At 50.5% G+C, this 56,007-nt stretch carries 61 protein-coding genes and 1 tRNA gene (2 of these 62 cut by a window edge); 45 read left to right on the top strand and 17 right to left on the bottom strand.

From position 1 onward, the window contains the following. The 10 genes from AB8Q18_11410 to thyX form a co-directional block, all read left to right on the top strand. Window positions 1–42, top strand: the 3' end of a protein-coding gene (locus tag AB8Q18_11410; protein XDZ50790.1) for a DNA-directed RNA polymerase subunit alpha C-terminal domain-containing protein. 333 nt of this gene lie to the left of the window's left edge; the window shows 42 of its 375 coding nt (coding positions 334–375); its start codon lies off the left edge, out of view; it ends in the stop codon at window positions 40–42. 203 nt (window positions 43–245) lie between these two features. Further along, a complete protein-coding gene (locus AB8Q18_11405) occupies window positions 246–770 on the top strand; it encodes a fimbrial protein (protein ID XDZ50789.1) in 525 nt (174 codons plus the stop codon). 59 nt (window positions 771–829) lie between these two features. Next, window positions 830–1,351: a fimbrial protein gene (locus AB8Q18_11400; protein XDZ50788.1), complete on the top strand. Its 522-nt coding sequence runs from the start codon at window positions 830–832 to the stop codon at window positions 1,349–1,351. Window positions 1,352–1,400: 49 nt separating this feature from the next. Continuing rightward, on the top strand, window positions 1,401–3,875 hold the full coding sequence (locus AB8Q18_11395; protein ID XDZ50787.1) for a fimbria/pilus outer membrane usher protein: 2,475 nt from the start codon (window positions 1,401–1,403) through the stop codon (window positions 3,873–3,875). A gap of 17 nt (window positions 3,876–3,892) precedes the next feature. After that, window positions 3,893–4,648 carry a molecular chaperone gene (locus tag AB8Q18_11390; GenBank protein ID XDZ50786.1) on the top strand — a complete coding sequence of 252 codons (756 nt, stop codon included), beginning with the start codon at window positions 3,893–3,895 and terminating at the stop codon, window positions 4,646–4,648. Between the two features lie 21 nt (window positions 4,649–4,669). Then, a complete protein-coding gene (locus AB8Q18_11385) occupies window positions 4,670–5,287 on the top strand; it encodes a fimbrial protein (protein ID XDZ50785.1) in 618 nt (205 codons plus the stop codon). Between the two features lie 43 nt (window positions 5,288–5,330). Continuing rightward, window positions 5,331–6,053 carry a molecular chaperone gene (locus tag AB8Q18_11380; protein XDZ50784.1) on the top strand — a complete coding sequence of 241 codons (723 nt, stop codon included), beginning with the start codon at window positions 5,331–5,333 and terminating at the stop codon, window positions 6,051–6,053. An 8-nt stretch (window positions 6,054–6,061) separates the two neighbouring features. Further along, window positions 6,062–7,075: a fimbrial protein gene (locus tag AB8Q18_11375; GenBank protein ID XDZ50783.1), complete on the top strand. Its 1,014-nt coding sequence runs from the start codon at window positions 6,062–6,064 to the stop codon at window positions 7,073–7,075. Between the two features lie 1,029 nt (window positions 7,076–8,104). Continuing rightward, the gene (locus tag AB8Q18_11370) at window positions 8,105–8,905 is read left to right on the top strand and encodes a hypothetical protein (GenBank protein ID XDZ50782.1); all 801 of its coding nucleotides are present in this window, start codon (window positions 8,105–8,107) and stop codon (window positions 8,903–8,905) included. A gap of 2 nt (window positions 8,906–8,907) precedes the next feature. Beyond that, entirely contained in the window at window positions 8,908–9,690 is a 783-nt protein-coding gene (thyX, locus tag AB8Q18_11365; protein ID XDZ50781.1) for an FAD-dependent thymidylate synthase, read from the top strand. A 379-nt stretch (window positions 9,691–10,069) separates the two neighbouring features. On the opposite strand, the gene AB8Q18_11360 is transcribed toward thyX, so the two are convergent. Beyond that, a tRNA-Ser gene (locus AB8Q18_11360) sits at window positions 10,070–10,160 on the bottom strand. A 160-nt stretch (window positions 10,161–10,320) separates the two neighbouring features. Here AB8Q18_11360 and nei point away from each other — a divergent pair. Continuing rightward, window positions 10,321–11,112 carry an endonuclease VIII gene (nei, locus tag AB8Q18_11355; GenBank protein XDZ50780.1) on the top strand — a complete coding sequence of 264 codons (792 nt, stop codon included), beginning with the start codon at window positions 10,321–10,323 and terminating at the stop codon, window positions 11,110–11,112. A gap of 62 nt (window positions 11,113–11,174) precedes the next feature. Here nei and AB8Q18_11350 read toward each other — a convergent pair whose 3' ends face one another. Then, window positions 11,175–11,585: a hypothetical protein gene (locus AB8Q18_11350; GenBank protein ID XDZ50779.1), complete on the bottom strand. Its 411-nt coding sequence runs from the start codon at window positions 11,583–11,585 to the stop codon at window positions 11,175–11,177. Window position 11,586: 1 nt separating this feature from the next. After that, window positions 11,587–12,120, bottom strand: coding sequence for a VUT family protein (locus tag AB8Q18_11345; GenBank protein XDZ50778.1), 534 nt, complete (start codon window positions 12,118–12,120; stop codon window positions 11,587–11,589). A gap of 173 nt (window positions 12,121–12,293) precedes the next feature. On the opposite strand from AB8Q18_11345, the gene AB8Q18_11340 reads away from it, so the two are divergent. Next, a complete protein-coding gene (locus tag AB8Q18_11340) occupies window positions 12,294–13,301 on the top strand; it encodes an asparaginase domain-containing protein (GenBank protein XDZ50777.1) in 1,008 nt (335 codons plus the stop codon). A gap of 4 nt (window positions 13,302–13,305) precedes the next feature. Here AB8Q18_11340 and pobA read toward each other — a convergent pair whose 3' ends face one another. The 9 genes from pobA to AB8Q18_11295 all read right to left on the bottom strand — a co-directional run bounded on the left by pobA (window position 13,306) and on the right by AB8Q18_11295 (window position 24,053). After that, entirely contained in the window at window positions 13,306–14,475 is a 1,170-nt protein-coding gene (pobA, locus tag AB8Q18_11335) for a 4-hydroxybenzoate 3-monooxygenase (protein XDZ50776.1), read from the bottom strand. A 170-nt stretch (window positions 14,476–14,645) separates the two neighbouring features. Next, window positions 14,646–16,043, bottom strand: coding sequence for a DHA2 family efflux MFS transporter permease subunit (locus tag AB8Q18_11330; GenBank protein ID XDZ50775.1), 1,398 nt, complete (start codon window positions 16,041–16,043; stop codon window positions 14,646–14,648). 118 nt (window positions 16,044–16,161) lie between these two features. Then, window positions 16,162–17,787, bottom strand: coding sequence for an amidase (locus AB8Q18_11325; protein XDZ50774.1), 1,626 nt, complete (start codon window positions 17,785–17,787; stop codon window positions 16,162–16,164). Between the two features lie 185 nt (window positions 17,788–17,972). Then, complete coding sequence (clpB, locus tag AB8Q18_11320) at window positions 17,973–20,546, bottom strand: ATP-dependent chaperone ClpB (protein ID XDZ50773.1); 2,574 nt, start codon at window positions 20,544–20,546, stop codon at window positions 17,973–17,975. Between the two features lie 149 nt (window positions 20,547–20,695). Next, a complete protein-coding gene (locus tag AB8Q18_11315) occupies window positions 20,696–21,463 on the bottom strand; it encodes a peptidylprolyl isomerase (GenBank protein XDZ50772.1) in 768 nt (255 codons plus the stop codon). Beyond that, window positions 21,460–22,206 carry a peptidyl-prolyl cis-trans isomerase gene (locus AB8Q18_11310; protein XDZ50771.1) on the bottom strand — a complete coding sequence of 249 codons (747 nt, stop codon included), beginning with the start codon at window positions 22,204–22,206 and terminating at the stop codon, window positions 21,460–21,462. Before AB8Q18_11310 ends, AB8Q18_11315 begins: the two co-directional genes overlap by 4 nt. 121 nt (window positions 22,207–22,327) lie before the next feature. Continuing rightward, window positions 22,328–23,194 (bottom strand): peptidyl-prolyl cis-trans isomerase, encoded by an 867-nt coding sequence (locus AB8Q18_11305; GenBank protein XDZ50770.1) that lies wholly within the window; start codon window positions 23,192–23,194, stop codon window positions 22,328–22,330. A 14-nt stretch (window positions 23,195–23,208) separates the two neighbouring features. Continuing rightward, entirely contained in the window at window positions 23,209–23,484 is a 276-nt protein-coding gene (locus AB8Q18_11300; protein XDZ50769.1) for a BolA family protein, read from the bottom strand. A gap of 29 nt (window positions 23,485–23,513) precedes the next feature. Beyond that, a complete protein-coding gene (locus AB8Q18_11295; protein ID XDZ50768.1) occupies window positions 23,514–24,053 on the bottom strand; it encodes a septation protein A in 540 nt (179 codons plus the stop codon). Window positions 24,054–24,184: 131 nt separating this feature from the next. Here AB8Q18_11295 and truA point away from each other — a divergent pair, with 131 nt between their 5' ends. From truA to accD, 5 genes are read left to right on the top strand one after another with little or no spacing between them, the layout of a single operon-like run. After that, a complete protein-coding gene (gene truA, locus AB8Q18_11290) occupies window positions 24,185–25,009 on the top strand; it encodes a tRNA pseudouridine(38-40) synthase TruA (protein ID XDZ50767.1) in 825 nt (274 codons plus the stop codon). After that, window positions 24,999–25,616 carry a phosphoribosylanthranilate isomerase gene (locus AB8Q18_11285; GenBank protein ID XDZ50766.1) on the top strand — a complete coding sequence of 206 codons (618 nt, stop codon included), beginning with the start codon at window positions 24,999–25,001 and terminating at the stop codon, window positions 25,614–25,616. The genes truA and AB8Q18_11285 overlap by 11 nt, the downstream gene beginning before the upstream one ends. Continuing rightward, window positions 25,603–26,802, top strand: a complete 1,200-nt coding sequence (gene trpB / locus AB8Q18_11280; GenBank protein XDZ50765.1) for a tryptophan synthase subunit beta — start codon at window positions 25,603–25,605, stop codon at window positions 26,800–26,802. The genes AB8Q18_11285 and trpB overlap by 14 nt, the downstream gene beginning before the upstream one ends. 10 nt (window positions 26,803–26,812) lie before the next feature. Continuing rightward, on the top strand, window positions 26,813–27,601 hold the full coding sequence (trpA, locus tag AB8Q18_11275) for a tryptophan synthase subunit alpha (protein XDZ50764.1): 789 nt from the start codon (window positions 26,813–26,815) through the stop codon (window positions 27,599–27,601). Between the two features lie 22 nt (window positions 27,602–27,623). Then, window positions 27,624–28,499 carry an acetyl-CoA carboxylase, carboxyltransferase subunit beta gene (accD, locus tag AB8Q18_11270; protein ID XDZ50763.1) on the top strand — a complete coding sequence of 292 codons (876 nt, stop codon included), beginning with the start codon at window positions 27,624–27,626 and terminating at the stop codon, window positions 28,497–28,499. Window positions 28,500–28,644: 145 nt separating this feature from the next. Here accD and AB8Q18_11265 read toward each other — a convergent pair whose 3' ends face one another. Beyond that, window positions 28,645–29,238, bottom strand: coding sequence for a 5-formyltetrahydrofolate cyclo-ligase (locus tag AB8Q18_11265; protein XDZ50762.1), 594 nt, complete (start codon window positions 29,236–29,238; stop codon window positions 28,645–28,647). A gap of 100 nt (window positions 29,239–29,338) precedes the next feature. Between AB8Q18_11265 and AB8Q18_11260 the strand changes: the two genes are divergently transcribed. The 16 genes from AB8Q18_11260 (at window position 29,339) to rnhB (ending at window position 43,978) form a co-directional block, all read left to right on the top strand. Continuing rightward, entirely contained in the window at window positions 29,339–29,524 is a 186-nt protein-coding gene (locus AB8Q18_11260) for a hypothetical protein (GenBank protein XDZ50761.1), read from the top strand. A 209-nt stretch (window positions 29,525–29,733) separates the two neighbouring features. Beyond that, a complete protein-coding gene (gene rpsB / locus AB8Q18_11255) occupies window positions 29,734–30,465 on the top strand; it encodes a 30S ribosomal protein S2 (protein XDZ50760.1) in 732 nt (243 codons plus the stop codon). Between the two features lie 86 nt (window positions 30,466–30,551). After that, window positions 30,552–31,424 carry a translation elongation factor Ts gene (gene tsf, locus AB8Q18_11250; protein XDZ50759.1) on the top strand — a complete coding sequence of 291 codons (873 nt, stop codon included), beginning with the start codon at window positions 30,552–30,554 and terminating at the stop codon, window positions 31,422–31,424. Window positions 31,425–31,622: 198 nt separating this feature from the next. Then, a complete protein-coding gene (gene pyrH, locus AB8Q18_11245) occupies window positions 31,623–32,345 on the top strand; it encodes a UMP kinase (protein XDZ50758.1) in 723 nt (240 codons plus the stop codon). 104 nt (window positions 32,346–32,449) lie between these two features. Continuing rightward, entirely contained in the window at window positions 32,450–33,007 is a 558-nt protein-coding gene (gene frr, locus AB8Q18_11240; GenBank protein XDZ50757.1) for a ribosome recycling factor, read from the top strand. A gap of 11 nt (window positions 33,008–33,018) precedes the next feature. Further along, complete coding sequence (locus AB8Q18_11235; GenBank protein XDZ50756.1) at window positions 33,019–33,768, top strand: isoprenyl transferase; 750 nt, start codon at window positions 33,019–33,021, stop codon at window positions 33,766–33,768. A gap of 1 nt (window position 33,769) precedes the next feature. Further along, the gene (locus tag AB8Q18_11230) at window positions 33,770–34,579 is read left to right on the top strand and encodes a phosphatidate cytidylyltransferase (GenBank protein ID XDZ50755.1); all 810 of its coding nucleotides are present in this window, start codon (window positions 33,770–33,772) and stop codon (window positions 34,577–34,579) included. Continuing rightward, the gene (ispC, locus tag AB8Q18_11225; GenBank protein XDZ50754.1) at window positions 34,579–35,754 is read left to right on the top strand and encodes a 1-deoxy-D-xylulose-5-phosphate reductoisomerase; all 1,176 of its coding nucleotides are present in this window, start codon (window positions 34,579–34,581) and stop codon (window positions 35,752–35,754) included. Before AB8Q18_11230 ends, ispC begins: the two co-directional genes overlap by 1 nt. A 26-nt stretch (window positions 35,755–35,780) precedes the next feature. Beyond that, window positions 35,781–37,115, top strand: coding sequence for an RIP metalloprotease RseP (gene rseP, locus AB8Q18_11220; protein XDZ52926.1), 1,335 nt, complete (start codon window positions 35,781–35,783; stop codon window positions 37,113–37,115). 8 nt (window positions 37,116–37,123) lie between these two features. Further along, the gene (bamA, locus tag AB8Q18_11215) at window positions 37,124–39,439 is read left to right on the top strand and encodes an outer membrane protein assembly factor BamA (protein XDZ50753.1); all 2,316 of its coding nucleotides are present in this window, start codon (window positions 37,124–37,126) and stop codon (window positions 39,437–39,439) included. 13 nt (window positions 39,440–39,452) lie between these two features. After that, a complete protein-coding gene (locus AB8Q18_11210) occupies window positions 39,453–39,950 on the top strand; it encodes an OmpH family outer membrane protein (protein XDZ50752.1) in 498 nt (165 codons plus the stop codon). 15 nt (window positions 39,951–39,965) lie between these two features. Further along, the gene (lpxD, locus tag AB8Q18_11205; GenBank protein XDZ50751.1) at window positions 39,966–41,012 is read left to right on the top strand and encodes a UDP-3-O-(3-hydroxymyristoyl)glucosamine N-acyltransferase; all 1,047 of its coding nucleotides are present in this window, start codon (window positions 39,966–39,968) and stop codon (window positions 41,010–41,012) included. 8 nt (window positions 41,013–41,020) lie between these two features. Next, window positions 41,021–41,476, top strand: coding sequence for a 3-hydroxyacyl-ACP dehydratase FabZ (gene fabZ, locus AB8Q18_11200; protein ID XDZ52925.1), 456 nt, complete (start codon window positions 41,021–41,023; stop codon window positions 41,474–41,476). 2 nt (window positions 41,477–41,478) lie between these two features. After that, window positions 41,479–42,255, top strand: a complete 777-nt coding sequence (gene lpxA, locus AB8Q18_11195; protein XDZ50750.1) for an acyl-ACP--UDP-N-acetylglucosamine O-acyltransferase — start codon at window positions 41,479–41,481, stop codon at window positions 42,253–42,255. Beyond that, window positions 42,255–43,421, top strand: coding sequence for a lipid-A-disaccharide synthase (gene lpxB / locus AB8Q18_11190; protein ID XDZ50749.1), 1,167 nt, complete (start codon window positions 42,255–42,257; stop codon window positions 43,419–43,421). The genes lpxA and lpxB overlap by 1 nt, the downstream gene beginning before the upstream one ends. After that, window positions 43,418–43,978, top strand: coding sequence for a ribonuclease HII (gene rnhB, locus AB8Q18_11185; protein XDZ50748.1), 561 nt, complete (start codon window positions 43,418–43,420; stop codon window positions 43,976–43,978). Before lpxB ends, rnhB begins: the two co-directional genes overlap by 4 nt. A 67-nt stretch (window positions 43,979–44,045) precedes the next feature. Here rnhB and murI read toward each other — a convergent pair whose 3' ends face one another. Beyond that, on the bottom strand, window positions 44,046–44,858 hold the full coding sequence (gene murI, locus AB8Q18_11180) for a glutamate racemase (protein XDZ50747.1): 813 nt from the start codon (window positions 44,856–44,858) through the stop codon (window positions 44,046–44,048). Window positions 44,859–45,150: 292 nt separating this feature from the next. Between murI and tsaE the strand changes: the two genes are divergently transcribed. Next, window positions 45,151–45,612, top strand: a complete 462-nt coding sequence (gene tsaE, locus AB8Q18_11175) for a tRNA (adenosine(37)-N6)-threonylcarbamoyltransferase complex ATPase subunit type 1 TsaE (protein ID XDZ50746.1) — start codon at window positions 45,151–45,153, stop codon at window positions 45,610–45,612. After that, on the top strand, window positions 45,600–46,877 hold the full coding sequence (locus AB8Q18_11170) for an N-acetylmuramoyl-L-alanine amidase (GenBank protein XDZ50745.1): 1,278 nt from the start codon (window positions 45,600–45,602) through the stop codon (window positions 46,875–46,877). The genes tsaE and AB8Q18_11170 overlap by 13 nt, the downstream gene beginning before the upstream one ends. A gap of 53 nt (window positions 46,878–46,930) precedes the next feature. Here AB8Q18_11170 and AB8Q18_11165 read toward each other — a convergent pair whose 3' ends face one another. Then, the gene (locus AB8Q18_11165; GenBank protein XDZ50744.1) at window positions 46,931–47,638 is read right to left on the bottom strand and encodes an SAM-dependent methyltransferase; all 708 of its coding nucleotides are present in this window, start codon (window positions 47,636–47,638) and stop codon (window positions 46,931–46,933) included. Continuing rightward, window positions 47,635–48,222, bottom strand: coding sequence for a nucleoside triphosphate pyrophosphatase (locus AB8Q18_11160; protein XDZ50743.1), 588 nt, complete (start codon window positions 48,220–48,222; stop codon window positions 47,635–47,637). The genes AB8Q18_11165 and AB8Q18_11160 overlap by 4 nt, the downstream gene beginning before the upstream one ends. Window positions 48,223–48,279: 57 nt before the next feature. Between AB8Q18_11160 and AB8Q18_11155 the strand changes: the two genes are divergently transcribed. From AB8Q18_11155 to AB8Q18_11110, 10 genes are all read left to right on the top strand, one after another. Next, window positions 48,280–48,783, top strand: a complete 504-nt coding sequence (locus tag AB8Q18_11155) for a DUF177 domain-containing protein (protein XDZ50742.1) — start codon at window positions 48,280–48,282, stop codon at window positions 48,781–48,783. 27 nt (window positions 48,784–48,810) lie between these two features. Further along, window positions 48,811–48,990 carry a 50S ribosomal protein L32 gene (gene rpmF / locus AB8Q18_11150; GenBank protein ID XDZ50741.1) on the top strand — a complete coding sequence of 60 codons (180 nt, stop codon included), beginning with the start codon at window positions 48,811–48,813 and terminating at the stop codon, window positions 48,988–48,990. Window positions 48,991–49,216: 226 nt separating this feature from the next. Beyond that, window positions 49,217–50,281, top strand: a complete 1,065-nt coding sequence (gene plsX, locus AB8Q18_11145) for a phosphate acyltransferase PlsX (protein XDZ50740.1) — start codon at window positions 49,217–49,219, stop codon at window positions 50,279–50,281. Between the two features lie 39 nt (window positions 50,282–50,320). Next, window positions 50,321–51,283, top strand: a complete 963-nt coding sequence (locus AB8Q18_11140) for a beta-ketoacyl-ACP synthase III (GenBank protein XDZ50739.1) — start codon at window positions 50,321–50,323, stop codon at window positions 51,281–51,283. A gap of 99 nt (window positions 51,284–51,382) precedes the next feature. After that, complete coding sequence (gene fabD / locus AB8Q18_11135; GenBank protein ID XDZ50738.1) at window positions 51,383–52,309, top strand: ACP S-malonyltransferase; 927 nt, start codon at window positions 51,383–51,385, stop codon at window positions 52,307–52,309. A gap of 12 nt (window positions 52,310–52,321) precedes the next feature. Then, the gene (gene fabG / locus AB8Q18_11130; protein ID XDZ52924.1) at window positions 52,322–53,059 is read left to right on the top strand and encodes a 3-oxoacyl-ACP reductase FabG; all 738 of its coding nucleotides are present in this window, start codon (window positions 52,322–52,324) and stop codon (window positions 53,057–53,059) included. Window positions 53,060–53,140: 81 nt separating this feature from the next. After that, window positions 53,141–53,677 carry a GNAT family N-acetyltransferase gene (locus AB8Q18_11125; protein ID XDZ50737.1) on the top strand — a complete coding sequence of 179 codons (537 nt, stop codon included), beginning with the start codon at window positions 53,141–53,143 and terminating at the stop codon, window positions 53,675–53,677. Next, a complete protein-coding gene (locus AB8Q18_11120) occupies window positions 53,678–54,166 on the top strand; it encodes a GNAT family N-acetyltransferase (protein XDZ50736.1) in 489 nt (162 codons plus the stop codon). A 96-nt stretch (window positions 54,167–54,262) separates the two neighbouring features. Beyond that, on the top strand, window positions 54,263–54,643 hold the full coding sequence (locus AB8Q18_11115) for a SirB2 family protein (GenBank protein ID XDZ50735.1): 381 nt from the start codon (window positions 54,263–54,265) through the stop codon (window positions 54,641–54,643). Between the two features lie 13 nt (window positions 54,644–54,656). Continuing rightward, window positions 54,657–55,691: a glycosyltransferase family 9 protein gene (locus tag AB8Q18_11110; GenBank protein XDZ50734.1), complete on the top strand. Its 1,035-nt coding sequence runs from the start codon at window positions 54,657–54,659 to the stop codon at window positions 55,689–55,691. Here the strand turns inward: AB8Q18_11110 and AB8Q18_11105 are convergent. Next, window positions 55,660–56,007 carry the final stretch of a glycosyltransferase family 2 protein gene (locus AB8Q18_11105; GenBank protein ID XDZ50733.1) on the bottom strand. The gene runs 432 nt beyond the window's last position, so the window shows 348 of its 780 coding nt (coding positions 433–780); its start codon lies off the right edge, out of view — the gene reads right to left on this strand; it ends in the stop codon at window positions 55,660–55,662. The genes AB8Q18_11110 and AB8Q18_11105 overlap by 32 nt on opposite strands.

Below are 56,007 nucleotides of genomic sequence, written 5' to 3'. Positions count from 1 at the left end.
CAGGTGCTGGCGGCTAAAGGGATCTTTATTCAGGGCGTCTAGCCATTGAAAGCACGTGTGTTTAAGCATTAGTCTTATTTTTAATTAATTATTAAAATTTTTTTAAGTTTATATTAAAAATAGGATTAGAGAAATCTCAAAGTGGCTGCATTACAAAGTTATTGAGTGTCATTATTTTGAATGTTGTTGCTGGATGTTGTGTGTGAAAGCAGTATTTTTTTATTTGTTAAATTTAAGGAATGATTATGAAATTCAATAAGTTAGTTGCGCTTTTGTTGGCTTCAGGTTTTGCTACCGTAACGTTTGCTGCCGGTCAAGGTTCAGGCACCATTAATTTTAAAGGTGAAATCATTGATGCACCTTGTACTTTGGACTACCAAAATGCAAACCAAACCATCGAAATGGGCCAAGTAAGCAATAAAGAATTAAACAAAGGCAAAATTGCTAATACTCAAAACCCAATTAACATTGAGTTAAAAGAGTGCAGCACTGAAACCCTTAAAACCGTTGCCATCACTTTTGACGGCGCACCAGACACCAATACTGACTTGTTGGCCATCAATGGTTCTGCTAAAGGCGCCGGTATTCGTTTGACTAACTCTGCTAACCAATTGGTTAAATTGGGCCAAGCTGAAGCGTTCAAAACCCTACAAGAAGGTAACGGTAACGTATTGCGTTTCTTTGCTCAATTGCAAGGTTCTGATGCAGCAAGCGACGTAACCCCAGGTAACTTTACCGCCGTTTCTACTTTCTCTTTAGAGTACAAGTAACCATAGTGTTTATCAGGCGCGGTATGGCGTTGTCGTACCGCGCTTTTTGGGAGGGCTTCATGCGCACCAAAATAAGGGTTTTATTTGGCCTAGTCATAGCCGCGTCGATGTCTTTTACTTTCGCCCAAAATATGGGTAAAGGCAAAGTGGATTTTGGCGGTGAAATCGTGATTGTGCCGTGTGGTTTGGATACAAACAGTCGTAATCAGCTGATTGATTTAGGCACCATTAACCCCGCTCAGGGAGTACAGCCTAGACGATTGGTGCAAATTAAATTAGTAGATTGCGAGTTAAGCAATAAAAATAAACCAGCATTTTCGCGCGCACAAATTGCCTTTTATGGCGAACCTGATGCGCAATATGCTGATCAGCTAGGTTTAAAAGGAGATGCTCGAGGCATCAGACTGTTTATATTAAATAGTCAATTACAAAAAATCAGCTTAGGCAAAACATTGAGTGATTATGAAATCGTAGAAGGCGACAATACGCTGCGATTTTTTACCGAACTACAGGTTGATCAAAACCGTGTTCGCGCCGGTAGCTTTGCCACCACGCTACAGTTCGTTGTTTCATATTTCTAAAGCTTAGTTTTATTTTACTCACTTACAATTAACGATAGGTTTTTTGGACATGGCTTATTTTTCTCCTCGAATGAAAGTGCTTTCAGCCTGTGTGGCGATGGGCCTCGGTGTGCCATATGCTCATGCCGTAGAGTTCAATACCGACATTCTGGATGTGGATGAGCGTAGCGACATCGACTTAACGCGCTTCTCTGAGGCGGGCTATGTGATGCCTGGCACTTATGTGCTGGATGTCTACATCAATAAACGGGTATTACCACAGCAAAATATTGAATATCGTGCGGTTGCTGGCGAAAAAAATAAGAGCCAAGCATGCTTACCTTTAAGCATCATTCCAAGGATGTTGCTTAAAGATGAGGTGCGCGCCAAAGTTAAAGTATCGGAAGATGGTCAATGTGCTGATTTGAGCGACATTGAAGGCATCACCATCACGGGCAACCTCAATGATGCGGCCATTCACATCAACGTGCCTCAGGCGTGGTTGAAGTATGACGACCCTGATTGGACGCCGCCAGAGCTTTGGGATGAAGGCATTCCCGGCGTGATGGTGGACTACAACTTTACTTCCCGCGTCAGCAAGATGGAGGGGAGTGATCATAATCGAGACTTCAGCGTCTATGGTACCGTGGGCGCTAATGCGGGCCCTTGGCGCTTACGGGCGGATTATCAGGCGCATGACTATCGCTACGATGGTAGCTCTGAGCGTGATTTTAACTGGAGCCAAGTCTATGCCTATCGTGCCCTACCTAAAATGGCGGCACGCCTGACGGTAGGTGAGCAGTATTTAGAATCAGACCTGTTTGATGGCTATCGCTATCTAGGGGCCAACATCCGGACCGATGAGCGAATGCTGCCGCCTTCTTTGCAAGGCTATGCTCCTCAGGTACAAGGGGTGGCCACCAGTAATTCGACCGTCACCGTCAGCCAAGATGGCCGTGTGATCTACAAAACGACAGTGCCCACTGGTCCGTTCTTGATTCAAGACTTAAACAGTTCGGTGCGCGGTAAGCTAGAGGTCACGATTGAGGGTGACGATGGTCGCATCGAAACCTTTGAAATTGGTACCGCCAGCGTGCCCTATCTGACTCGGCCTGGGCAGCTGCGCTATAACGTGTCGGTCGGTCGTCCTTCGAATATGGATCACCATATTGAAGGGCCGATGATCGCCACCGGTGATTTTTCTTGGGGGGTGAGCAACAGCTGGTCTTTGTTTGGCGGCGCTGTGGCCAGCCAGGACTACCAAGCTGTGGCCATGGGCATCGGGCGTGACCTAAAGGTTTTGGGGGCTTTATCTGCCGACGTGACGCGTTCGACAGCCAAGCTGCCAGGCGGTGAGTCGATCAGCGGCCATTCGTTTCGTTTGAACTATGCGAAGCGTTTTGACGAGCTGCATGGTCAGATTACGTTTGCCGGCTATCGCTTCTCGCAGCGTCAGTTTATGACGGTGTCGCAATTCTTGGATGCCTATAACAGTGAGCGTGATGCTTTTCGACGCGATAAAGAGCTGTATACCTTAACCGCCAGTAAAACCTTTTGGCCGATGGACCGTAAAAAAGCCATTACAGCTTACCTCAGCTTAACCAAGCAAACCTATTGGAACGATGACGACCGTGACCGCATCAGTCTGTCGGCCAGTAAGCTGTTTGACATCGGTGGGGTTAAAAACGTGTCGGTCAGCATGAATGCTTACCAAACCAAGCAATATGACGATACGTTTAAAGGCTTCATGCTCAATCTGTCGGTGCCATTAGATACGCCTCAGCGTATGAATGTGGGTTATAGCCTTCAGAGCAACGATGGTAAGTTAAACCACAGCGCCACGCTCAGCGGCGGTCGTGATCATAGCTCATGGCAGTTGGCTGCGGGCGTGAACTCAGACAACAATCCTAATGTACGTGCTTATTATAACCGTGACACCAGTTTGGCCACGATTGGTTTGAATGCCGATTGGCAAGATAAGGGTTACCAAAGCGTGGGTCTAGAAATTCGTGGCGGCATTACCGCTACTTTAAAAGGTGTTGCGCTGCACCCCAGTGGCGTCAACGGCGGTACCCGCGTTTTAGTCGATACAGGTAAGGTCAGCGGCGTGCCCATCAGTAACAGCAGCGTTCGAACCAATATGTTCGGCAAAGCGGTGATCCCAAACATCGTCAGCTACACCGACAGCGTCACCCAAGTGGACATTAACCGTCTGGCTGATGATGTGGATGCACCCGGCGCAGTAGTCGAAGGCACGTTGACCGAGGGCGCCATTGGCTATCGCAAAATGGCCGTCGTCAAAGGGCAAAAATTACTGGCCACGGTTCAGCTGAATGATGGGCAAACCGTTCCTCCATTTGGTGCCGTGGTGACGAATGAAGGCGGTCGAAACATTGCCATTGTGGGCGAGGCTGGGTTGGCTTATTTGTCTGGGGTGGAAGAGGGCGAGCAGCTTAATGTGGTGTGGGCTGGCGAGCAACAGTGTCAAATTACGGTGCCAGTGGCGTCTGTGACCTTTACTAACACTACCTTAACCTGTCAGTAACTGACCGAGGAATAAAAATGCAAAAAATTTGGCAATATTTAGGCGCTTCTGCGCTTCTGCTCTTAACCTTACCACAGTGGGCGCAAGCCGCCGTGACGATTGACCGTACCCGCGTGATTTACGAAGGCGACATGAAGTCGGTGAGCCTTAATTTAAGTAATGACAATAAAGAATTGCCGTTTCTGGCTCAGTCATGGCTTGAGAATGCTCAGGGCCAAAAAATCACGGCGCCTTTAGTGGCTTTACCGCCGCTACAGCGCTTAGAGCCAGGCAGTAAAAGCGTGGTGCGCGTGACCGCTACGCCTGAAGTGAATGCATTACCACAGGATCGTGAGAGCCTATTTTACTTTAACGTTCGGGAAATCCCGCCTAAAAGCGATCAGCCCAACGTGTTGCAATTGGCTTTACACACAAAGGTGAAGCTGTTTTACCGTCCTCAAAGCATTGTGCTGGATAAAAGCGTGGTTTGGCAGCAGCGAGTGACGTTTAAAAAGTCAGGCAATCAGCTGACGGTTGAAAACCCTACCGCTTTTCATATTGTCATGACCGGTTTGGCCAGCGATTATCGCGCTCGGGGCGGGAAAGAATTGGCAGGGTTCTCTGGCACGATGATGGCGCCGTTCTCTACTGAACAGATTCAGTTACGCAGTGCAGCACCAAGCTCATTTGTCCTCAGCTACATCAATGACTATGGCGGCCATCCTGAGCTTAAGTTCGTGTGCGATGGTAGCGAGCAGTGTGTGGCTAAGGTCGATGACGACCAAACCAATTAGACCGATTAATAAGGAATGACTATGCGTAAATTATGCTGTGTGTTCGCTGGTTTATTGTGGGCTGGTTTGACCAGTGCCGCTTCTCTACCCAATGATGTGATTGTGGGCACCATGGGTGAAATTCGCATCCAAGGCGTGCTGTTGGGCAGTACCTGTAGCATGCGCATGCAGACGCCCACTCAAAGCGTGGAGCTGGCCCCCGTCAGTGCGAAAGACATGATGAAAGTGGGTAAACGCAGCGCTAAGGTGCCGTTTCAATTACATTTCAGCGGCTGCCTGATTGGTGCTTACGACCAGATACCGGAAAAACAGCGCATCCAGGCGTTGGCCACTCAGGCTCAGGGCGTGAATACCGATTGGTATTTAAACGGGCAGTCGGCTGTGGTGCTGACGCTAGTCGGTGAGCCAGACGCGCATAATCAAAAGCTGTTGAAGGTTTACGGTGATGCAGCAGGCGTGGGCGTGCATTTTAGTGATGAGGCAGGCCGATCGTTGAATGTGAATGAGCCGAATAAAGCTTATGTACTGAACCCAGGCCAGAATACGCTGTCGTTCTATGCCGATCTTGAGTCGACCGCTGCGGGGCTTAAAGCAGGGGCGTACAGCGCGATTGTTAATGTTAGATTAAGTTATTTATAGGATGGCGTATGGTAAGGCTACAGATCAGCAGTCAGGCATGGGCATGAGTAAACTATTTTTGGTATTGGGCGCCTTGCTGGCGTGGCTAGCCATTTTGCCGGCCACCGCTTCGGTCAACTTAGACCGCACTCGCTTGATTCTTGAAGGCGATGAGCGCGGCGTGAGCATTATGGCCATCAACAGTCAAAATAAGCCTTATTTACTCCAGTCTTGGGTTGAAACTGAGGATGGAGAAAAAATGAATGGGCCATTATTGGCGCTACCGCCGCTACAGCGTATTGAACCCAATGCCAAAACGCTGCTGCAGGTGGCCATGGTGGGTCAAGCGCAGGATTTAGCTCAAGACAGAGAATCGCTATTTTATTTTAACGTGCTGGAAGTGCCGCCCAAGAGTGATAAAGACAATGTGTTGCAAATCGCGTTTCAATCGCGTTTAAAGCTGTTTTATCGTCCTAAAGGCATGCCTAAACCAGCCAAAATGCCTTGGCAAGCGCAAATGGTCATTCGGGCGGCAGGATCAACGCTGACGTTTGAGAACCCGACCGCTTATCACATTGTGATTGCGGCGCTGGGAGAAGCCGAAGACGATTCATTTACTGATTTTTCAGAGTTGGTGGTGAAACCTTATTCATCCGCAACCTATACCGCGCCCAGTATGAGCCTGAATCCAAACATTCATTTGCGCTATATGGATGATTTTGGTGGTGCGCGGCCGCTTACTTATGATTGTGGGCAAGCCCCCTGTCAATTGTTGATGCCTAAATAGGAAAGAACATGATGCATTATTTAAAACAATATGGCCTTCTGTTACTGGCGCTTTTATTCGGTTTTTCCCCTGCCGCTTGGGCGCTAGACTGTTATAAAAATGGGGCCACGTCAGGTGCCCAAAATGCGCTGGAACAAATTGCCATTACGCCTTTGGCGATTCCAGCTGATACGCCTATTGGCACAAAAGTGTGGGAATCTGAAGTGATTAATGTGACGGCTCACTGTGGTCGGGTGCAGAACAACGTGGTGTATGAAAACGTTTATTTTTACTTTAACCCACGCGGCCCTAACCTAGACCCTGCTTCTGGCTTGGCATTCGGTCTAGAGGTTATCAGCCCTGTACAGCGGGATTTAGACAATCCATCGGCTCGCTTTGATACTGGCTATACCGTATATCGCATCGCGTCTCAGGGCCCGACCTGGATTAATGTACCGGTGGCTTTTCGGCTGTACTTAAAAACCACGATTCTGCCGAATAATATTGAGCGACCTATTTCAGGTAACTATACTGGGCCAAACGTGTTCCAAGTGTTTCAGTTTGACGGGGTATTGGGCGTGAACTCGGTACAGGGCACTAACTTGCGCTATGACTTAACCAATTTGCGTAATATTAAATTTTTGGCCTGTGGCGCCGACGTGTCGGTGCTGCCCGAAAATCAAGACGTCGATTTTGGTTCACAACAGCTGGGCAGTTTCAGCAACAGCAGCGAATTGAAGCGTAATTTTACGCTCAGGGCGGTACGGCGTGGCTGCGCAGATACGTTTAGTATCGATTTGCGCCTAGACCCTAAAATAGGCACGGTGAATAATCAATATTTAGATTTAAATAACGGTTTACAGATCGGGATTTATGATCAAGGTAAGCGGGTGGATTTTGGTAAGTATTATCCATTTGCCACGTTCTCTGGCAACAGCTTCGCCGATAAAACGTTTGAGGCGAAACTGAGCAAAATTCCAGGACGAGACGTCAAGGTCGGTCCCTTTAACGCCAGCCTGATTTACCGGATTAACTATAAGTAAGGCATCAACGGCTACTGGGCTATGGTTAAAGGCTCACTCCTATGAGAGTGGGCCTTTTTGTTGGCTTAAGGGACGTATTGAGGGCAACACCACCAGATGTTCATGCGTCAGCATGCAAAAAACGCCAGAGCGAAGGGCTGTCTGGAATAAGAGATGGCTGCTTAAGGTTTCGCCAATAAATATAGGACAATCTAAAAGCTATTTGTGATTAATCTTCTTATTAACCCAAGTGACATAGTATTCAAAATCAACTTTATATTCAGTTATTAGCTGTGACTGGTGAGATACTGTACGATTGAGTAGGCCATAGCTTAACGTAATCGTCCTATTTTACTTTCTTTAAGCCGACGATTTACCCATAATAACACTTACTCCATCAATAAGATTTTCCAGATGAAATTTCCCCGATTATATTAACCCTATCGTTATACATTAAAAAATAATGGCATAGTGTAGGTATCAGTAAAAGATTTGAAGGAACTTTTTGAGTATTTAGTTTAATTTTAAGTATTTGTTTTGTAATTTAAATAAACTAAAGTTAGTCTTTTTATAACTATTGTTAACCCATGAGTATATTCAAGTCAACAGTTTTATAGGGAACCATCTAGATTAACTAAGAGGTGTGTATGGAAATTGATATTAAAGCGGTGAGAATAAAGGTAGGAAAATCTATAGCGCATCAGCGTATTTGTTGTGGGTGACTAAAGAGCAAGCGGCAGAAAGCTTGAAAATCGTTAATGAGGCTGAGCGTGGGATGGTAGAGCTTAGTGTCTTTCGTATGACTCAGAGGCTGAAATTTTTGATTGTCTAAGGCAAGTTTTTTTGAGCAGAGCAGTCAACGTATTGACGATGTTATGGGAGGGTTAGAGAGGAAGTTAGTGCAATTAGAAAACAAGGGCAGAGAGTTTGTTATATTTCTACCCCTAAAACTAAAACTATTGACTATTTCTTAAAAATTTAATTCATTGATTTGTAATTCAAATAGCTTCTGTGGAAAGAAGTTTATTATATATAAGGGTTTAATATTTTATGATTTCAAATCAGGACTTGCTGGATAATGTACATAATGGAAGAGTGTTTGATAGAAAAACATTGAAGGCTTTCTTAGCTTCAGATAATAAACAAATACAAGAAGCGTCAATTGATCTAACAATTAATCGAATTTATTCATTTAGAAATGACAACGGTGTTACTTATCATCGAATGAAGCCAGGTGAAACTCTAATTATAGAAGTTCGTGAAGTTATGAAATTAGATTGTAGTATCGCTGGCATAGTGTTTCCGCCAAATAGCTTATCAAAATTTGGTATTTTAATGACTAATCCCGGTCATATAGATCCTGGTTTTGAAGGGAAGATTACGATTTATCTTGTCAATATGGGGTGTTGTGAACATGTTTTTAATGAAGGTGATAAGGTTGCTACTTTACTTTTATTTAATACAACAAAAAAATGTAATGAATATAGTAATAAAATAATTGATTATGAGGTACCTGTAAATAAAAAACAGTTGGAACAGATAGGAACGGATTTTGCAGGGCTTAAGGAACGTATACCTAAGTTGATAAGGAATTATTTAGCTAAACAAATGGGGGTTATTATAGTTCTAATTGGGTTCTTTCTGACTCTTGTTTCTGTAGTTATACCGGTTATTTTAGTCAAATATGATAAATTTTATGATATGCACGTACATGAGTTAGAAGAAGTAAATAAACTTAGAAATACTGTTGAAGAATATAAAAAACAGATTGGCGAGTTACGACGTAGTAGTGAGTTAAAAGCTCATATAGAAGTCAGTAAAGAAGTGAAGACTAAAAAGAATATGGAGTAAATATGATTAAATTATCTGAAATGAAAGTTAGATGTATCTCTAGACCTAATTTTGAATTGGATGAATTTTTAGAGTTTCTAAGGGATGAAGGCTTAGTTTGGAATAGAACGAAGAATGCCTCTGCAGCGGAAGAACTAATAGAAATTTCAGGGAGAGTGTGTTACATGTCATTTGGAATTGGGTTGCAGTCACCTAGAACTAATCAAGAGTATATACTTAATTTGATTAACCAGGGTCATGACAGCGTTCTTGAACATGTTAGCTGGACTTTTTTATTAACAGGAGTCTCTAGGGCTTTTACACATCAATTAGTACGCCATCGAGTTGGTTTCTCTTATAGTCAGCTATCTCAGCAATACCATGATGAATCAGATGCAAAATATATAGCTCCCCAAGGTTTAAATAAAGAATCTAATATTTATGCCGAATGGGTTAATCATATTGAGGCAGGGGTTCGTATTTATAAAGACTTAAGCTCTAAGGAAGTTAACCAAGTTGCTGAGGAAAATGGGTTAAGTTTTAAAGAGGCAACTCGTCTTGTTCGAACGATATCAAGATCCATTTTACCGAATGCGACTGAAACGAAGATTGTTCTTACGGCCAATGCAAGAGCAATAAGGCACTTTTTAGATAAAAGAGGATTAATAGATGGTGATCATGAAATGCGTGCTGTTGCTGCTGCCTTTTATAAAATTGTATCAAAAGATGCTCCAGCATTATTTCAGGATTTCTCTTTAATGCACTTGAAAGATGGTACTGAGAAAGTTGTTCGTATAGGTTATTGAGCGGTAATAGCTTTTTTTATAATTAACTATTGGATCTAATATTAATTTTTAAGAAAATAATACTACTTAATTTGTTTAGTAAATAGAACACCTAAATGTTTTAGTTTTAATGAAACGTTGGTGAGAAAATTATGATGATAATGAAGGGGGTGTAATATGCTTAGCCTATCTTATTCTAAGTGTGCGTTTAATTAAGTATTTTATATATTAAGTTTTTAATGTGAAATATTGTTGGGTTGGAGGGATATGATAGAGCATTTATTAAAATGCTTGGGATAAACGTTGCAGATCTCGAGTGGTTGCAACGAGAAGTGATAGCATACTGAGGATTATGAAAAAGCGGAACCTATTTTAAAATCAATAGGTTCCGCTTGGTATTTGGCAGAAGGAAAGGGATTCGAACCCTCGATACGCTATAAACGTATACACGCTTTCCAGGCGTGCGCCTTCAACCACTCGGCCACCCTTCTATAGGCCGAGAGTATAAGGAAAATAGGTCTTTTAGGCAAGACCTGGGCGTGATTTTATCCGTAGGGGTCAAGATCTGATGGTTGATTTGGGCCGCGATGGTTTAAACCACATCATGTTAATATAGCGGTTTAATGAGCGTGGGCATCAGGAGACCTTGTCATGCCGGAAGGGCCAGAGATTCGTCGTGCTGCCGATGCCTTGGCGGCGGCAGTGTTGCAGCAGCCGTTGGTGACGGTATGGTTTGCCTTTGATCAGCTAAAGCACTATGAAGCAGCGCTAACGGGTGAGCGCATCGTGGCCATTGAGCCCAGAGGCAAGGCCTTACTCATCCACTTTAGCAATCATTTAAGCATGTATAGCCACAATCAGCTGTACGGCGTGTGGCAGGTTGTGGCTGCTGGCGTGCGCCCTGACACCAAGCGAGATTTACGGGTGGTTTTGGAAACGGTGCAGCAGGCCATCTTGCTCTACAGCGCTTCGGACATTACCGTTGGGCCAAGTGAAGAAATCCGCCAGCACCCCTTTTTACAGCGGCTCGGTCCTGATGTGTTAGACATGGGTCTTAACGTGGCCACGGTAATCGAACGATTATTGAGTCCTCAATTCTGTCGACGTCAGCTGGGTGGCTTATTGTTGAATCAAGGCTTTTTAGCCGGTTTGGGCAATTATTTACGCGCTGAGATTTTGTGGGCGGCCGAGTTAGCGCCCACGCATCGGCCGCAAGATTTAGCGCCTGAAGGGTTGCAAGCATTGGCCGAGGCACTGTTATCAGTGCCGCGTTTATCCTATGCAACCAGGGGGACGGTGGATGAAAGCCGCCATCATGGGGCGCTGTTTCGTTTTAAGGTGTTTCATCGTGGCGGCGAGCCGTGCGAACGGTGTGGCGCCATGATCAGTAAAACGACGCTCAATGGTCGGCCGTTTTATGCTTGCTTAGTGTGTCAGACTTAAATATATCGATCGCAATTAAAGGCAGAGCTTGGCTCTGCCTTTTTGTTTGCCTGCATCACAGATTAGGGCTTGGGCGCGGTGGTGGTGAGGATTTGCTGCTGTGCCAGCCCAGCCAGATGAATGTGGGCGGTGACGGTAACGCTCAAGCCTAGCGCTTGGGCACAGTCTTTGGCCACTTCTTGAGTGAGGTATTCGATGTCGCGTACGATGGGGTGGCCGATATAGCCTTTAAAATAGGCTTCTAGGGCAAACAGTTCTAAAAATCGGTCGTTGGCCTGATAGCGGATGCTCATGGTGGAGCCAGGGCTGGGGTTGTGGCTGGCGGGGCAGAGTTCGGGCAGAGTCACGATATGGGTTTGTTCACTCAGCATGTGAATGTTCGGGTTGGCAATGGTTTTTAAGGGCTGGCCGTGGTGGGGCGAATAATAGTCGTTCGGCCCATTGGGTAGAAAGGTATGGTCGGTGGGGGTCATATTAGGCTTTCTTGAATTTATGTAATAAAGAAGCGGCTCGGCGGCGGGGTTGCCAGACCAATAGAGCGGCAATGCTGAATTTGGCGACCACGTCGGCAAACACGATCTGCACCATGATGTTGGGGGCAAGCACGCCGGCAAAGGCCAAAAGCGTAAAGGCGGTACTGTCTAAAGGCACGCCTACGGCGTTGCTGCACAAGGCTTTAATGGCCCAAGTACGGTTTTTGAGCTTTTGAAATGCCATCGTGGCGGCGATCTCGCCAATGAGGATGGCGGCAAACGAGGCAATCAGAAATCGAGTGGGCGTAGCAAAATAATGGCTGTAAGCCGTGTTGACCAGCAGTGCCAGCGCGATGGCGATCAAAACTGGGCGTAGGCCATATTGATGGAGGCGATCGCGTAAGGTAAACACGGCGGCAAAAAAGACGGTGCCTAGGCTCAATAAGCCAAACCACGGCAGGGGAATAAAAGTGTCTAAAAAGACGTTGGCCAACAGAACGGCGGCCACATAGGCGATTAGCCATAGATAAAGCATAAGGTCCTCAGCTTAAGCCACCAGATGAATCCAGTGCCTAGATGATGAAAAAGAACCAGCACAAGGACGGTGTCCTAAGCCAGAGCGCACATTTTAACAAGCCCAAGGCATAGACACAACGCTTTCTTTTCTCTACCATCGGCTCGCACATTGCGTATTTTAAAGGATGGACGATGCAACATTCCTCTGAGCGTTATCTTGTATTGTATTGTGGCGGCACCATCGGCATGGTCGCCAGTGCCGCGGGCCTAGTGCCTAACTTAGAGACGGTACGTCAGGCTTTAGCCGAATATGGCGAAGGCCTGCCCATTGATTTTTATGCGTTTGATCCTCTGATTGATTCTTCCGCCATCACGCTGGCCGACATGGCGGCGTTGCTGGCCAAAATTCAGCAGCATTGGCACGACTATGCGGGCTTCTTGGTGATTCACGGCACCGACACCATGGCCTATACGGCGTCGATGTTGGCGTTTGCTTTGGCCGGCGCGGACAAGTCTGTGGTGTTAACCGGCTCACAAAAGCCTTTATTGGCCGAGGCGAGCGATGCGCCGGGTAACCTGTGGCAAGCCTTGGCGGCGATGGTCTTGCCTGAGTTGAATGGCGTGGCATTAGTGTTTGATGGCTTATTGCTGTCGGGTGCGGCAGTGAAAAAAACCGATGCCGTGGATGTTCATGCCTTCACCAGTCCAAGTCAGCCAGCCTTAGGCAGGTATCAAAATGGGCGCTGGCGGCTGCATGAGTCGGCTGCGCGGGCCTCGGGCTTTGGGCCGCTGAATTTGGGCTTGAGTCTACAGACAGCGGCCAGTGTGGCGACCTATGTGCTGACCCCTGGCGTAAACAGCGTCTACATCGGGGCAAGTCTAGAGCAGGTAAAACCTCAGGCTGCCGTTTTGTTGAGCTATGGCAACGGCAATGGCCCCAGTACGGCTGAGTTTATTGCCGCCATTCAGGCCTATACCGATGGCGGTGGGGTGCTGGTCAATGTCAGCCAGGTGAACCGCGGCCTCGTGGCGCCGATTTACGCCCAAGGTTCGGCCTTAAGCGCCGCTGGTGCACAAGCGGGCGGGGCGCTGACGCTAGAGGCTGCCTGGGCTAAGCTGACCGTGGGCATCAGCCTCGGTTTGGCTGGGCCTGAGTTGGCCGATTGGTTTGGTGCGGATTTAATCGGTGAGTGGGCCTAGGGTTTTAATAGGGCAGACCCACGTAGTTTTCGGCCAAAACGCGGGCGGCGTGTTCCGACTGAATCAGTTGCTGAAATTCGGCGGTCTGCATTTTTTCGGTGAAGGCATCGTCGTCGTCAAAGCGATGCAGCAGCGTGGTCATCCACCAAGAAAAGCGCTCACCGCCCCAAATGCGTTTGAGGCAGCGTGCTGAATAGCCATCAATGCCGTGTTCGCTGCGTTCTAAATAATAGCTGCTGAAGGCATCGGCTAAATACAAAACGTCGCTGGCGGCCAGGTTTAAGCCTTTGGCTCCGGTAGGCGGCACGATGTGGGCCGCATCACCGGCCAGAAACAGGCGGCCGTGGCGTAACGGTTCGGCGACAAAGCTACGTAAGGGCGCAATGCTTTTTTCAATGCTGGGCCCCGTTTCTAAACGAGCAGCGGCTTCAGGGTATAGCCGTTGGCTAAGCTCGTCCCAAAAACGTTCATCCGACCAGTCGCTGACTTTTTCGGTTAAGGGCACCTGTAGATAATAACGGCTGCGCTGAGCCGAGCGTTGGCTGCATAGGGCGAAGCCACGCTCATGGTGGGTGTAAATCAATTCTTCTGCCACAGGCTTGGTGTCGGCCAAAAGGCCGAGCCAGCCAAATGGATAGACGCGCTCAAATATTTTTTGGATCTTGGCCGGCATGCTTTGCCGACACACGCCATGAAAGCCATCACAACCGGCAATAAAATCACAGTCTAGGCGCTGTGCTTCTCCTTGGTGACTAAACGTCACATAGGGTGAAGCCCCGTCAAAATCATGCAGCGCTACGTGATCGGCCTCGTAATAAATGGGGGCACCGCTGGCTTGGCGCGCGGCCATGAGGTCGCGGGTGACTTCAGTTTGGCCATAAACGATGACGGAACGATCAATGAGTTCTTTAAAATTGATGCGGTGCTGCTGGCCGCGATAAACCAGCTCAATACCCTCATGCACTATGCCTTCTTGGTGTAAGCGCGTGGCCACGCCAGCGCGCTCTAAACCATCAACCGTGACGCTTTCTAATACGCCGGCACGGATGCGCCCTAAGACGTATTCACCGCTTTGTCTTTCTAAAATCACATTGTCAATGCCCGCTTTGGTTAAGAGCTGGCCCAGCAATAGGCCGGCGGGCCCTGCACCAATAATGGCTACCTGCGTTCTCATCTATGATTCCTTTTCTCTGGTGCCCTTTAGGGTTTATGTTAAGGGTTTATTTTGAGTATGTGCGATGCGTTCGGAATGACCTAGATCAGAACTGTTCTATCAGTTATTAAATCTGCTTATGAGGTAAGCGCCATAAAAAAACCACCGCAGGCGGTGGTTGGCTGAGGGCCTTAGCGGCGGCGATTGGCCAAGCCATCACCGTCTTTGGGGTGCAGTCGGATGAAAATCAAGGTGGTGGCCAGGGTGATTAGGCCAATGGCGACAAACGTGGCCTGAAAGGCGCGTGCTACGGAAGCATCAGCCAACCAAGGCAGCTGTTGGAACAGGCTGAGCATCATGGCGCTCAGGGCAATGCCGATGCTGATGGCCAGCTGTTGATTCGCTGCCATCAGGCTGTTGCCGCTGCTGGTTTGATGGCTGCGTAGCTTGGCTAGGGTGAGGGTGTTCATGGCGCTAAACTGTACCGAGTTGCCCATGCCTAAAACGAACAGCAGCAGGATAAAGCCCCACACCGACAGCATAGTGGCGCTGAAGCCGAGGATGATGATGAGGGCGCTGAGTAAGCAAGTGTTGAAAATGAGGATGTGGCGATAGCCATAGGCATACATGAGTTTTTTAATCCACGGCTTCATCAAAATGCCTGCCACCGCCATGGGCACCAGTAGCCAGCCAGATTGGGAGGGGGTGTAGCCTGAGGCAACCTGTAAAAAGAGCGGCAAGAGGAAGGGCAGTGCGCTGATGCCTAAGCGGGCGGCCAGATTGCCATAGAGGCCAATGCGATAGGTACGCACCTGAAAGAGGTGGAGGGGGAAGAGGGCCAGCGGGCGTTTTTGGGCGTGGCGGCGATAGCCCCATAAGAGGCCGATGCTGGCCACAATGATGGCCCATGCGTACAGGTTACCAGGACCTTGGGTGAGGCGTTCTAGACCTAAGGTCAGGGCGACGGCGGCGCTGGCAAACCAGAGGAAGCCACGGCTGTCGAAGGTGGCGTTGGGCTGTTTAAAATCGGGCATGTAGCGGCTGCCGAGGATGAGGCTGAGTAGGCCTATGGGTAGATTCATTAAGAAAATCCAGTGCCAGCTAGCCAGCTCCACCAGATAACCGCCCATGAGGGGGCCTAAAATGGGCCCCAATAGCGCTGGCATAATGGCGTAGTTTAACACCCCCAATAGTTCAGATTTAGGATAGGTTCGAATCAGCGCCAGCCGCGCCACCGGCGTCAGCATGGCGCCGCCTATGCCCTGAATGATGCGCGCGGCGACCAATAAATTGAGGCTGGGCGCTAAGGCACACAGCAACGATCCTAGGCTGAATAGGCCAATGGCCCACAAGAATATTTTTTTGGTGCCCATGCGGTCGGCTAAATAGCCGCTGATGGGGATGCACAGCGCTAGCGTGAGCGCATAGCTGATGATGGTGGCCTGCATGTTCAACGGCGACTCATTCAGGTCGCGGGCAATGGCGGGCAGGGCTGTGTTTAAAATGGTGGTGTCCAGCATTTGCATGAAAATCACCATGCTCAACAGCAAGGGTAAGACGGGACTACGATGGTCGGTGGTTGGGGACATGGCTTAAACGTCATAGGATATGAGGCTTGAGCTTACCTTGCTTAATCGAGCAAAACAAGCGCCGCTCCCTCATAACATCTATGTCGTTATAAGGGGAGCGGCGCACAAGGCTCATGGTTTAAGCAGATAATGCCAACGGCGGTGGGTTTTGGCTCACCAGAGGATGAGCCTGTTCGTAGGCATAGGCCAGCTGCAAGAGTTCAAAGTCGTGCCTTGGCTTAGCAATGACTTGAATGCCCATGGGGAGACCTTGCTGATTGAAGCCTGCCGGCATGGCCACAACAGGGCTGCCGCACAGCGTCCACGGTGTGACCACTTCCATCCAGCGGTGATAGGTATCCATCGCTTGACCAGCGATGCTGCGGGGCCAGTGTTCGGTTTTATCGAAGGGATAACATTGGGCCGTGGGCACCACTAAATAATCGAACTGTTCGAACAGCTTTTGGACCGTGCCATACCATTGGCTACGTAAGACGCTGGCGGCGTATAGATCGGCGCCACTATAACGCAGCGATCCGGCGTATTCAAACTGGGCTTCTGGTTTGAGTAAACCTCTTTTTTTGGGGTCTTCGTAAGCCGCCTTTAGGCCGCTGGCGGCAAAATGGCGGTGGGGGAGCCAACAGTCGCGCCACAGGGTTTCGCCATCCATGGGGGCGTTGATGGGCTCAATGCTTAAGCCTAGGGTGCTTAAGGCCGTTAAGGCTTGTTGGCACACAGGCAAAACGTCTGCGCTCATGGGCAGATGGCCATCCCAGTCGGCCAGCCAAGCCATGCGTTTGCCGGCTTGATTAACGTGTAGGTGGCTGTGAACATTAGCGGGCGTTAGGCCTTTGAGACGAGGCTCATCTGGTAGGGAAGCCGGCACCGCAGCTGTATAACCTGATTGAGTGCTGAGTAATAAAGCCAAATCAGGCACTGAGCGTGCCATGGGGCCTTGAGTGCCAAATTCGTTGATAAACAATTCTTCGCCCGTTAAGGGCACACGTCCCCAAGAGGGCCTGAAGCCGTAGACGTTACACCAGCCAGCGGGATTACGTAAGGAGCCCATGAAGTCACTGCCATCGGCTACAGCCTGCATACGCATGGCTAAGGCGCAGGCGGCACCGCCACTGCTGCCACCAGCTGATTTGCTAGGGTCGTAGGGATTGCCCGTGGCGCCGTAAATGGGATTGTAGGTGTGTGAGCCAAAGCCAAACTCTGGCGTGTTGGTTTTGCCAATGATGATGGCACCAGACTGTACCATCAGGCTGTCATGCTTGGGTATCCAATCCCGATAAAGAGGCGAGCCTAATGTGGTCGGGATGCCCTGGGTGGCTTCTAGGTCTTTAACCGCCTGTGGAAACCCATGCAGCCAGCCTTGGTCTTGGCCTCGGCTCAGGGCTTGGTCTTTTTCTCGGGCTTGCTGTAGGCAGGATCGGCGCGATTGCAGAGCGACAATGGCATTAACGCTGGGGTTAACGCGTTCAATTTGGGTTAAGTAGGCCTGCATGACCTCTACACATGAGACCTGCTTGCTGTGGATGAGGGCGGAGAGTTGCCAAGCGGGTAACTCAATGAGTTGGGTACTGCCGTTTAAGCTTAGGTTAGGATAGGCTGGGGCGCCGGCGGTCGGGGCGGATGCAGCCATGACTTTGTGGTGAAACAGGCCCGCAGCGGCCACGCCCCCCATCATGGTTTTTAAAGCACGACGACGAGTTGGTTCGGTTGGCTGCGTTGAGGTACCGGTGTGATCAGTAACAGACATGAGTGGCTCCTTGGCGTGGACGAAGGTGTTTTATTATGTATTTTACATAGTGTGTCATGATGTGGGTGGGGACAATTGAATAAATCGGCCCTGAGGGTGAGCGCCATGCAAGAAAGAGCTGGGTGATGACAGGCATAAAAAAACGGGCCCCGAATGAACGGTGCCCGTTGAGCGGTCAAAATAACTTAAGCAAACGCAATCTGGCCGTCTTTTACCGTGATGCTGATGGTTGCGTTCGGACCATATTGGCCAGCCAATAAGGCTTTGGCCAATGGGTTTTCAATTTCGCTTTGGATGGCACGTTTCAGTGGCCGTGCGCCATAAACCGGGTCGAAGCCTGCTTTGGCTAATTCATCTAAAGCGTCGGCATCGATCTGTAAATGCAGATCCATATGGGCCAAACGTTGCTCCAGTTTTTGCAGCTGGATGGAGGCAATGGCGCGAATATTGGCTTGATCCAAACCGTGGAACACCACGACCTCATCGATACGGTTGATCAGTTCTGGCCTGAAATGGGCCTTCACCTCTTCCATCACGGCGGCCTTCATGGCGCCGTAGTCGCTATTGTCCATGCTTTGGATTTGCTGACTGCCAATATTGGACGTCATCACAATCACCGTGTTCTTGAAGTCCACGGTGCGCCCTTGTCCATCGGTCAGGCGGCCATCATCCAAGACTTGCAGCAAAATATTAAACACGTCGGGGTGGGCTTTTTCCACCTCATCCAGCAAAATCACGCTGTAGGGCTTACGACGCACTTGCTCGGTTAAATAGCCCCCTTCTTCATAGCCGACATAGCCAGGAGGCGCACCGATCAAGCGAGCAATCGAATGTTTCTCCATGTATTCCGACATGTCGATCCGAATCAAATGGTCTTCGCCGTCAAACATAAAGTTGGCCAAGGTTTTACACAGCTCAGTTTTACCCACGCCGGTAGGGCCAAGGAACAAGAAGCTGCCGTAAGGACGGTTAGGGTCGCCCAAGCCTGAGCGTGAACGGCGAATGGCGTCTGATACGGCATGGACGGCTTCTGCCTGGCCCACTACACGCTGGTGTAATACTTCTTCCATGCGCAGTAATTTAGCCCGTTCACCTTCCATCATTCTCGACACCGGAATGCCAGTCATGCGGCTGACCACTTCGGCGATCTCTTCCGAGCCTACTTGGGTACGCAACAGCTGGTTCGGTACTTCATCTTGGGCCTTGTTTTCAGCGGCTTTGAGCTGTGCCTCTAATTCGGGCAGCTCGCTGTATTGCAGCTTGGCCATTTCTTCCCACTTACCGTCGCGTTGTAAAGCCGCCATTTTCACTTTAAGCTGATCAATGGCTTCTTTAATGCCCTTGCTGCCTTGAGCCGTGGCTTTTTCGGCCTTCCAGATTTCATCTAGGTCGGCGTACTCCTTGCTGAGGCTGTCGATTTCTTCCTCGATCAGCGCCAAGCGCTTTTTACTGGCGTCGTCAGACTCTTTGCGCACGGCTTCACGCTCAATTTTGAGCTGTATGATGCGTCGGTCTAGCTTGTCCATGCTTTCTGGCTTAGATTCGATTTCCATCTTAATCAAGCTAGCGGCTTCGTCCACTAGGTCGATGGCCTTGTCGGGCAAGAAGCGATCAGTAATGTAGCGGCTAGACAGCTCGGCTGCGGCTACAATGGCCGGGTCGGTAATGTCTACCCCGTGGTGGATCTCATAACGCTCTTTCAAACCACGCAAAATAGCGATGGTGTCCTCAACGGTGGGTTCTTTTACCATGACTTTTTGGAATCGACGCTCTAAGGCCGCATCTTTTTCAATGTACTGACGGTATTCGTCCAAAGTCGTGGCGCCCAAGCAATGTAGCTCACCGCGCGCTAACGCAGGTTTGAGCATATTACCGGCATCCATGGCGCCGTCGGTTTTGCCCGCGCCGACCAGCATGTGGATCTCATCAATGAAGATGAGGGTGTTGCCGTCGTCTTTGGCTAAGTCGTTCAGTACCGCTTTGAGGCGTTCTTCAAATTCGCCGCGGTATTTGGCCCCGGCAATGAGCGCGGCCAAATCTAAAACCAATAGGCGTTTGTGGCGTAAACTTTCGGGCACTTCACCGTCCACGATGCGTTGGGCCAAGCCTTCCACAATAGCGGTTTTACCCACCCCAGGCTCGCCGATGAGCACAGGGTTGTTTTTGGTGCGGCGTTGCAAAATTTGGATGGCTCGACGAATTTCATCGTCACGCCCAATCACTGGGTCAATTTTGCCTTGGCGTGCCCGCTCGGTTAAGTCAGTGGTGTATTTTTTCAAAGCCTCACGCTGATCTTCGGCGTTGGCGCTGTCTACGCTTTGGCCGCCGCGAATCGCGTCAATGGCCTGATTGAGTTTGGCTTCGGTGGCACCGGCGTCTTTTAAAAGCTTACCGGTGGCGCCATTTTCTTGCACCAAGGCCAAGACAAATAATTCGCTGGCAATATAGTCGTCACCGCGTTTGGTAGCGGCCTTATCGGTCAAGTTTAAGACATTAATCAATTCACGCGAGGGCGTGAGTTCACCGCCTTGGCCGCTGACTTTGGGTAGGGCGTTGAGGCTGTGGTTTAAGCTGGTGCGGATTTTATTGACACTGACCCCCGCTTGGGCCAATAGGGCAGCGGTGCTGCTGCCGTCATCGTCTAACATGGCGGCCAAAACGTGGCTGGCTTCTAGGAAACCATGGTCTTGGGCCAGCGCCATGCTTTGAGCATCTTGTAAAGCTTGCTGAAATTTTGCGGTAAATTTTTCAGGACGCATAGGGGTTCTCTCCTAAAGAGGTTGTTTTCATGTTTATTTATATGGGGTTATAGGCGTATAAATCAAGCCTTGTTGGCCATTATTTTAGCGCCACAGGCATAAAAAAACCGCCGCAGTCATCGCTGGGCGGTTTGTTAGCCGATTAGGCTTTATTTGGCGGCGTTCAAGAGCGCTTGTACCTGTACTTGAGCCTTTTCTTCTTTGATGCGGTTCTCGATGGCGCCTTGAATCGCTTCAAATGGCGGCAAGCTCATGTCTTGACGTTCGTCGACCAGCTTGACCACTAAGAATTGATTGCTAAGGTTAATAGGCGCCTCAGTAATTTGGCCTTTTTGTAAGGTGCCAGTAATCTGGCTCATCACGGCCGGTAGGCTGCTGACTTTAAGCCAGTCGGCGCTCTGTTTGGTTTGCTTTTGCTCTTGCAGCAAGGTTTCGAAGGTTTTGCCTGCCTTAAGATCGGCCACTGCCTGTTTGGCCAAAGCTTCACTAGGGAACAGCACCTGCTGGAAAATGACTTCGCGGCTGAGGTTTTTGTGGGCGGCCTGTAGTTCTTCGATAGACACGGTGGCGTCGCGCTTAAACTGGTTCAGCAATTCAACTGCGTAAAACTCTGATTCAAAATTTTCCAGCGCCAGCTTTACCTGAGGGTCTTCATTCAGGCCTTGCTTAAAGGCGGCCTGCATCATCAGTTCTTTTTGCAAAAGGTCGGCACGTACCTGTTGGAATAATTCGGGCAACATTTCTTCGGGCACCATTTGGCCACGGGCGGCGTAAGACTGTAGCTGTTCGTCTAAGGCCAGACTCACGCGCTCATCGCTGATGTTCGGGGCGGCAGTGGTGTTGCTTTGCGTTGCCCAGGTCACGGCCGAGCCAGCAAGGGCGACGCCGAGGGCGAGGGTGATGAGTGTTTTCTTCATTGGGCAACCTTTTCAACGGCGTTCAATAATTTTTCTTGGCGTAGCTGGGTAGTCAGTTCAGGCTTCATGAATTTATACGGCTTGCTGCCTTCAATGCTGCGTTCGCGATGGATTTTGAACAGCACAAACTCGCCTTCAACGGCCAGCGGTTGATGGGTGACTTGGCCTGCGCGTAGGTTGTTGATCACGTTGCTCATGGTTTCGGGCAGCTGCGCCATGTGGCTTTGTGACAGCCACATGCCGTTCGGCTCTGGCTGTTTTTGTGCTTTGGCTAAGGCTTCAAACGATTGGCCCTTACGCAATAAAGTTAGGGCTTGCTTGGCTTCGGCTTCGCTAGGGTAGGATAAAATGCCTACCTTGCGTTCGATAAACTGCTGTTGATAGGCTTGGCGCAGCTCGGCTTCGCTGATGGTAATCTTCTCCGCTGCATCGCGTACCCAGGCATTGGCGTAGAAGTTGGCAAGGCCGTTTTCGTAACGCATTTTAACCGCAGGCTTTTGGTCTAAACCTTGCTTGAGGGCTTCCGCTTTCAGTACGTCGGACGTGCTTAGATTGTTGCGCAGCTGTTTTTTGAATTCGGCGATTTGGGCTGGAGGAATAGGCTCATCAGCCTGGCTTAATTTGGCCATGGCCAAATACTGGGCCAGTGCCGCATCAACGCGCGCTTCAGAAACGGTAGGGGCGGCGTACGCTTGCGCCATCATCAGGCCTAAGGCGCTGATGCCGATTAATTTTTGGAACATGGGTCGTCCTTCAATGGTGACACACAAAACAGCACATGCTTTCTGGTCGTTAAAAACGCTGAAAGGAATGTGCTGTTGGATTAATTAATGCCAAGCCCGGTTAGGGCAGTTATGGTCAGGCTTATTTAATGTTGGCTTTTTCAAACAGGGTTTGTACCGAAGCATCAATTTTTTCTTTTTGCAAATTACCAGTCAATGGGCCTTTTACTTCCTCTAGCTTAGGAATGGCGGTTTTGCGTTTGTCGTTTAATTGGAACAACACATAGTTGTCGCCTAATTTAACAGGGTTTTTGGTGTAGGCATTTTTGCTTAAAGGGTTCACCGCGGTGTAGATTTCAGGCGCGAATTGTTGGAACTCTTTTAAGTTGGTGTAGGTGTCAATCAAGCCACCAGTGGTTTTGGCCGCAGGGTCAATTGAAGCGGTTTTGGCCACGTCAGCAAATTTTTTGCCTTGGTTTAATTGGGTTAAGGCTTTTTTCGCATCGGCATCAGACGCAGTGATGATTTGGCTTAGCTTCACTTCTTGAGTGCCGCTTAGGTTTTTCACGATGGTGTCGTACACGGTTTTAACTTCAGCATCGGTCACTGGGTTCTTTTTCAACACGTCGGCCATATAAGAGCGAACCAAAAGCTCTTCTTTGATGTTTTCGATGTCTTGCTTGTATTCAGGCTTTTTGTCTAGGCCTTGTTTTTTCGCGTCAGCGATCACGCTGTCGTAGACTTGCTTGTATTCTGGGGTTTTATCTAAGCCTAATTTTTTGGCTTCTTGAATGATGAGCGTGTTGGCCACGATCTGCATTTTTAAGTTTTCACGTAGTTCAGGTGAATCTTTAACGTTACCTTGGGTTTGGGCGCTAACGGCTTTAACCTGCTCATCCAATACTTTTTGATCGATGGCTTGACCGTTTACGGTCACGAATGGGGCGGCCAATACTGAGCCTGAAAATAAGGCACCGGCTAGGGTCAGGCTGATTAATGTTTTTTTCATAATGGTCCTTTGGTTTAGCTAAAGTATTCATCAGAAGTGAGCGCTTTGATGCTCAATGCATGAATTTGGTTGGTTTTAAAAAGGTCGCTCAAAGGTTCATTGACAATGCGCTGTCTCTGGATACGATTGGCTGTTTTAAAGGCATCGCTGACCACAATCACCGCATAATGTCCGCCGCCGTGGTTGCCAGCGTGGCCTATATGTAAATGGCTCTCATCAACGATTTCTAAATATAATGGTGAGAGTGCTTTTTTCAAGATTTGTTCAATTAATACCGCTGTATTATGCATGGTTTCTTTTAAATTATTCAATCAAATGGTTATTTTTCAGACGTTTTTGGTAAATATTTGGCCAGATAGAAAGATTGTGCAACAAAAAACGCAAACATTAAACCCATAGAGCCAAATGTTTTATAAGTCACCCATTGGTCAAAGCTAAATTGATAGGCCACGGCAATGTTGATCAGGCCCATCACCAAAAAGAATACCGTCCAAATATAGGCTAGGTTTTTCCACACGAAGTCGGGCAAAGACAGCTCTTTGCCCAGTAGGAGCTTAATGCCGTTTTTACCCACCATATGGCTGATCAAAATCGACAGGCCCATGGCCCAAAACAGCAGGCTGGGCTTCCACATAATAAAAACCGGGTTGTTCAAAATAATGGTGGCGCCGCCAAATACCACAATCAAACCGAGGCTGATCCACTGCATGGTTTCCAATTTTTTATGCTTAAACCAGCTGTATCCCGCCTGGATGACGCCAATGACCACGGCCACTGCGGTGGCTAGGCGAACGTCTTTGGTATACCAATAGGTCAAGAAAAAAAGGATGAGGGCCAGAAAGTCGGCAAATATTTTCATGGGTCGGACGGGCTTCATAAAGTACAATAAGATTAGTTTGTACCTTCTTTGGGTAAAAAGTTCAAGTTTAATCTGGTCAGTGGGGCTGAGGGCGGAGGGTTTCGCCAGCATCAGCCGCAAGGAGCAGAGGCATGTTAAGGAGTAGGGCGTTGGCAAGAGTGGCACTGGGGGTGGAGTACAACGGGCGTTTGTTTAACGGCTGGCAGCGACAAAAAGAAGGCATTCCAACGGTTCAAGCCGCGCTTGAGTATGCCTTAGGCCAAGTCTGTGGCCAAAGCGTGGGCGTGATCGCGGCGGGGCGTACCGATACAGGTGTGCATGCCTTAATGCAGGTGGTACACTTTGATGCACCGGTTGAGCGCCCGTTGACGGCATGGATACGGGGCGTGAACGCCCATTTGCCCAGCGGCGTCAGCGTACAGCAGGCTCAGGTGGTGGCCGATGCCTTTCATGCTCGATTTGATGCCTATGAGCGCAGCTATCGCTACGTTTTATTGAGCGCTCCGGCGCGTCCCGCCGTGTTGGCGGGTTTGGTGGGCTGGACCCACTACGCCCTAGACGTGGCAAAAATGCAAGAAGCCGCCAGCATTCTATTGGGTGAACACGATTTTTCCAGCTTTCGCGCGTCTGAGTGTCAGGCTAAATCACCGGTGAAACAGCTGAATCACTTACAGGTTTATCAGCATCAAGGCCTTATTTGTTTTGACGTGAGCGCCAGTGCGTTTTTACACCATATGGTGCGTAATATCGTCGGTGCTTTGGTGTACGTCGGTGCTGGACGGCTGAGCGTGGCGGATTTTAAGCTGATCTTTGAACAAAAAAGTCGTTTGCAGGCGCCGCCTACCTTTATGGCCGATGGGCTGTATTTAACCAAGGTGCGCTATCCCGACGAATTTGGCGTGGCCTGGAGTGCAAACGGGGCGCCGTGGTTATGGGGAAGCAACCATGCGGGTTAAGATTTGTGGCATCACCAATTTAGAAGATGCTTTGTTGGCCTGTGATTTAGGCGCCGATGCCTTGGGTTTTGTGTTCTATGCAGGTAGCCCACGCCACGTCAGCGCCGCTCAGGCGCAGGCGATTGTGGCGCAGCTGCCCCCGTTTGTGACGGCGGTAGGGCTATTTGTGAATGCCGATAAGGCGTTTGTTGAAGACGTTTTGGCGACGGTGCCCTTGGACGTGTTGCAGTTTCACGGCGATGAAACGCCGGCCTACTGCCAGCAGTTTCAACGCGCCTACATTAAAGCGATTCGGGTTGATGGGCTGGCAACGATAGAGGCGGCGATGGCAGCTTATCCGGATACGCGGGCGCTATTATTTGATGCCCACGTTGACGGTAGCTTCGGTGGAACGGGTCAAGCGTTTGATTGGACATTATTGCCAAAAAAACTAAATGTGCCTTGGGTCTTGTCGGGCGGCCTAAATGTTCATAATATTGAGGGCGCTGTTTTGGCGACCCAGGCGAGGGCTGTTGATGTGTCCAGCGGCGTCGAGCGAGAAAAGGGCGTGAAGTGCCCAGAGAAAATGGCGAAATTTATCAGAGGAGCGAAACGTGCAGGATTATAATTTCCCCGATGCGTCGGGATGGTTTGGTGAGTATGGCGGCGTTTACGTGGCCGAAACCTTGATGCCGGCCTTAGAGGCTTTAAAAGAAGAATACCTAAAAGCAAAAGAAGACCCTGCCTTTTGGGCCGAGTACGAACAAGATTTAGCCCATTATGTTGGCCGTCCTAGCCCGATTTATCACGCCAAACGCCTAAGCGAGCAGCTCGGCGGGGCGCAGATTTATTTAAAGCGCGAAGACTTAAACCACACGGGTGCGCACAAAGTGAACAACACCATCGGTCAGGCCATTTTGGCTAAGCGTATGGGTAAAAAGCGGGTGATTGCCGAGACTGGTGCGGGCCAGCACGGCGTGGCCACCGCCACCGTTGCCGCACGTTTTAATATGGAATGCGTGGTGTACATGGGTGCCGAAGACGTTAAGCGTCAGGCTCCTAACGTCTACCGTATGAAGCTATTGGGCGCTAAAGTCATCGCAGTGGAAAGCGGCACCAAAACCCTGAAAGATGCGCTTAACGAAGCCATGCGCGACTGGGTGACCAATGTGGACGACACGTTCTATATTCTGGGCACAGCAGCAGGCCCTCACCCATACCCCATGTTGGTGCGGGATTTCCAAACCGTGATCGGTACTGAGGCTAAAGCGCAAATGCAGGCCATGCTGAACCGTCAGCCCGACGTAATTGTGGCCTGTGTGGGCGGTGGATCCAACGCAATTGGCCTATTTCATCCTTATATCGACGTGCCGAATGTACGTATGGTGGGGGTAGAAGCAGGTGGGCTAGGTATTGATACCGCCTCGCATTCTGCACCGATTAACGCCGGCACGCCGGGCGTACTGCATGGCTTTAAGAGCTATTTAATGCAGGATGAGCACGGCCAAGTGTTAGGCACTCATTCGATTTCCGCTGGCTTGGACTATCCAGGCGTTGGGCCAGAGCACAGTCATTTGCATGATTTAGGTCGCGCCGAATACCACGGCATTAATGACGATGAAGCCTTAGCCGCTTTTCACACCTTGTGCCGCACCGAAGGCATCATCCCTGCATTAGAAAGCAGCCATGCTTTGGCTTGGGCCATTAAAGAAGCACCGAAAATGACGCCAGATCAAGTGATTTTGGTGAATTTATCTGGGCGCGGTGACAAAGACATTGACACCGTAGCGACTGCTTCTGGTTTAGAACTGTAGGGGAATATTGATGAGTCGTATTAAAACAACGTTTGCCCGCTTGGCGGGTGAAAAAGCCATGATTCCGTTCATTACGGCAGGGGATCCACATTTAGACGTGACTTTGGCGATGATGCACAGCATGGCCGATAACGGCGCCGACATCATTGAATTGGGGGTGCCTTTTTCTGACCCAATGGCCGATGGCCCGACCATTCAGCGAGCCACTGAACGGGCTTTGCAACATCACGTCAGCTTGACGGACGTGATGGCGCTGGTGGCAAAGTTTCGCCAAACCAACGCGGAGACGCCCGTAGTGTTGATGGGGTATTTAAACCCGATTATGGCCTTAGGTTTTACTGAATTTGCCACTGCGGCGGCTGCGGCTGGTGTGGATGGTGTCTTGACCGTCGATTGCCCTGCAGAAGTGATTGATACGCTGCATGCAGCTTTGGCTGCAGCTGGACTAGACTGTATTTTCTTGGTGGCACCGACCACGCCGCAGTCGCGCTTGGCCGTCATTGCCCAAAAAGCCAGCGGTTTTGTGTATTATGTGTCCCTAAAAGGCGTGACAGGATCGGCAAGCTTGGATATTGCCGAAGTTCAGCGTAAAATAGAGTGTTTACGTCAAGACATAAACTTGCCCATAGGGGTTGGATTTGGCATTAAAGATCGCCAAAGCGCCCAGCAATTGGCCACTGTAGCCGATGCGATCATTGTGGGCAGTCGGTTTATTGAAGAAATTGAAGCGAACCCAAACAACGAGCCTGAGGCTGTGGGGGCGCTGGTGAAGACATTTAAAACCGCAATTACGGGCTAAAACGGCCTTTTAGGAGTTTATTTTGAGTTGGTTAGACAAGATTTTACCGCCAAAAATTAAGATGGGTGGCAGTAGCAATAAGGGTGTGCCAGAAGGTTTGTGGGTGAAATGTCCATCGTGTGACGCTGTTTTATACGCCACTGATTTGGAGAAAAACCTGCAGGTGTGCCCTAAGTGTGATCACCATCATGCTTTAAGCGCGCGTGCGCGCATTGCCTTAATTTTAGACGAAGCTGGCCAAGAAGAAATTGGTCAAAACGTGAAGCCTGTGGATATTTTGAAGTTTAAAGATGCTAAAAAATATCCAGATCGCTTAAGTTCGGCGCGTAAGCTGACGTCTGAAGAAGATGCAATGGTGGTGATGAAGGGCACAATTTATGGCAAGCCTGCCGTGGTGGCGGCCTTTGAATTTAAATTCATCGGTGGCTCTATGGGCTCTGTCGTGGGTGAGAAGTTTGTTCGCGGCGTGCGCGCTGCGGTTGAAATGAACGCGCCTTTTATCTGCGTGTCTGCTTCTGGCGGCGCGCGCATGCAAGAGGGCTTAAGCTCTTTGATGCAAATGACCAAAACCAGTGCGTCTTTACAGCTACTGACCCATAAGAAATTGCCGTTTATCTCGATTCTAACCGACCCTACCATGGGTGGGGTGTCGGCCAGTTTTGCCTTCTTGGGCGACGTGGTGTTGGCTGAGCCTAACGCTTTGATCGGTTTTGCTGGTCCACGTGTGATTGAGCAGACCGTACGTGAAACCTTGCCAGAAGGTTTTCAGCGCGCTGAATTCCTGTTGGAAAAAGGCGCCATCGACAGCATCGTGGATCGTCGTCAGATGAAGCAAAAGCTGGCGTCGATGATTGCCTTATTGAGCCGTCAGCCTACGCCTGCTGAAGCCGAGAAATAAGTAACCACATGCATGCAAAAGCAGAGCCTCGGCTCTGCTTTTTTTATTCTGGCCGCTTGCCATCCGTTCATTGAGCGGTCTTCATCATGGAATGAAGAGGGGTGAATGATGCTGCTTTCGGGCTGATGACGCGTATTGGCTTGGCTTAGAAGTGTAGCCAGCCAGATTCGCTGAGGTAGGCATCGAGGCGTTCGTCCCAAGGTTCTCTTGGTACCTGTTCGCAGCGCTGTACGTCAAAGCCAACGCCGATGAGCTTGGGGCGTCTGGCCGCGGGGCAGGCGGCTAATGAAGTGTCGTAATAGCCTCCGCCTTGGCCTAGGCGATAGCCTAAGGCGTCAATGCCGACCAGCGGCAGCAGCACCACGTCTAAGGCGCTGAGGCGGACTTTGTCGCCCTCGTATTGGGCGATGCCGTAGGGGCGTAAGCGTTGTGCTTTGGCCTGGGGGTTCAGAGGCGTAAACCAAAGGCGGCGACTGTGGGCTTCAATATAGGGGGCGTAGAGTTCGCAGCCACGTGCTTGGGCGCTTTGGATGAAGCTGCTTAAATCTAGCTCGCTGCCGACGGCCAGATACACACCGATGCGGCGGCCCTTTTTTAAAAGGGGGAGGAGCTGACGACGTACCGCTGCTTCGGCGCGTTGGCGCGCTTCGGGGCTGAGGTTTTTACGCGCTAAGCGTAGATTTTGGCGCAGTGCCTGTTTCTGTTGGATGGGCGTGAGATTTTGAAGGGTTGAAGACATAAACGAAGCTTTCATTAAACAGAAGACTAGATTAGCATGAGCGAGATGAAATGGGCGGCTTTGCTGGCCTGTGGCGGTAAAATAAACCTAGGGAGTGTTGATGTATATTATTTGGGTGGCCTATTTATACGTGGTGTTGATGTTCAGCGTGGTGCAAGAGTCGATCGCCAGAATGGTGATTTATCTGGTGTTCTTGGCGGTGATCCCCACGTTGGGTATGGGTTGGGTGTTGCGCCAAAGACGGCGTAATCAAAAGGCAAAACAACAGTCCGAAGGAAAAAGCTAGGCTTTATACGAGTGCCTACTTGTTTTTTTTACCTAAATCCCGTAAAATTTGCGGGCTTTTTCTCTTTTAAAACACTGTTGTGTGATTAAATGTAGAGAAAACATTAATTTATACATAATCGCTGTCATCTTCGCCAAAGGGTGCTCTGATCATTTGGTCAGGGTTCTGTGCGTTAAGATGCTAGGCTTTAACCCTTTAAGGATAAACATATGTCAACTCAAGTTACTATGCGCCAAATGTTGGAAGCGGGCGTTCACTTCGGTCACCAAACCCGTTTCTGGAACCCAAAAATGGCAGAATACATTTTTGGCGCACGTAATAAAATTCACATCATCAACTTAGAAAAAACTTTGCCGATGTTCATCGAAGCTCAAGACGTTGTTCGTCGTTTGGCTGCGAATAAAGGCAACGTGATGTTTGTGGGTACCAAACGCCAAGCTCGCGAAATCATCAAAGAAGAAGCCACTCGTGCAGGTGCTCCTTATGTTGATTACCGCTGGTTGGGTGGCATGTTGACCAACTACAAAACCGTTAAACAGTCAATCAAACGCTTGGAAGAAAAAAGCGCGATCTTGGCTAACGCTGCAGACAGCGGTTTTGGTAAAAAAGAAATCTTGGACATGGAACGTGAAGTTGAAAAACTAGAACGTTCATTGGGCGGCATTAAAGACATGAAAGGCTTGCCTGACGCTATTTTTGTGATCGACACTGGCTACCAAAAAGGCACCATCGTTGAAGCACAAAAACTAGGCATTCCAGTGATTGCTGTAGTGGACACCAACAACAGCCCAGAAGGCGTGAAATACGTGATTCCTGGTAACGATGACTCTGCTAAAGCAATTCGTCTTTACGCTCGTGGCATCGCTGACGCTATCTTGGAAGGTAAAGCACAATCTTTACAAGAAGTGGCTCAAGTGGCTGCTGAAGCTGCTGCTGAGTAAGTCAAAGCATGTATCAAAGGGGCTTTGGCCCCTTTTTTAAGATGTCGGTAGGCAAGACATCGTGAACAGACAATAAGGATTAAACAATGGCTGAAATTACCGCAAAAATGGTTGCCGAACTACGTGGCGCAACTGGTCTTGGTATGATGGAATGTAAAAAAGCTTTGGTTGAAGCTGAAGGCAATATGGAAAAAGCCGAAGAAATTTTACGCATTAAATCAGGTGCTAAAGCTGGTAAATTGGCTGGCCGTACGGCTGCCGAAGGCATTATTGCGCACGTAATCGACAATGGCGTTGGTGCTTTGGTTGAAGTGAACTGCGAAACTGACTTTGTTGCTAAAGATGCAAGCTTCCTAGCTTACGCTGACGCTGCTGCGAAAGCTGTTGCTGCTGCTAACCCTGCTTCTGTTGAAGCCTTGGGTGACGTGAAAACTGCTTCTGGTGAAACCCTAGAAGAAATGCGTAAAGCCATGATTGCTAAATTGGGCGAAAACATTTCTGTACGTCGTTTCCAACGTTATGAAACTGCCAACAACTTGGTGGCTTACATGCACGGTGCGAAAATTGGCGTGATGGTTGAGTTTACCGGTGGTGATGAAACGCTAGGCCGCGACGTAGCGATGCACATTGCTGCTGCTCGTCCAGTATGCGTGTCTCAAGACCAAGTAGATCCAGCCACTATTGAAAAAGAACGCCACATCTACACTGAGCAAGCTGCTCAGTCTGGTAAACCAGCCAACATCATCGAAAAAATGGTTGAAGGCCGCGTGAACAAATTCTTGGCTGAAATCACTTTGGTAGGTCAACCGTTCGTTAAGAACCCTGACCAAACCATCGCTCAATTATTGGCTGAGAAATCTGCCAGCGTTCAAGGTTTCACCGCGTTCCACGTAGGTGAAGGCATTGAAAAAGCTGTGGTTGACTATGCTGCTGAAGTAGCTGCTGCTGCTAAAGTTTAACTTTAGTCACCCCTAAAGGCACTCTAAGCTCTATATTTTGAGTTAGGGTGCTTTTTTTTAAGAAAAAAGAGTAGATTACACACAGAAACTTCCGTTTGTATTGTCGGTGGGATTGCTTTAAGATGAGACCGCTTTGGCTGCATTCGGACGTTATTACGCTTTACGGGTTTTTTTATCACTCAATCAAAGGTTCAAGTCATGTCTGGCACAACAAAAACATATAAACGAATTCTATTAAAATTATCAGGCGAGGCCCTGATGGGTGGTGACGCGTTCGGGATAAACCGCAACACCATCATGCAAATTGTGGCTCAGGTGAAAGAAGTGGTTGAAATGGGCGTACAGGTCGGCATCGTCATCGGCGGCGGCAATATTTTCCGCGGCGTGGCGCCAGCAGCTGACGGCATGGATAGAGCGACGGCAGACTATATGGGCATGATGGCTACAGTGATGAATTCCTTGGCCCTAAAAGACGCGTTAGAATCAATTGGCGTGCATGCGCGCGTACAGTCGGCACTAAACATGCAACAAGTGGTCGAACCTTATGCTCGTGAAAAAGCCATTCAGTATTTAAGCGAAGGTAAAGTGGTGATTTTTGCCGGCGGTACCGGCAACCCCTTCTTTACCACCGATACGGCGGCTTCTTTGCGCGGCGCCGAAATGAACTGTGACATCATGCTTAAAGCCACTAATGTGGACGGTGTGTACACCGCAGATCCGAAAAAAGACCCAGCAGCAACGCGTTATCAAACCATCACGTTTGATGAAGCCATCATCAAAAATTTAAAAGTGATGGACGCAACCGCTTTTGCTTTGTGTCGTGAACAAAAATTAAATATTAAAGTATTTGGCATCTTTAAAGAGGGTGCATTAAAACGTGTGGTTAAGGGCGAAGACGAAGGCACTTTGGTGCATTGCTAAGGCAACTGCCGTTGCCGCGTCGTCGTACTTAATCATGATGATGATTGGACGGGCCCAAGCCACAGGCTTGGGTGCCGTCGTTAAGTAAGATAAAAAGGTTGATTATGATTTCTGAAATTAAAAACACTGCCACCGATAAAATGGGTAAATCGCTAGAGGCCTTGCGTCAAAATCTAGCCAAAGTACGTACGGGCCGTGCCCATACCGGTATTTTGGATCAGGTGAACGTGGACTACTACGGTAACCCTACGCCCATTAGCCAAATTGCCAGCATGAACTTAATCGATGCGCGCACCATTGGCGTGAAACCGTTTGAGCGTACCATGACGGCTGCGGTTGAAAAGGCCATTCGCGACTCTAACTTAGGCTTAAACCCAGCGGCGATGGGCGACTTGATTCGTGTGCCGATGCCTATGTTGACAGAAGAGCGTCGTAAAGACTTGATTAAAGTCGTGCGCGCCGAGGCTGAAGAAGGCCGCGTGGCGATCCGCAATATCCGTCGCGATGCCAACAATGACTTTAAAACTCTTTTGAAAGATAAAGAGATTTCTGAAGATGATGCCCGTCGTGGTGAAGACGACATTCAAAAGTTAACCGACAAGCACATTGCTGAAGTAGATGCCATGCTGGCAGCTAAAGAAGAAGATTTGTTAGCTGTTTAAAGGATAGTCCCTTGTTTTCCGAGCATGCTGAAGTTGTGATTGATCACAACAATCTGCCCAAGCACGTTGCCATCATCATGGATGGCAACGGCCGTTGGGCTAAAAAACGTTTTTTACCGCGCGTGATGGGGCACAAACGTGGCCTGAGCGTGCTGCGTAATTTGGTTCAATACTGTGAAGAGTTGGGTATTGGTCATTTAACCGTGTTTGCATTTTCCACCGAAAACTGGCGTCGTCCGCAAGACGAAGTGTCGTTTTTGATGGGGCTGTTTGTGCAGGCCTTAGGCAAAGAAGTCGCCGCCATGCATGAAAATGGCTTAAGGCTGCGGGTGATCGGCGCCAAAGATCGTTTAAACGCCGATATTCTGGCGGCGATTGAAGCCGCCGAAGCCTTAACCGCTAATAACACGGGCTTAACCTTAACCATCGCGGCCGATTACGGTGGGCGTTGGGACATGGTGCAGGCGGCCAATCAGTTGATTGCCGAAGGCGTCACGGAGTTGACGGAAGAGGCGATTGCCCAAAAGCTATGCTTGAGCGACATGCCTGACCCGGATTTGTTTATCCGTACCGGCGGCGAAGTGCGCATGAGTAATTTCTTACTGTGGCAAATGGCGTATGCTGAACTGTATTTTACCGAGACCCTATGGCCAGAGTTTAATAAAAAGGCCATGGATTTGGCGATTCATTCCTACCAGGCGCGCGAGCGTCGTTTTGGTCGGACTTCTGAACAATTACCGATAGAGAAACAGCGTCCATAATATGTTGATTCCCAGAATACTCACCGCCTTGGTTTTGTTGCCCCTGATGTTGGGGATGTTGTTTTTTGCGTCGCCTATTGGCTGGATGGCGTTTGCAGGCCTGATCGCCATGGTGGCCTTGTGGGAATTCTCACGCATGGCCAAGATGCCGCTGGCGATGCAGGCGACCTATCTGAGCATTACCTTGGTGTTGGGCGTGGCGGCAGCCTATCAGCACTACCGTTTAAACCTGGTAGAGCATGGCTTGGTGCTGTTGTTCTGGGTGATCTTAGCCCCATTGTGGCTGCGCTTTAAATGGACGCCTAAGCCCGGCTTTTTGAGCCTGCTCTTGGGGTGGGTATTGATGGTGCCGTTTTGGCTGGCTCTGGTGGCGCTACGGCCCTCGGAAAACGATGCTAAAGCATTATTAGCCGTAATGGCCATGGTATGGGTGGCCGATGTGGGGGCCTACATCTTTGGGCGTCTGTTCGGTAAGCGTAAGCTGGCACCATCGATTAGCCCAGGTAAAAGCTGGGAAGGCGCCGTGGGCGGCGTGGTGTGCGTGGTGGCCTACGTATTGATCGTCGATCGCTTAGGCTGGTTTGGCTTTGTGTTGCCGACCTGGGCCTTGATTGTCGCAGCCGTGTTGTTGACTGCCGTCAGCATTGTGGGCGATCTGTTAGAAAGTTGGTTTAAGCGCGCGGCAGGGATGAAGGACAGCAGCCAGCTGTTGCCTGGCCACGGCGGCGTTTTTGACCGCGTTGACTCTTTGATTGCGGTATTGAGTATTTATGCAGCACTGCTGGCCTTTGCTGTTTATTGGACGAATTAATGAAACAAACCATCACGATTCTGGGCGCAACCGGCAGCATTGGTTGTAGTACGCTGGCCATTTTGGCCGATCACCCAGAACGATTTGCTGTCTATGCGTTAACCTGTTTTACCCAAATTGATAAACTCTTAGGCCAGTGTTTGGCTTTTGCGCCTAAGTATGCCGTTGTCGGTACCGAGGCAGCTGCGGCCGAGCTACAGCAAAAATTGCGCAGCGCCGGTTCGGAAACCGAAGTATTGTACGGCGAACAGGCCTTGGCTGAAGTGTCGACGGCTGCCGAAGTCGACACCGTCATGGCCGCTATTGTCGGCGCCGCGGGCCTGTTGCCCACGCTGTGTGCGGCCAAAATGGGCAAGCGTATTTTATTGGCCAATAAAGAAACCTTGGTTGTGGCGGGCGCCTTGTTTATGCGCGCGGCCAAAAAAGGCAGCGCCACCATTTTACCGGTGGACAGTGAACACAATGCGATTTTTCAAGTGTTGCCTGAGTCATATTCAGGTAATCTTAAGGCCCATGGCATAGAATCGATTATTCTGACGGCCTCGGGCGGCCCGTTTTTGCATAAGGATGCGGCTGAGTTTGCCCAGATTACGCCTGCTCAAGCGGTGGCTCATCCCAATTGGTCTATGGGACAGAAGATCTCGGTTGATTCGGCCAGCATGATGAATAAAGGCCTCGAAGTGATTGAAGCGCATTGGCTATTTGGCGCCAGCGTGGATCAAATTGAGGTGGTGGTTCACCCCCAAAGTGTGATACACAGTATGGTGCGCTACATTGATGGTTCAGTTTTGGCTCAAATGGGTACGCCGGATATGCGTACACCGATTGCCAACTGCTTGGCTCATCCCGAACGCATGACGTCTGGGGTGAAGCGTTTAGATTTTGGCCAGCTGTCTGGACTGACTTTTTTTGAGCCTGATTTGGTTAAGTTTGATTGTCTGGCATTGGCATTTGATGCTTTAAAAGCGGGCGGCGATGCACCTTGTGTGCTCAATGCGGCCAATGAAGTTGCCGTGGCGGCGTTTTTAGCTGGCCAGATTAAGTTTACGGACATTGGTCGCTTGGTGGGGGATTGCCTCGAAAAAATGAACTTAAGCGGCAGTGAAGACATCAATGACTTATTGGCAAAAGACAGCGCCACTCGTGAACGGGCGCTGAGCTGGATTAAAGGATAAGCATGTTGGCAGGATTGAGCAGTAGTTTGACCACGCTGTTGGCCTTTTTAGTGGCCATTGTGGTGTTGGTTAGCTTGCATGAGCTAGGTCACTATTTAGTGGCCCGTTGGTGTGGCGTGCGCGTCACGCGCTTCAGCGTGGGTTTTGGTAAGCCCTTTTTCATGCGTAAAAAAGGCCATACCGAATGGGCTCTAGCGCCTATTCCTTTAGGTGGCTATGTGCGCATGCTGGATACTCGTGAAGGTAATGTGGCCGAAGCTGATCGCCCTTTTGCGTTTGATCAGCAGCATCCGCTGAAAAAAATGGCTATTGTCTTGGCCGGTCCCATTGCCAATTTAATTTTGGCGGTGTTGTTTTTCAGCATCAGCAATATGATGGGCGTGACCGACATCAAGCCAATGGTGGGCACGGTACAGCCAGCATCGTTGGCGGCTAAGGCTCAGTTTCAGTCGGGCGACCACATTCAAAGCATCAATGGTGCTGCGGTCGTCGATTGGCAAGACGCGCAAAAGAAAATCATGTTGGGTTTAGATGGCGGTGACCTAGCGGTTGCCGTGACCGATGCCCAAGGCCAGCCGCAAACGCGTGTGATTAAAGTCGCCGGCGACAGCGCGGCGGTGGATCAGGCCATTCAAAAAGGCGTGGGCCTCATGCCTTACCGCGTGACCACGGTCTTAGGCATGGTAGCGCCAAACAGCGCAGCCGACGCCGCCGGCCTCATCAAAGGCGATAAGCTGCTCAGCGTCAATGAAAAAGAAGTGGCGAATTGGTTTGATTGGGTTACCATTATTCAAAATAGCCCGGGTAAACAACTCACCATTGGCTACGAACGAGATGGCGTGGCTGCAACCACGCATATGCGCCCTGATGCCGAAGACGTGAATGGCACCCTAGTTGGTAAAGCAGGGGTGGCGCCTTCAGGTGATGAGGCGTGGCAGCAAGAGATCAGCCATTCGTGGACGCCGGGCTTTGGTCAGAGCATTAAAATGGCGGCTGACCAGGTGTGGGACTATGTGGTGTTGACGGTCCAGTTTTTTGGCAAGCTCATTACCGGCCAAGCTTCTTTGAAGCACATTGGTGGCCCGGTGATGATTGCCGATGTGGCGGGTAAATCCGCTGCCTTAGGGGTGCAACCCTATTTAGAATTTTTAGCGCTCATTAGTGTGAGTTTAGGTGTGTTAAACTTGTTGCCAATTCCTGTGCTGGATGGGGGCCATTTTGTGTTCCACACCATCGAATGGCTACGAGGGAAACCATTAAGCGAAAAAGCTCAGGCCTTTAGTATGCGTATTGGCGTGTTTGCCATGCTCATGTTGATGATGGTCGCTTTTTTTAACGATTTTAGCCGTTTTTTTGGATAAGATTCTTCATGAAATTAAAATTTCTTACCGCAACAATCATGAGCCTGTCGTTGTCATCTATGGCATTGGCTGCAGACGCTTTTACAATTAAAGATATTCGGATTGAGGGTTTACAAAGAACTGAACCTGAAACGGTGTTTACCTATTTGCCCGTACAGGTAGGGGATTCATTTACCGACCCTAAGGGCCAGGAAATCATTAAAGCGCTTTACGCCACGGGTTTTTTTGACGATGTGCGGGTTGAGTCGCGCGATGGCCTATTGACGCTGTCGGTGATTGAACGGCCGATCATCAGCACCATTTCAGTTGAGGGTGGTAAATCCATCAGCAACGACATCATCAAAAAAACATTGGGCGGCGCAGGCCTGAATCAGGCGCATCCGTTTGACCAGTCGGTGATGAATCAGGCCATCGTGGCCTTGCAACAAGAATACGTCAATCGCGGTAAATACGCCGCCACCGTCGTACCAACGGTGACTAAGCTAGACCGTAATCGCGTGGCGATTAATCTGGTGGTTACCGAAGGTGAAACCAGTAAGATTAAAGAAATCAACTTTGTCGGCAATGAGTTTTACTCAGACCGTAAGCTGCATAAGCAAATCAGCGCGACCACCGGCGGCTGGTTTACCTGGTTCAGTAAGACTGACCAATACGCCAAGCAAAAAATGTCCAGCGATATTGAAGGGCTGACTGATTTTTACAAAAACAGCGGCTTTTTGGACTTTAGCGTAGATTCGACCCAGGTAGAGCTAAGCGCAGACAAGTCGCAAATCTATTTAACCATCAATATGACCGAAGGTCAGCGCTACACGTTTGGTGATTTCACCTTGAGTGGCGACACCAAAGAAGTACCGATGGCTGAGCTGGAAAAATTAATCAGCGCCAAAAAAGGCAAGCACTTTGACCAATCGGTGGTGAAGGGTGATATTGAGAAGATACAAGACCGTTTAGGCAAAGATGGTTACGCCATGGCCAACGTGTACGTGTTGCCTAAGCCAAACAAAGACACCGGCGTGGTGGATTTTGAATTGTCGATTGAAACCGGCCGTAAAGTGTACGTGAACCGCATCAATATTTCGGGCAACAATAAAACCCGTGATGAGGTGGTGCGCCGCGAGTTACGTCAAATGGAAGGTTCGGTATTTGACACCTCTAAGATTCAACGCTCTAAAGAACGTATTGAATTATTGGGCTACTTCGATGGCGTGACCATGGACCCAGTCGGCATTCCTAATACGCCAGACATGGTGGACGTGAACGTAGGCGTGAATGAGCGCTCAACCGGTTCTATTGACGTCAGCGCGGGTTACGTGCAGGATGAAGGCATTGTGTTTGGTGGCGGTATTTCTCAGGATAACCTGTTTGGTTCTGGTAAGGCCGCGAGCCTGTCGCTGTCAAACTCTAAAGCCAATAAACGTGCCGTGCTGTCGTTTACCGACCCTTACTTTACGCCGGATGGCGTAAGCTTAGGCTACGATGCGTTCTATCGCGTCTACAACCCTGATCGCCTAGACTCCAGCCGCTATAAAACTGAAACCTATGGCGTGGGCACCCGTTTGGGCGTGCCGGTGACTGAGTATGACCGAGTGAACTTTGGCTTGGGCGTACAAAACCAAACCATTAACACTTATGAAGACAGCCCGGATCGCTATAAAGATTTTGTGAAAGAATATGGTAATGGCAAGAAGGCCGATGTCTTGACCTATACCGGTTCGATCGGTTGGGGCCGTAACAAGACCGACAGCGCCCTATGGCCAACCCGTGGCTACATGATGCGCGCCGACTTAGATTTCAGCCTACCGGGCAGTGATGTACAATACTACAGCGCTACCCACCAACAGCAATGGTTCTTCCCCTTGACTAAGGATTTAACCTTGATGCTGAACGGTGAAGTTGGCTACGCCGATGGCTACGGTAAAACCAAAGAGCTGCCGTTCTTCCATAACTTCTACGTGGGCGGTATCGGTTCGGTTCGTGGCTACGAGACCAGCAGCTTGGGTCCTCGTGATGATGATGACTACATCGGTGGTAACCGTAAAGTGGTGGCCAACGCCGAACTGCTGTTCCCCTTGCCAGGCATTAAAGATCAGCGTTCGGTGCGCTTAAGCGTCTTTGCCGATGCGGGTAGCGTGTGGAATACCAAAGCTAAATATGCGAATGAAACCGAATCTAGCCTGAGCAGCGAAATGCGTTACTCTGCCGGTGTGGCCTTAACTTGGTTGTCGCCACTGGGCCCGATGAAGTTTAGTTATGCTTACCCATTTAAAGACAAAAAAGGCGACGACTTACAACGTTTCCAATTCCAGTTGGGTAGAGCGTTTTAATTAAGGAGTAATTGTGCGAATTTTGCAAAAAATGATGGCGGCGAGTGTGGCATTGACCCTGATGCAGGGGGTTTATGCCCAAGGCGTTCAAAAGCTTGGATTCATCAGTACCGAGCGGGTTTATCAAGAAGCAAAGGCCGCGCAGAGTATTGTGAATCGGTTGGATAAGGAATTTGCTGCCCAGCAAAACACGCTTAAAGCGTTGCGCGCTGAGGGGGTAAAGATCGAGAAAAAACTCGGCAGCAATCAGTTGAGCGCTGCCGAGCGGATCAAAACCGAAGATGAATACAAAGCTTTAATTGCCAGTTACAACGAGACCAGTGCCATGGTGTCGCGTGAGTATACCCTGCGGCGCAATGAGGAGTTTGCCAGCATTCAAGAGCAGGCCAACAACATCATCCGCAACATTGCCAAGCAGCAGGGCTACGATTTGATTTTACAAGAAGCAGTTTATGTTGATCCACGTTATGACATCACCGACTTGGTGATCAAAACCTTGGATCGACAATAACGATAAGGCCTTTCTATGTCATTGTTACTGTCACAGATCGTGACGCAGCTGGGCGGCGAGCTCGTCGGCCCAGATGTGTCAGTGACCAAAGTTGCTCCGCTTGACAGTGCTCAAGCGGAGCAAATTAGTTTTTTAGCCAATCCAAAATATCGCCATAGTTTGAATGATTCACAAGCCTCTGCGGTGATCGTGTCTGAAAAAATGGGCGCCGAGGTGGTGCCTGCCGGCATCAGCGCCATTGTGGCCAAAGACCCCTATTTGTATTTCGCCAAAGTGGCGCGCTTGTTTACGCCTGTGGTGGTCGCACAAGGGGTGGTGCATCCAACGGCAGTCATTATGCCTGGCGCCGTGGTGCCGCCGAGCTGCGATATTGGCGCTCAGGTGTACATTGGCCCTGACGTGGTGTTGGGCGAGGGTTGCCGCATATTACCGGGCACGGTGGTCGAAGCGAACTGTGTGCTGGGCGCTCAGGTGTGCCTACATGCCAATGTGACGCTGTATCCTGAGTGTGTCTTGGGCGACCGCGTAGAAGTGCACTCAGGCGCTGTAATCGGTGCAGACGGCTTCGGCATGGCGTGGGATCAAACAAAATGGTTTAAAATACCGCAAACGGGTCGGGTGATTCTGGCCGACGACGTTGAGGTTGGGGCCAATGCCACCATTGATCGCGGCGCTTTAGACGACACCGTGGTGCATCAAGGTGCCAAAATCGATAACCTGGTTCAGGTGGCCCATAATGTACAGATTGGTGCTCACAGTGCCATTGCAGGCTGTACGGGGATCGCCGGCAGTACCAAGATCGGGGCCTATTGTACGATAGGGGGGGCTGCCATGTTTGTGGGCCACATCGAAGTGGCTGATAAAACCTTTATTGGGGGCGGGACCTTGGTGAGTAAATCCATTACCGAGCCTGGCCACTATGCGTCTTCTTATCCTTTGGCGCGCCATAAGGATTGGGTGCGCAACGCCGTTCATTTACGCCATTTAAACGACATGGCAAAAAAAATAAAACAGTTAGAACAACAGCTGGCACAGCTTGGTGCCGTTAATGAAAAGGAATAAGCATGAGTATGGACATTCAATTACCGTTAGATTCGCGTGAGATTGCGAAATTATTGCCTCATCGCTATCCATTTTTATTGGTTGATCGGGTCACCGATTTTGAAGCCAATACGAGTTTGCGTGCATACAAGAACGTGACCATCAATGAAGAGTTTTTCCAAGGTCATTTTCCTAACTTCCCAGTGATGCCTGGCGTGTTAATCGTTGAAGCCATGGCTCAGGCTGCTGGCTTGTTGTCTATTTTAAGCTTGGGTGGCCGTGCTGAGAATGAAATCTATTTCTTTGCCGGTATTGATAAAGCACGCTTCAAGCGCCAAGTGGTGCCTGGTGATCAATTAGTGTTTGAAATTGAGCAGATTTCAGCGCGTCGCGGCATTGCTAAATACACAGCCGTGGCCAAGGTTGACGGTCAGGTTGCGGCTGAAGCCGAAATCATGTGCGCTAAAAAAGAAATCGAGGCTTAGTCATGAGCAACATCCATCCGACTGCCTTGGTGGATGCTAAGGCACAGCTGGCTGATGACGTCACTGTCGGGCCATACACCGTGATTGGTCCCAACGTTGTCATCGGTGCCGGCACCACGATTGGCCCTCATGTGGTGATTGAAGGCCACACCACGATTGGCGAAAACAACCATATTTTTCAGTTCTCGTCTTTAGGGGCCATCCCGCAAGACAAAAAGTTTGCCGACGAACCCACTCGTTTGGAAATCGGCAATAACAACACCATCCGTGAGTTTTGTACCTTTAATCTAGGTACGGTACAAGGCGGTGGCGTGACCAAAATTGGCGACGACAACTGGATCATGGCTTATGTGCATTTGGCGCATGACTGCATCGTCGGCAACCACACGATTTTTGCCAACAACGCCTCTTTGGCCGGCCACGTCACCATTGGTGATTGGGTGATCTTAGGCGGCTATACCTTGGTGCATCAATTCGGCGTGATCGGGCCGCATGCCATGACGGCATTTGCCGCAGGCGTGCACAAAAGCGTGCCGCCGTACGTTATGGGGGCAGGCTTTAGGGCTGAACCAGCCGGCATCAATAGCGAAGGCTTGCGCCGCCGCGGGTTCAGCGCTGAGGACATTGCCACAGTAAAACGTGCTTACAAAACCCTGTATCGCCAAGGCTTGACCTTAAATGAGGCCAAGGCAGCGATTATTGAAGAAGCGCAAACCCATGCTGTATTGCAACCGTTCGTTGATTTTTTTGCGAGCGAAGAACGAGGCATTATTCGCTAATGACCACTTGGTTCAGTCAAGAAGCCACCCTTAAGGTGGGGATGGTGGTGGGGGAGGCTTCGGGCGACTTGCTCGGCGCCCACCTCATGAGCGCCATCTTAGCGCAAAACCCTAAAGCAGAGTTTGTCGGCATTGGTGGCCCACAAATGGAAGCTTTAGGATTCAAAAGCCTGTATCCGCAAGAAAAGCTGGCCGTGCGCGGTCTGGTTGAAGTGCTGAAGCGTTTGCCCGAACTCATGGGTATTCGTAAAGGCGTGTTCAAAACCTTGATGCAGGAGCGTCCACACGTATTTGTGGGCGTGGATGCGCCCGACTTTAATTTGGCCTTAGAGGCGAAGTTTAAGCAAAAGGGTATTCCCGCCATTCATTACGTCAGCCCATCGGTGTGGGCCTGGCGTAGCGAGCGGGTGCCGAAGATTGCGCGGCAGGTGGATCACGTTTTGTGTCTGTTTCCGATGGAGCCACCGCTGTATACCGCGGTAGGCGGCAAGGCAACCTTTGTTGGGCATCCACTGGCTCAGACCATGCCGTTGATGCCCGATAAGGTGAGCATGCGCCAAAAGATGTCGATTCGGCAGGATATTCCCGTATTTACCCTGATGCCCGGCAGCCGCGTCAGCGAAATCGACTATATGGCGCCGCTGTTTTTGGGCGCGGCTAAATTAATCGCCGAGAAGCTGCCGCAGGCGCGGTTTTTAGTGCCTTTGGCAACAGTGGCCTCAACGCGGCGGTTTAAAGAGGTGTTGAGTCGCACCGATTCTTTGGATTTGCCTTTGACCATCATGAGTGGCCATGCGCAAATGGCCTGCGTGGCCAGCGATGTGGTGCTGGTGACCAGCGGTACGGCCACGCTGGAAGTGGCTTTGTGTAAGCGGCCAATGGTGATCAGCTACCGTATCTCAGGCCTAACCTATGCCTGGGTGAAGGGCAAAATCAAGAGCGCCTACGTGGGCTTACCCAATATTTTATTGAATAAGCCGGCGGTGCCTGAATTATTGCAAGACGATGCCACGCCAGAAAAGCTGGCGCGTGCCATGCTGGATTGGTATGAGGACAAGGCGGCTAGCCGTGCCGTGATGGCAGACTTTACCGCTTTACATGAAACCTTGTGTTTGGATACGGCAAAATTGGCGGCAGACGTGGTGATAAAGGAAGCCAGACGATGATGATTGCCGGTGTGGATGAGGCGGGCCGAGGCCCGTTGGTGGGCAGCGTGTTTGCGGCGGCGGTGATCTTACCCGCCCAGTTTGATCTGCCTAAGTTAACCGATTCTAAAAAGTTAACCGAAAAACAGCGCGATGCCTTGGCGATTTTGATTAAAGAGCAAGCTGTGGCCTATGCCGTGGCCGAGGCCACGACGGCGGAGATTTTGGATTTAAACATTCTGCATGCCACGATGTTGGCCATGCGCCGTGCGGTTGAAGGCTTAAACGTGGTGCCGGGGCAGGTGTTGATCGACGGCAATCGCGTGCCGCCAGGGCTGTTGATGCCGGCTCAGGCGATTGTTAAGGGCGACTTAAAAGAGCAGGTGATTTCTGCTGCCTCGATTTTGGCCAAGACGGCGCGTGATGCGCAGATGTATGCCTTAGATGCGGTGCATCCTGAATATGGGTTTGCTCAGCATAAAGGCTACGGCACCAAGCAGCATTTAGAGGCCTTGCAGACCCACGGCATTATTGCCGAGCATAGGCTAGGCTTTGCGCCGATTAAGCACATGATCTAGTGCCGTTTGTAGAGGATGGATCACAACCGACCTTGCTGTGTGTTAAGGTCGGTTTTTTTGTGGCCGTTTACTCCAGCGTTTGACGCTGAATGTGGTCTAGGGTGCGGCCTAAAAAGCGTTCGCCTATGGTTTGGAACTTAAGCGGCACGTCTGATACGTAGAACTGATGCTTGGGTTCGGTGGCGTAGTCTTGGTTTAATAAATCTGCTGAAGCCAAAGCCTGAGCCGTGGCTTCAGCGGTGGTGATGGCAGAGTCAACCAGGGTGATGCCGGGCGCTTCGCGCTCCAATAGGGGCTTGAGTAGGGGGTAGTGAGTACAGCCCAATACCAATGTATCAATGTGTTCTGACAGCAATGGCTTCATGTATTCCTTACAGGTTAGCTGGGTGACTTCGTGGTCGAGCCAGCCTTCTTCAACCAGGGGGACAAACAAAGGGCAGGCTTGCGACACCACGCGGCTGTCGTGACGTTGGCTGTGGATGGCGCGCGCATAGGCATTGCTGTTGACGGTGGTGCTGGTGGCGATGACGCCGATCTTGCCGGATTTTGAGGCCGCTAAGGCCGCTTCGGCGCCTGCGCTGATGACGTCCATCACCGGCATGCCAGCAGCCATGGTGCGTACGCGGTGGCCGGCAACGGCGGCAATGGTGTTACAGGCAATCACCAAGGCTTTAACGTCTTTTTGCAGTAGGAAATCGACGATTTGGGTGGTGAACGTTTCAATCGTGTTGGGCGATTTAACCCCGTACGGCACGCGGGCGGTGTCGCCGAAGTAGACGATGTTTTCGTGCGGTAGGCGCTCCATCAGGGCGCGAACCACGGTCAGGCCGCCAACGCCTGAGTCAAACACGCCAATGGGGCGCGAATCGTGAGTGTTCATGTGGTGCTGAGTCCATAGCCTACGGGCGTGCTGCCGCAGGGCAAGAAGTTGTGATAAGCGCCCATTTTAGCACTTTTTAATCCTGTGCCTAGTGTGCGTCGACCAGGGCGGGTTGAATTAAGTTAAAAAACCGTGATTTGGTCTTTCTGGGGCTTAAGGGCGTGATTTTTTGGAACCTTCAGGCCTCAGGGTGGGTCTATGGCTTGAGTGCGCATAGCCCCGTTGCTAGGGGCGGCGCTTTAATTTTTTGCTCAAGCTGGGCATAATGCTGTATTTAAGCTAGGGGCAGAGGATGAACACACAGACAATGAGCTTGCCGGATGAGGCGGCGACCATGGCGCTGGGCGCTGAGTTGGCTCAGGTGTTGAAAACCCCTATGGTGATTTACCTAGAAGGGGATTTGGGTGCGGGTAAGACCACCTTAACGCGTGGTTTGTTGCGTGGCTTGGGGCATGCTGGCCCAGTCAAAAGCCCGACCTACGCCATCGTGGAAAGCTATGAGCTGGCCCCGATCACGATTCATCATTTCGACCTGTACCGTTTTTCTGATCCAGAGGAATGGCTAGACGCAGGCTTAGTGGATTTATTCGACGAACGCAGCGTGTGTTTGATTGAATGGCCGGCGCAAGGCGCTGGATTTTTGCCAGACCCAGACTGGGTAGTGTCATTATCTGTGCAAAATCAAGGAAGAACCTGTACAATTATTGCTAAATCATTATTAGGTAAAGAATGTCTGAACACATGGTTAAACTGACACGCCGTCATTTCTTAGGGTCTGTTGCTGGGGGTTTGGTGCTGAGCGTGAGCCGCGTAGGTCACGCTCAAGGCATTAAGTCCAGCGTGGTTGCGGTGCGTATTTGGCCGGCTTCATCGTATACGCGCATCACCATCGAATCCTCTGAACCCGTGACCTACAAGCATTTCGAACTGGATAACCCCCGTCGAATGGTGTTGGACATTGAGGGGGTGGCGTTGAATGAGCCGATGCAAACCATCAGCACCAAAGTGTTGGCTTTTGACCCTTACATCAAGGTGGCTCGCGCCGCTCAGTTTAGTCCCGATGTGGTGCGGGTGGTGTTCGAATTAAAAGAACCAATCAATCCACAGGTGTTCTCTTTGAAGCCGATTGCGGAGTTTAAGCATCGCTTAGTGGTCGATTTATACCCGAAAAACAGCGCCGAAGAGTCGGATCCGCTGTTGGCACTGTTAGAAGATTACAACAAAGGCAAAATGAGCAAAGATGGCTCGTCGCCGAGCGTGCCTAAGGCACCGCCTAAGGTTGAGGTGGCGGTGGCACCGAAGCAGCCGGTGACGGCGAATCGTCCGTTGATTGTGATGCTGGATCCAGGTCACGGTGGCGAGGATCCGGGGGCTATTGGGCCTTCTAAGCTGCGTGAAAAAGACGTGGTCTTGCAGGTGGCGCGTGAAGTGAAGCGTTTGTTTGATCGTCAAGGTAATGTGAAAACCTATATGACCCGTAACGAAGATGTGTTTATTCCATTGAGCGTACGGGTGGCAAAGGCGCGTAAGCAAAAGGCGGATATTTTCATTTCGATCCACGCCGATGCTTTTACCAATCCTTCCGCGCGCGGCACGGGCGTGTTTGCCCTGAGTGAAAAGGGCGCTACCAGTAGTCAGGCACGCTTTTTAGCGCAAACTCAAAATGACGCCGACCTCATCGGTGGGGTGAAGGCGAAAACCGGTGATGCTTATTTGGACCGTACGCTGCTGGACTTGACCCAGACAGCCACCATTAACGACAGCTTAAAGCTGGGCGGCTTGGTGTTGAAACAGCTCGAAGGCGTGAATAAGCTGCATCGTGGCCAAGTAGAGCAGGCTGGCTTTGCCGTTTTGAAAGCGCCAGACATTCCGTCGATTTTGGTGGAAACGGCGTTTATTTCTAATCCAACCGAAGAGGGCTTGCTGAAAACGGCGGCGTTCCGAACCAAGATGGCTCAGGCCATCGTGAATGGTGTGAACCAATACATCAAGCAAGGTGCCGTGATCGCGCGTCGCTAGATGACTTGGCTAGACGATAAAAAGCTGCCCTAGGGCAGCTTTTTGCGTTTGGGCTACTGATGATGAATGATGAAAATGCAGGGGCGCTTGTGTAGGTTGGGTAAGTCTTTAGGCCAGTTAGCCACCGTTTGGCTGATGATGGTTTGGCTGGGTAGGGTCAAGTCGCAGGCAATGCATAAACGTGTTGAGGGGGCGAGTTGAGCCAGTGCGTCTTCTAAAACGGCCTGATTACGATACGGCGTTTCAATAAAGATTTGGGTTTCGTTGTTTTTTTGCGAGGTTTGCTCTAGCTGCTTTAGGGCTTTTAGACGCTCGGCTTTGTCCGAGGGTAAATAGCCTTTAAAGGTGAAGCTTTGGCCGTTGGCGCCCGAGGCCATTAAGGCCAAGAAAATGCTGGATGCGCCCATGAGCGGGCGAACGGGGATGCCTTTTTTGTGGGCGAGGGCGACCAGATTGGCGCCAGGGTCGGCGATGGCTGGGCAGCCTGCTTCACTGACCAGGCCAACGTCGTGGCCGGCTAAGAGTGGTTTGATCAGTTCGGGTAGGGCTTTCTCGTCGCTGTGCTCGTTCAGGGTGTTCATGCTCAGTTCACGAATGGGCGTGGTTACACCCATGGCTTTTAGGTGTTTGCGCGCGGTTTTTTCGGCCTCAACCACGAAATGGGTGATGTGGGTGACCTGGCTTTGTTCGTGCGGTAAGAGCCATGCTTGTTGCTCATCGCCTAAGGGCGTGGGGATTAGGTATAGGGTGCCTAGGCTCATAGTGGGTGGATTCCTTCATTGGCCAGAAAATCAATCAGTTTAAAAATAGGGAGGCCGATTAAGGCGTTTGGGTCTTCGCTGTGAATGCTCTGAATCAGCGCCGCGCCTAGGCCTTCGCTTTTGGCGCCGCCGGCGCAGTAGATGGCGTCTGGCTCGCGCGCAAGATAGGCCGTAATGGTGGCGTCGCTGAGGGTGCGCATCCGCACTTCGGTTTGGTCAACGTGTTGTTGCAAGGCGCCGGTGCGGGTGTTGAGTAAGCACAAAGCGCTATAAAAGGTTAAAACTTTGCCGCTGGTGTGGCGCAGCATGGCGAAGGCTTTATCAGTACTCATGGGTTTGCCGAGCTGCTGTGCGCCCACAAAGGCTACTTGGTCGGCGCCGATGATGAGGCTGTCGGGATGTGCACTGGCCAAAGAGCGCGCCTTGCCCACGGCCAGGCGTAAGGCAGTGTCGTGGGCGGATTCATTGGCTAAAGGGGTTTCGTCACAATTGGGCTTGGCGCAAATAAACGCCAAGCCAAGGGTTTTAAGCTGCGCTTGGCGAAAAACGGAGCTGGAGCCTAAAACAAGTGTGGTATTCTTCATAAAAAAGTCGTAAGCAAATTGACAATGTGAGGGGAAAGATTATATCATGCCCGATTTATGTTAAACATTAATTTGATCGACCCGAAGGCTTTTGCGCAATCTGCCCAATCTATTGAGGAAGAAGTGCCTGTAGCCCAACTAGATGAACGGGTGAGTAAACACGAATTCATAGTTAATCACGACGGCGTTTGTTCGTTCAGCCTTAAAGGCGGAGTGGATAAGTGGCAGCGTGCTTACCTAGACTTAACTGTGCAAGCTCATTTCAGCTTGACTTGCCAACGGTGTATGCAACCGACGGCCTTTGTTTTGGATGAATCCGCTCGCATCGTTTTATTTGATGATGAAGCCTCATTGGATGAAGCCATGCTGCAAGACCCTGACTTGGATGGGATTTTGTATGAGCCGGAACTAAACGTTTATTCGTTGGTAGAAGATCAAATTATTATGGCATTACCGTTTTCGCCTATGCATGATGATTGTGACAATGAGCAGTTGGCCAAGGTCAATCGTGATAAACCCAATCCATTTGCGGTACTGGCGGGGCTTAGGAAAAGCCAGTAACTATTTTACTTTATTAGGAGCATCAACATGGCCGTTCAACAAAACAAAAAATCACCTTCAAAACGTGGTATGCACCGTTCACACGACGCATTGACCTTACCTGCATTGGCAACTGAGCCTACAACAGGTGAAATCCATTTGCGTCACCACATTTCACCAAACGGTACTTACCGCGGTCGTAAAGTGGTTAAAGTTAAAGGCGAATAAGCTTTTAAGACATTAAGCCAGATCATGCCTCGATAAGAGACAGTTCTGGCTTTTTTGTATGCGCTTGAAATTTTAGAATAAATAATCTATTGTTAGGTGAATACAGGGCAATCGCTGCATTTTTCCGAAGTTTGCTGATTTTATGCCAATGGATGCTGCGTTGTGTGCTTGTATAGGGAAAAGCGCTCATGATAAGCTTCACCTTTTCGCGTCAAATAGATTATATATGATAACCATTGCAGTAGATGCCATGGGCGGTGACATTGGCTTAAGCGTCACCGTACCTGCCGCCGTTTCTTTTTTAAAAAGAAACACCGACGCCCGCCTGATTATGGTGGGTGATCAAGACCGCGTTACCGAGGCCTTAAAGGCCGCTGGTGCGCCGCTGGATCGAATTGAGGTTAAGCACGCCAGCGAAGTGGTTGAGATGGATGAGTCGCCGCAGCTGGCGCTTAAAAACAAGAAGCAGTCGTCTATGCGCTTGGCGATTAACGAAGTGAAAGAAGCGCGCGCAGAAGCTGCCGTGTCTGCGGGCAATACCGGCGCCTTAATGGCGACGGCGCGCTATGTGTTAAAAACCTTAAGTGGGGTCGACAGACCGGCCATTGCAAAATTTATGCCCAATGCCAAAGGCACGCTGACGTGCGTGTTGGACTTGGGTGCCAATATTGAATGTACCGCCGAGCAGTTGGTTCAGTTTGGCATGATGGGGGCGGAGCTGGTGCGCGCCTTGCATCCGGAGAATCAAAATCCAACCGTGGGTTTGTTGAATATTGGTACTGAAGACATCAAAGGCACTACGGTGGTGAAAGAAGCGCACCAATTGTTTCAACTAACCGATCTGAACTACGTGGGTAACGTAGAAGGGGACGACATTTATACCGGTGACGTCGATGTAATCGCCACCGATGGCTTTGTGGGTAACGTGGCTTTAAAAGCCAGTGAAGGCATTGCCAAAATGTTCGCCACGTTTATTAAGGCTGAATTTAAGCGTAATGCGTTGACTAAGCTGTGTGGTTTGTTGGCATTGCCAGTGTTGAATGCCTTTAAAAACCGTGCAGATGCCCGTCGCTACAATGGCGCCATTTTCTTGGGCCTGCGCGGCGTGGTGGTGAAAAGCCACGGGGGCACCGATGAGGTGGGCTTTGAATTTGCCTTGCAAGAGGCCTATGTCGAAGCCAAAGCCGGTATTCTCAGTGCTCTTGAAGCCGGGATGACTCAGCAAATGACGCGTTTGGCCGAGCAGCAAGCACAAATCGAAGCAGCAGCCCAAACGGCTGAAAATGCTTAAAGTGCGCTTGTTGCGCCATAGTGAGAAAGATAAAAAAGAATGAAATTTGCGAAAATCATGGGGACAGGCAGCTATCTGCCTAGCCAATGCTTGACCAATGAGGATTTGGCCAAGCGAGTAGAGACTTCCGATGAGTGGATTGTGAGCCGTACCGGCATCAAAACCCGCCACATTGCCGCCGAAGGGGAACAGACCAGCGACTTAGCCATGCATGCGGCCAAAGCCGCTTTGGCCCACGCCAACATCGACGCCAACGACATTGATTTAATCATTGTGGCCACGGCCACACCCGACATGACCTTCCCCAGTACGGCTTGCTTGGTGCAAGAAAAGCTCGGCATCACCAATGGCTGTGCCGCGTTTGACGTACAGGCTGTGTGCGCTGGCTTTATGTATGCCTTGGTGACGGCCAATAACTACATTCGGACCGGCATGGCCACCAAGGCCTTAGTCATCGGTGCCGAAACCTTTAGCCGCCTCTTAAACTGGGAAGATCGCCGTACCTGCGTGCTGTTTGGCGATGGCGCTGGCGCCGTGGTGCTAGAAGCGGCCGACGAGCCTGGCATCATGCACGCTAAGCTGGCGGCCGATGGCCGTTATAACCATATTTTGCAAACCCCAGGCGTGGTCGCCAACGGCGCCGTTGTCGGCGATCCCTTCCTACATATGGATGGTCCTGCCGTGTTTAAGTTTGCGGTGAAGGCCTTGGCTAAAGTGGGTGAAGAGGTGTTGGAAATGGCTGGTTTAACCGCTGATTCGATCGATTGGGTGGTGCCGCATCAGGCTAATCTACGCATCATTGACAGCACGGCACGCCATCTAGGTCTGTCGATGGACAAAGTGATTTTGACCGTGGCCGAACATGGCAATACCTCTGCCGCCTCTATTCCGTTGGCGCTCGATCGCGGCGTCAAGGATGGCCGCATTCAGCGTGGGCAGAACCTATTGCTAGAGGGCATCGGCGGTGGTTTTGCTTGGGGCGCAGTGTTACTGCGTTACTAAACTCACATCAATCATAGGCTGCTTGAACCATCGAGCAGCCTATGTTTATCTGTAGCAGTTGCGTTTGCGCCGTGGCGCAAACCACACGAAAGGATGATTATGGCATTGGCCTTCTTTTTTCCAGGACAGGGCTCTCAGAGCCTAAATATGATGGCAGGCTTTGACGGCGTTGATGTCGTCAAGCAAACCTTTGCTGAAGCCTCTACGGCTTTGGGTGAAGACCTGTGGGCCATGATGAATGGCGACGATGCCGCGGTGATTAATGAAACCGTGAATACTCAGCCATTGATGCTGGTGGCCGGTGTGGCCACTTATCGCGCCTATTTGGCCGCTGGCGGTAAAGTGCCTACGGTGATGGCCGGGCACAGCTTAGGTGAATACACGGCCTTAGTGGCCGCCGGTAGCCTAGACTTTGCGGATGCGGTGAAGCTGGTGCGTTTACGCGCTCAGCTAATGCAAGAAGCCGTGCCGGTTGGTGAAGGCGCCATGGCTGCGGTTTTGGGCTTATCGGATGAAGACGTTAAAGCCGTGTGTGCCGAAGCGGCTCAGGGCGAAGTGGTTGAGGCGGTTAACTTTAACGCCACCGGCCAAGTGGTGATTGCCGGCCAAACCGAAGCGGTTAATCGCGCCATGGCCTTGGCCAAAGAAAAAGGCGCCAAGCGTGCCTTGCCTTTGCCTGTGTCAGTACCCGCCCACAGCAGCCTGCTGAAAGGCGCTTCTGAAAAACTGGCTGCAGCTTTGGCCGACGTGGTTGTTCAGACGCCAGCGATTCGCGTGATTCACAATGCCGATGTGGCGAGTTTTGACGCGCCAGACGACATTAAGGCTGCCTTGGTGCGCCAATTGTACTCCCCAGTTTTGTGGACGGACACCGTCAACCTATTGGCTGAAGAAGGCGTGACCGTGGCGGCCGAGTGTGGCCCCGGTAAAGTTTTGGCCGGCCTGTGTAAGCGCATTAACGATCAGGTGAAATGCAGCGCTTTGGTGAAAGCCGAAGATCTAACTCAATTTATTGACGCACAATAAGGACAGACCATGATGGACTTAACGGGCAAGGTTGCCTTAGTAACGGGCGCTTCTCGCGGCATTGGCGAAGCCATTGCGCAAACATTGGCTCAAGCGGGCGCCATCGTGATTGGCACCGCCACCAGTGAAGCTCAGGCGGGCGTAATCAACGAACGCTTGGCGCCTATGGGTGGTGCAGGGCGCGTATTGAACGTTGGCGAAGACGGTGCGATTGAAGCCTTGATCGACGCCATCGCCACTGAGTTTGGCCCTGTGGCTGTTTTGGTGAACAATGCCGGCATCACCAAAGACAATCTGCTGATGCGGATGAAGGAAGAAGAGTGGGATGCGGTCATGGACGTGAACTTAAAGTCTGTTTACCGTGCGTCTAAAGCTGTCTTGCGTGGCATGATGAAGGCCCGTAGCGGCCGCATCATCAACATCGCGTCGGTGGTGGGCACCATGGGCAATGCTGGCCAAACCAACTATGCCGCGGCCAAGGCTGGGATGATGGGCTTTACCAAATCCATGGCGCGTGAAGTGGGCAGCCGTAACATTACCGTTAACTGCGTGGCGCCTGGTTTTATCGAAACCGACATGACTAAAGCCCTACCAGAAGAGCAGCGTGCGGCTTTGGCGCAGCAAATTGCGTTGGGTGCCTTAGGCGAGCCACAGCACATTGCTGACGCCGTGTTGTTCTTGGCCAGTGAGCAGGCTAGCTACATTACCGGTCAAACCCTACACGTCAATGGTGGCATGTTAATGCCGTAAGCGGCTGCATGTGGCATTGATCAGCGCATGCGGGCCTTAGCCTGTGTGCGCTTTTTTTATTTTGTGATGAGGATGCACGCGATGACGACTGTGATGATTCGGGCGATAGAGCCCAAGGATGCGACGGCCTTACAGGCGTTGTTTTCCCTACCTGAAGTGTATCGCCAAACCTCGCTCATGCCTTATTCGAGTGAAGTTTTTTGGCAGCAAAAAATAACGCCAGTCGACGGCTGGCATCATTTGGTGGCAGAGCTAGATGGGCAGGTTGTCGGGCAGGTGACCATTTATTTAGAGCCCAAAATGCGCCGTCGACACGCGGCCACCCTTGGCTTAGCGGTTCATCCTGATTTTTCTGGGCGCGGCATAGGCCGACAGCTCATGATTGCGGCGATGGCCGTTTGTGATGATTGGCTAAACGTGCAGCGCATTGAGCTGATTGTCTATACGGACAACGAAGTGGCGGTGAGGCTGTATCAAAAGCTCGGATTTGTGATCGAAGGCCGGATGCTCGGCTATGCGTTCCGAGAGGGCGCGTATCAAGATGCTTATCAAATGGCGCGCTGTCGCTGGCCTCATCCTCAGAGCAATCGGGCTGACGGCCCAGAAAGTGAAGGGTAAATGGCTGAGCTGCTGATTCGGGCGGTGAGCGTTGATGATGCCGTGGCGCTGCAACATCTGTTTAATCAACCAGATGCCTACAGCCAAACCTTACACCTGCCCCATACTGATCAAGCCCAGTGGCAAGAGCGTCTTCAGACCAAGGCGGGCTCGCATAAGCTGGTGGCGGTGCTGGATGGCCAAGTGGTTGGTTTGATTGAGCTGGCGGTGGAACAGGCGCTTCGCCGCCGCCACGTGGGTAATATTGGCTTGGGGGTGCATCCAGCGTTTACGCGTCAAGGCATCGGCGCGCGTCTATTGGCCGAAGCCCTCCACTTGGCTGATGACTGGCTGAATCTGCAGCGTTTGGAGTTAACGGTGTTTACCGACAATGTTGGCGCCATCGCCCTGTATGAAAAAATGGGCTTTGAGATTGAGGGCACTAGCCGCCGCTATGCTTTTCGCGCTGGCGTGTATGAAGACGTTTATCAGATGGCGCGCTGCCGCTGATGGTGGCGAGGCGCTTGGGCAGGCTTGTATGGGCGAAAAAGCTGAAAGTCAGTACAATGAGTGTTTCGGCAGCTTTAAGGAACGGTGTGACGGTATATGGACTATGTTAATTTAAAATTCACCCATGTGGTGTTGGTGTACGTGAGCGTGATTTTTTTTAATATTCGGTTTTGGCTGTTTAGCGTCCTGATCAAGGGGCCTCGGCCTAAGGCGCTGCGGATTTTGCCACACATGATTGACACGGTGCTGTTTGCCTTAGGGGTTACGCTGATCGCGCTGACGGGCTTTATGCCGTTTACCGATGCGGCACAATGGCTGACCGTTAAGCTGGGTTTTTTGGTGTTGTATGTGTTGTTTGGCGCCGTAGCCATTAAAGGCGGTCGGGCGTTTCCGATTCGTTTTGGCGCTTATTTAGTGGCCAATGCTTGTGTGTTTGCGATGATTTATTTGGCGCTGACCAAGCCTGTTTTGTGGTAAGTAAGGAATGACTATGCAGCGTATATTGGTGGTGCGTAACGACAAGCTGGGTGATTTTATGCTGGCTTGGCCCAGCTTTGCCATGCTCAAAGCATCGTTGCCAGAGGCCAAAATTGTGGCGTTGGTGCCCAGCTATACGGCACTCTTGGCCAAGTTGTGTCCTGCTTTAGACGACATCATTGTGGATGTGGGCAAAGACGCCAGCGTGCACGATAAAGAGCGGCTGGTGCAGATCATCCACGCCCAGCAGTTTGACGCTTCGATCAATTTGTTTTCTAACTATCATAATGCGCGCTTGGTGCGTCAGGCGCGCATTCCCTATCGTTTGGCACCAGCCACGAAGTGGGTGCAGATCTTGTATAACCATCGGCTCAAGCAGCGACGGTCGCAGTCGGCCCAGCCTGAATACGAATATAATCTTGATTTGGTCCGCCATTTTTTGCGTGAACATCAAGTGCCCATAGTGACGCCTGAAGCGCCTTATTTGGCTTTTACAGCGGACGAGTTGGCGCAGCAGCGTGAGCGCTTGGCCCGTAAACTGAGGTTGAATCCGCGTAAGAAATGGTGTTTTGTGCACGCTGGCAGCGGTGGTTCGGCAAATAATTTAAGCCTCGCCCAATACGCCCAGCTGATCAATGAGCTGCTGAAAACCTATGTAACTATCGATATTGTGTTGACGGCTGGGCCTGGTGAAGCGGCTCAGGCGGAGGCCTTGCATGGGCTGCTGGTGGATGGTTCACGGGCGGTGGTGTATGCCGATAATGAAGGCTTGGTTGATTTTGCGCGCGCCATTGCCTGCGCCAGCCTGTTTATGGCTGGCTCTACTGGGCCTTTGCATTTGGCTGCGGCGCTGGACATTCCAACCATTGGGTTTTTTCCCAGCAAGCGTTCGTCTACGCCGCTGCGCTGGCGACCGATTAACAGCGCTGGGCGCCATTTAGCGTTTGCGCCGCCAGAAGGCGCCGCCACCGAAAATGACATGGGTCAAGTGGATCTGGTAGCGGCGATTAAGGCGATTAAGGTTTGGTTGCCGACGTTTCGGTTTTAATCCACAGGTCTGCATATTTAATCAAAGTGGAATGGCTGGACAACAGCGCCAGCAGTAGGCCTTGTTTGCCGTCCAAAAAACCCGCTTTGAAGACGTACATTTTGAAGAAGCAGCCGAGGGCATGCAGCACTGCATTGCCGAGGCTGCTTTTTTTGCCTTGGGCTTGGCGCTGCTGCGACCAGGCCACGGCGTACTGGGTAGACTTGGTGAGGTAGTGGTTTAAATCCGCGTAAGGGTAGTGCAAAAGATCGCCCGTCAGGGTCTCGATGCGTATGCCGTCTTTAGGCGTCACGCTTTCGTGGACGAGGTTGTCGTT

Source organism: Neisseriaceae bacterium CLB008 (assembly GCA_041228285.1).
Classification (GTDB): Bacteria; Pseudomonadota; Gammaproteobacteria; order Burkholderiales; family Neisseriaceae; genus JAGNPU01.
The sequence above is the reverse complement of the archived record's forward strand: the minus strand, read 5'-3'. Positions and strand labels throughout refer to the sequence as shown.

Bases quoted from the DNA above. Each gene is read 5' to 3' on its own strand.
- AB8Q18_11325 (XDZ50774.1), bottom strand. From the start codon at position 17,787: ATGTCTGTTACTGATCACACCGGTACCTCAACGCAGCCAACCGAACCA.
- AB8Q18_11295 (XDZ50768.1), bottom strand. From the start codon at position 24,053: ATGAAAATATTTGCCGACTTTCTGGCCCTCATCCTTTTTTTCTTGACC.
- AB8Q18_11370 (XDZ50782.1), top strand. From the start codon at position 8,105: ATGATTTCAAATCAGGACTTGCTGGATAATGTACATAATGGAAGAGTG.
- AB8Q18_11385 (XDZ50785.1), top strand. From the start codon at position 4,670: ATGCGTAAATTATGCTGTGTGTTCGCTGGTTTATTGTGGGCTGGTTTG.
- lpxA (XDZ50750.1), top strand. From the start codon at position 41,479: ATGAGCAACATCCATCCGACTGCCTTGGTGGATGCTAAGGCACAGCTG.
- AB8Q18_11265 (XDZ50762.1), bottom strand. From the start codon at position 29,238: ATGTCTTCAACCCTTCAAAATCTCACGCCCATCCAACAGAAACAGGCA.
- ispC (XDZ50754.1), top strand. From the start codon at position 34,579: ATGAAACAAACCATCACGATTCTGGGCGCAACCGGCAGCATTGGTTGT.
- pobA (XDZ50776.1), bottom strand. From the start codon at position 14,475: ATGAGAACGCAGGTAGCCATTATTGGTGCAGGGCCCGCCGGCCTATTG.
- plsX (XDZ50740.1), top strand. From the start codon at position 49,217: ATGATAACCATTGCAGTAGATGCCATGGGCGGTGACATTGGCTTAAGC.
- frr (XDZ50757.1), top strand. From the start codon at position 32,450: ATGATTTCTGAAATTAAAAACACTGCCACCGATAAAATGGGTAAATCG.
- nei (XDZ50780.1), top strand. From the start codon at position 10,321: ATGCCGGAAGGGCCAGAGATTCGTCGTGCTGCCGATGCCTTGGCGGCG.
- truA (XDZ50767.1), top strand. From the start codon at position 24,185: ATGTTAAGGAGTAGGGCGTTGGCAAGAGTGGCACTGGGGGTGGAGTAC.
- AB8Q18_11140 (XDZ50739.1), top strand. From the start codon at position 50,321: ATGAAATTTGCGAAAATCATGGGGACAGGCAGCTATCTGCCTAGCCAA.
- thyX (XDZ50781.1), top strand. From the start codon at position 8,908: ATGATTAAATTATCTGAAATGAAAGTTAGATGTATCTCTAGACCTAAT.
- tsaE (XDZ50746.1), top strand. From the start codon at position 45,151: ATGAACACACAGACAATGAGCTTGCCGGATGAGGCGGCGACCATGGCG.
- AB8Q18_11345 (XDZ50778.1), bottom strand. From the start codon at position 12,120: ATGCTTTATCTATGGCTAATCGCCTATGTGGCCGCCGTTCTGTTGGCC.
- AB8Q18_11260 (XDZ50761.1), top strand. From the start codon at position 29,339: ATGTATATTATTTGGGTGGCCTATTTATACGTGGTGTTGATGTTCAGC.
- fabZ (XDZ52925.1), top strand. From the start codon at position 41,021: ATGGACATTCAATTACCGTTAGATTCGCGTGAGATTGCGAAATTATTG.
- murI (XDZ50747.1), bottom strand. From the start codon at position 44,858: ATGAACACTCACGATTCGCGCCCCATTGGCGTGTTTGACTCAGGCGTT.
- AB8Q18_11340 (XDZ50777.1), top strand. From the start codon at position 12,294: ATGCAACATTCCTCTGAGCGTTATCTTGTATTGTATTGTGGCGGCACC.
- AB8Q18_11310 (XDZ50771.1), bottom strand. From the start codon at position 22,206: ATGTTCCAAAAATTAATCGGCATCAGCGCCTTAGGCCTGATGATGGCG.
- AB8Q18_11165 (XDZ50744.1), bottom strand. From the start codon at position 47,638: ATGAGCCTAGGCACCCTATACCTAATCCCCACGCCCTTAGGCGATGAG.
- lpxB (XDZ50749.1), top strand. From the start codon at position 42,255: ATGACCACTTGGTTCAGTCAAGAAGCCACCCTTAAGGTGGGGATGGTG.
- AB8Q18_11330 (XDZ50775.1), bottom strand. From the start codon at position 16,043: ATGTCCCCAACCACCGACCATCGTAGTCCCGTCTTACCCTTGCTGTTG.
- AB8Q18_11375 (XDZ50783.1), top strand. From the start codon at position 6,062: ATGATGCATTATTTAAAACAATATGGCCTTCTGTTACTGGCGCTTTTA.
- AB8Q18_11110 (XDZ50734.1), top strand. From the start codon at position 54,657: ATGCAGCGTATATTGGTGGTGCGTAACGACAAGCTGGGTGATTTTATG.
- AB8Q18_11170 (XDZ50745.1), top strand. From the start codon at position 45,600: ATGGTTAAACTGACACGCCGTCATTTCTTAGGGTCTGTTGCTGGGGGT.
- lpxD (XDZ50751.1), top strand. From the start codon at position 39,966: ATGTCATTGTTACTGTCACAGATCGTGACGCAGCTGGGCGGCGAGCTC.
- AB8Q18_11285 (XDZ50766.1), top strand. From the start codon at position 24,999: ATGCGGGTTAAGATTTGTGGCATCACCAATTTAGAAGATGCTTTGTTG.
- AB8Q18_11125 (XDZ50737.1), top strand. From the start codon at position 53,141: ATGACGACTGTGATGATTCGGGCGATAGAGCCCAAGGATGCGACGGCC.
- trpA (XDZ50764.1), top strand. From the start codon at position 26,813: ATGAGTCGTATTAAAACAACGTTTGCCCGCTTGGCGGGTGAAAAAGCC.
- AB8Q18_11160 (XDZ50743.1), bottom strand. From the start codon at position 48,222: ATGAAGAATACCACACTTGTTTTAGGCTCCAGCTCCGTTTTTCGCCAA.
- fabG (XDZ52924.1), top strand. From the start codon at position 52,322: ATGGACTTAACGGGCAAGGTTGCCTTAGTAACGGGCGCTTCTCGCGGC.
- rnhB (XDZ50748.1), top strand. From the start codon at position 43,418: ATGATGATTGCCGGTGTGGATGAGGCGGGCCGAGGCCCGTTGGTGGGC.
- AB8Q18_11395 (XDZ50787.1), top strand. From the start codon at position 1,401: ATGGCTTATTTTTCTCCTCGAATGAAAGTGCTTTCAGCCTGTGTGGCG.
- fabD (XDZ50738.1), top strand. From the start codon at position 51,383: ATGGCATTGGCCTTCTTTTTTCCAGGACAGGGCTCTCAGAGCCTAAAT.
- AB8Q18_11305 (XDZ50770.1), bottom strand. From the start codon at position 23,194: ATGAAAAAAACATTAATCAGCCTGACCCTAGCCGGTGCCTTATTTTCA.
- AB8Q18_11230 (XDZ50755.1), top strand. From the start codon at position 33,770: ATGTTGATTCCCAGAATACTCACCGCCTTGGTTTTGTTGCCCCTGATG.
- AB8Q18_11300 (XDZ50769.1), bottom strand. From the start codon at position 23,484: ATGCATAATACAGCGGTATTAATTGAACAAATCTTGAAAAAAGCACTC.
- clpB (XDZ50773.1), bottom strand. From the start codon at position 20,546: ATGCGTCCTGAAAAATTTACCGCAAAATTTCAGCAAGCTTTACAAGAT.
- AB8Q18_11120 (XDZ50736.1), top strand. From the start codon at position 53,678: ATGGCTGAGCTGCTGATTCGGGCGGTGAGCGTTGATGATGCCGTGGCG.
- tsf (XDZ50759.1), top strand. From the start codon at position 30,552: ATGGCTGAAATTACCGCAAAAATGGTTGCCGAACTACGTGGCGCAACT.
- bamA (XDZ50753.1), top strand. From the start codon at position 37,124: ATGAAATTAAAATTTCTTACCGCAACAATCATGAGCCTGTCGTTGTCA.
- AB8Q18_11405 (XDZ50789.1), top strand. From the start codon at position 246: ATGAAATTCAATAAGTTAGTTGCGCTTTTGTTGGCTTCAGGTTTTGCT.
- rpmF (XDZ50741.1), top strand. From the start codon at position 48,811: ATGGCCGTTCAACAAAACAAAAAATCACCTTCAAAACGTGGTATGCAC.
- AB8Q18_11350 (XDZ50779.1), bottom strand. From the start codon at position 11,585: ATGACCCCCACCGACCATACCTTTCTACCCAATGGGCCGAACGACTAT.
- AB8Q18_11315 (XDZ50772.1), bottom strand. From the start codon at position 21,463: ATGAAGAAAACACTCATCACCCTCGCCCTCGGCGTCGCCCTTGCTGGC.
- AB8Q18_11390 (XDZ50786.1), top strand. From the start codon at position 3,893: ATGCAAAAAATTTGGCAATATTTAGGCGCTTCTGCGCTTCTGCTCTTA.
- AB8Q18_11155 (XDZ50742.1), top strand. From the start codon at position 48,280: ATGTTAAACATTAATTTGATCGACCCGAAGGCTTTTGCGCAATCTGCC.
- AB8Q18_11380 (XDZ50784.1), top strand. From the start codon at position 5,331: ATGAGTAAACTATTTTTGGTATTGGGCGCCTTGCTGGCGTGGCTAGCC.
- AB8Q18_11400 (XDZ50788.1), top strand. From the start codon at position 830: ATGCGCACCAAAATAAGGGTTTTATTTGGCCTAGTCATAGCCGCGTCG.
- AB8Q18_11115 (XDZ50735.1), top strand. From the start codon at position 54,263: ATGGACTATGTTAATTTAAAATTCACCCATGTGGTGTTGGTGTACGTG.
- rpsB (XDZ50760.1), top strand. From the start codon at position 29,734: ATGTCAACTCAAGTTACTATGCGCCAAATGTTGGAAGCGGGCGTTCAC.
- pyrH (XDZ50758.1), top strand. From the start codon at position 31,623: ATGTCTGGCACAACAAAAACATATAAACGAATTCTATTAAAATTATCA.